General features: G+C 47.5%; 46 protein-coding genes (2 of these 46 only partly in view). 9 read left to right on the plus strand and 37 right to left on the minus strand.

Annotation, left to right across the window (positions count from 1 at the left end; genetic code table 11):
* The 4 genes from KVT36_RS02385 to KVT36_RS02400 form a co-directional block, all read right to left on the minus strand.
* Nucleotides 1-1,275 carry the start of a T9SS type A sorting domain-containing protein gene (locus tag KVT36_RS02385; protein WP_217601886.1) on the minus strand. Its footprint begins 1,542 nt before the window's first position, so the window shows 1,275 of its 2,817 coding nt (coding positions 1-1,275); the start codon lies at nt 1,273-1,275; the stop codon falls past the left edge of the window.
* A 115-nt stretch (nt 1,276-1,390) separates the two neighbouring features.
* The gene (locus KVT36_RS02390; protein ID WP_217601887.1) at nt 1,391-3,913 is read right to left on the minus strand and encodes a T9SS type A sorting domain-containing protein; all 2,523 of its coding nucleotides are present in this window, start codon (nt 3,911-3,913) and stop codon (nt 1,391-1,393) included.
* Nucleotides 3,914-4,118: 205 nt separating this feature from the next.
* Nucleotides 4,119-6,074 carry a KUP/HAK/KT family potassium transporter gene (locus tag KVT36_RS02395; protein ID WP_217601888.1) on the minus strand — a complete coding sequence of 652 codons (1,956 nt, stop codon included), beginning with the start codon at nt 6,072-6,074 and terminating at the stop codon, nt 4,119-4,121.
* A gap of 149 nt (nt 6,075-6,223) precedes the next feature.
* Complete coding sequence (locus tag KVT36_RS02400; protein ID WP_217601889.1) at nt 6,224-7,777, minus strand: OmpA family protein; 1,554 nt, start codon at nt 7,775-7,777, stop codon at nt 6,224-6,226.
* Nucleotides 7,778-8,069: 292 nt separating this feature from the next.
* On the opposite strand from KVT36_RS02400, the gene KVT36_RS02405 reads away from it, so the two are divergent.
* Complete coding sequence (locus KVT36_RS02405) at nt 8,070-9,035, plus strand: polyprenyl synthetase family protein (RefSeq protein WP_217601890.1); 966 nt, start codon at nt 8,070-8,072, stop codon at nt 9,033-9,035.
* A 109-nt stretch (nt 9,036-9,144) separates the two neighbouring features.
* Entirely contained in the window at nt 9,145-10,857 is a 1,713-nt protein-coding gene (recJ, locus tag KVT36_RS02410) for a single-stranded-DNA-specific exonuclease RecJ (protein ID WP_217601891.1), read from the plus strand.
* Between the two features lie 80 nt (nt 10,858-10,937).
* On the opposite strand, the gene KVT36_RS02415 is transcribed toward recJ, so the two are convergent.
* Both KVT36_RS02415 and htpG read right to left on the minus strand, forming a co-directional pair.
* Entirely contained in the window at nt 10,938-11,738 is an 801-nt protein-coding gene (locus KVT36_RS02415) for a PHB depolymerase family esterase (protein WP_217601892.1), read from the minus strand.
* 136 nt (nt 11,739-11,874) lie between these two features.
* Nucleotides 11,875-13,725 (minus strand): molecular chaperone HtpG, encoded by a 1,851-nt coding sequence (htpG, locus tag KVT36_RS02420; RefSeq protein ID WP_217601893.1) that lies wholly within the window; start codon nt 13,723-13,725, stop codon nt 11,875-11,877.
* 236 nt (nt 13,726-13,961) lie between these two features.
* On the opposite strand from htpG, the gene KVT36_RS02425 reads away from it, so the two are divergent.
* Nucleotides 13,962-17,255, plus strand: coding sequence for an Ig-like domain-containing protein (locus tag KVT36_RS02425; protein ID WP_217601894.1), 3,294 nt, complete (start codon nt 13,962-13,964; stop codon nt 17,253-17,255).
* Nucleotides 17,256-17,393: 138 nt separating this feature from the next.
* Here KVT36_RS02425 and KVT36_RS02430 read toward each other — a convergent pair whose 3' ends face one another.
* Nucleotides 17,394-19,487 carry a glycoside hydrolase family 76 protein gene (locus tag KVT36_RS02430; protein ID WP_217601895.1) on the minus strand — a complete coding sequence of 698 codons (2,094 nt, stop codon included), beginning with the start codon at nt 19,485-19,487 and terminating at the stop codon, nt 17,394-17,396.
* 367 nt (nt 19,488-19,854) lie between these two features.
* On the opposite strand from KVT36_RS02430, the gene rpsF reads away from it, so the two are divergent.
* The 3 genes from rpsF to rplI are packed head-to-tail and all read left to right on the plus strand — an operon-like array spanning nt 19,855 to nt 20,935.
* On the plus strand, nt 19,855-20,208 hold the full coding sequence (rpsF, locus tag KVT36_RS02435; RefSeq protein ID WP_089906127.1) for a 30S ribosomal protein S6: 354 nt from the start codon (nt 19,855-19,857) through the stop codon (nt 20,206-20,208).
* A gap of 4 nt (nt 20,209-20,212) precedes the next feature.
* Nucleotides 20,213-20,479, plus strand: coding sequence for a 30S ribosomal protein S18 (gene rpsR, locus KVT36_RS02440; protein ID WP_089906128.1), 267 nt, complete (start codon nt 20,213-20,215; stop codon nt 20,477-20,479).
* Nucleotides 20,480-20,488: 9 nt separating this feature from the next.
* Nucleotides 20,489-20,935, plus strand: coding sequence for a 50S ribosomal protein L9 (gene rplI, locus KVT36_RS02445; protein ID WP_089906129.1), 447 nt, complete (start codon nt 20,489-20,491; stop codon nt 20,933-20,935).
* Nucleotides 20,936-21,102: 167 nt separating this feature from the next.
* On the opposite strand, the gene KVT36_RS02450 is transcribed toward rplI, so the two are convergent.
* The 22 genes from KVT36_RS02450 to KVT36_RS02550 all read right to left on the minus strand — a co-directional run bounded on the left by KVT36_RS02450 (nt 21,103) and on the right by KVT36_RS02550 (nt 43,844).
* Complete coding sequence (locus tag KVT36_RS02450; RefSeq protein WP_217601896.1) at nt 21,103-22,176, minus strand: membrane dipeptidase; 1,074 nt, start codon at nt 22,174-22,176, stop codon at nt 21,103-21,105.
* A 71-nt stretch (nt 22,177-22,247) separates the two neighbouring features.
* A complete protein-coding gene (locus KVT36_RS02455; protein WP_217601897.1) occupies nt 22,248-23,351 on the minus strand; it encodes a D-TA family PLP-dependent enzyme in 1,104 nt (367 codons plus the stop codon).
* Nucleotides 23,352-23,581: 230 nt separating this feature from the next.
* The gene (locus tag KVT36_RS02460; RefSeq protein ID WP_217601898.1) at nt 23,582-24,049 is read right to left on the minus strand and encodes a RidA family protein; all 468 of its coding nucleotides are present in this window, start codon (nt 24,047-24,049) and stop codon (nt 23,582-23,584) included.
* Nucleotides 24,050-24,159: 110 nt separating this feature from the next.
* Nucleotides 24,160-25,437: an ABC transporter permease gene (locus tag KVT36_RS02465; RefSeq protein ID WP_217601899.1), complete on the minus strand. Its 1,278-nt coding sequence runs from the start codon at nt 25,435-25,437 to the stop codon at nt 24,160-24,162.
* Nucleotides 25,438-25,627: 190 nt separating this feature from the next.
* Nucleotides 25,628-27,001: an NADH-quinone oxidoreductase subunit N gene (locus KVT36_RS02470; protein WP_217601900.1), complete on the minus strand. Its 1,374-nt coding sequence runs from the start codon at nt 26,999-27,001 to the stop codon at nt 25,628-25,630.
* A 110-nt stretch (nt 27,002-27,111) separates the two neighbouring features.
* Nucleotides 27,112-28,548, minus strand: coding sequence for a NuoM family protein (locus KVT36_RS02475; protein WP_217601901.1), 1,437 nt, complete (start codon nt 28,546-28,548; stop codon nt 27,112-27,114).
* 21 nt (nt 28,549-28,569) lie between these two features.
* Nucleotides 28,570-30,477 carry an NADH-quinone oxidoreductase subunit L gene (gene nuoL, locus KVT36_RS02480; RefSeq protein WP_217601902.1) on the minus strand — a complete coding sequence of 636 codons (1,908 nt, stop codon included), beginning with the start codon at nt 30,475-30,477 and terminating at the stop codon, nt 28,570-28,572.
* 101 nt (nt 30,478-30,578) lie between these two features.
* Nucleotides 30,579-30,896 carry an NADH-quinone oxidoreductase subunit NuoK gene (gene nuoK / locus KVT36_RS02485; RefSeq protein ID WP_217601903.1) on the minus strand — a complete coding sequence of 106 codons (318 nt, stop codon included), beginning with the start codon at nt 30,894-30,896 and terminating at the stop codon, nt 30,579-30,581.
* 55 nt (nt 30,897-30,951) lie between these two features.
* Nucleotides 30,952-31,446: an NADH-quinone oxidoreductase subunit J gene (locus KVT36_RS02490; protein ID WP_217601904.1), complete on the minus strand. Its 495-nt coding sequence runs from the start codon at nt 31,444-31,446 to the stop codon at nt 30,952-30,954.
* Nucleotides 31,447-31,477: 31 nt separating this feature from the next.
* On the minus strand, nt 31,478-31,978 hold the full coding sequence (nuoI, locus tag KVT36_RS02495) for an NADH-quinone oxidoreductase subunit NuoI (RefSeq protein ID WP_217601905.1): 501 nt from the start codon (nt 31,976-31,978) through the stop codon (nt 31,478-31,480).
* A gap of 17 nt (nt 31,979-31,995) precedes the next feature.
* Nucleotides 31,996-33,030, minus strand: coding sequence for an NADH-quinone oxidoreductase subunit NuoH (gene nuoH, locus KVT36_RS02500; protein WP_202909099.1), 1,035 nt, complete (start codon nt 33,028-33,030; stop codon nt 31,996-31,998).
* 86 nt (nt 33,031-33,116) lie between these two features.
* Entirely contained in the window at nt 33,117-34,208 is a 1,092-nt protein-coding gene (locus KVT36_RS02505) for a 2Fe-2S iron-sulfur cluster-binding protein (RefSeq protein ID WP_217601906.1), read from the minus strand.
* Between the two features lie 24 nt (nt 34,209-34,232).
* Nucleotides 34,233-35,393 carry an NADH-quinone oxidoreductase subunit NuoF gene (gene nuoF, locus KVT36_RS02510; protein WP_256449936.1) on the minus strand — a complete coding sequence of 387 codons (1,161 nt, stop codon included), beginning with the start codon at nt 35,391-35,393 and terminating at the stop codon, nt 34,233-34,235.
* Nucleotides 35,394-35,402: 9 nt separating this feature from the next.
* Complete coding sequence (locus KVT36_RS32615; RefSeq protein ID WP_254639800.1) at nt 35,403-35,594, minus strand: hypothetical protein; 192 nt, start codon at nt 35,592-35,594, stop codon at nt 35,403-35,405.
* 31 nt (nt 35,595-35,625) lie between these two features.
* Nucleotides 35,626-36,117 (minus strand): NAD(P)H-dependent oxidoreductase subunit E, encoded by a 492-nt coding sequence (gene nuoE, locus KVT36_RS02515; RefSeq protein WP_089906144.1) that lies wholly within the window; start codon nt 36,115-36,117, stop codon nt 35,626-35,628.
* Between the two features lie 27 nt (nt 36,118-36,144).
* The gene (locus tag KVT36_RS02520; protein ID WP_217601907.1) at nt 36,145-37,362 is read right to left on the minus strand and encodes an NADH-quinone oxidoreductase subunit D; all 1,218 of its coding nucleotides are present in this window, start codon (nt 37,360-37,362) and stop codon (nt 36,145-36,147) included.
* 108 nt (nt 37,363-37,470) lie between these two features.
* Nucleotides 37,471-37,974: an NADH-quinone oxidoreductase subunit C gene (locus tag KVT36_RS02525; RefSeq protein WP_217601908.1), complete on the minus strand. Its 504-nt coding sequence runs from the start codon at nt 37,972-37,974 to the stop codon at nt 37,471-37,473.
* A gap of 33 nt (nt 37,975-38,007) precedes the next feature.
* Complete coding sequence (locus tag KVT36_RS02530) at nt 38,008-38,535, minus strand: NADH-quinone oxidoreductase subunit B (RefSeq protein ID WP_254639822.1); 528 nt, start codon at nt 38,533-38,535, stop codon at nt 38,008-38,010.
* Between the two features lie 93 nt (nt 38,536-38,628).
* Nucleotides 38,629-39,021 (minus strand): NADH-quinone oxidoreductase subunit A, encoded by a 393-nt coding sequence (locus KVT36_RS02535; protein ID WP_089906148.1) that lies wholly within the window; start codon nt 39,019-39,021, stop codon nt 38,629-38,631.
* A 244-nt stretch (nt 39,022-39,265) separates the two neighbouring features.
* A complete protein-coding gene (locus KVT36_RS02540) occupies nt 39,266-41,011 on the minus strand; it encodes a tetratricopeptide repeat protein (protein WP_217601910.1) in 1,746 nt (581 codons plus the stop codon).
* 156 nt (nt 41,012-41,167) lie between these two features.
* Nucleotides 41,168-42,895: a lipopolysaccharide assembly protein LapB gene (locus KVT36_RS02545; RefSeq protein WP_217601911.1), complete on the minus strand. Its 1,728-nt coding sequence runs from the start codon at nt 42,893-42,895 to the stop codon at nt 41,168-41,170.
* A 37-nt stretch (nt 42,896-42,932) separates the two neighbouring features.
* Nucleotides 42,933-43,844 carry a substrate-binding domain-containing protein gene (locus tag KVT36_RS02550; RefSeq protein ID WP_217601912.1) on the minus strand — a complete coding sequence of 304 codons (912 nt, stop codon included), beginning with the start codon at nt 43,842-43,844 and terminating at the stop codon, nt 42,933-42,935.
* 586 nt (nt 43,845-44,430) lie between these two features.
* Here KVT36_RS02550 and KVT36_RS02555 point away from each other — a divergent pair.
* Nucleotides 44,431-44,868 carry a low molecular weight protein-tyrosine-phosphatase gene (locus KVT36_RS02555; RefSeq protein ID WP_254639801.1) on the plus strand — a complete coding sequence of 146 codons (438 nt, stop codon included), beginning with the start codon at nt 44,431-44,433 and terminating at the stop codon, nt 44,866-44,868.
* A gap of 173 nt (nt 44,869-45,041) precedes the next feature.
* The gene (hisS, locus tag KVT36_RS02560) at nt 45,042-46,391 is read left to right on the plus strand and encodes a histidine--tRNA ligase (RefSeq protein WP_217601913.1); all 1,350 of its coding nucleotides are present in this window, start codon (nt 45,042-45,044) and stop codon (nt 46,389-46,391) included.
* A 127-nt stretch (nt 46,392-46,518) separates the two neighbouring features.
* Here the strand turns inward: hisS and KVT36_RS02565 are convergent, their stop codons facing one another.
* The 5 genes from KVT36_RS02565 to KVT36_RS02585 all read right to left on the minus strand — a co-directional run bounded on the left by KVT36_RS02565 (nt 46,519) and on the right by KVT36_RS02585 (nt 52,560).
* Nucleotides 46,519-48,531: a protein-disulfide reductase DsbD gene (locus KVT36_RS02565; protein ID WP_217601914.1), complete on the minus strand. Its 2,013-nt coding sequence runs from the start codon at nt 48,529-48,531 to the stop codon at nt 46,519-46,521.
* 147 nt (nt 48,532-48,678) lie between these two features.
* Nucleotides 48,679-49,134 carry a protein-disulfide reductase DsbD domain-containing protein gene (locus KVT36_RS02570; RefSeq protein ID WP_089906156.1) on the minus strand — a complete coding sequence of 152 codons (456 nt, stop codon included), beginning with the start codon at nt 49,132-49,134 and terminating at the stop codon, nt 48,679-48,681.
* A 46-nt stretch (nt 49,135-49,180) separates the two neighbouring features.
* Nucleotides 49,181-49,873, minus strand: coding sequence for a phosphoribosylformylglycinamidine synthase subunit PurQ (gene purQ / locus KVT36_RS02575; protein WP_217601915.1), 693 nt, complete (start codon nt 49,871-49,873; stop codon nt 49,181-49,183).
* A gap of 176 nt (nt 49,874-50,049) precedes the next feature.
* Nucleotides 50,050-51,027, minus strand: coding sequence for a hypothetical protein (locus tag KVT36_RS02580; RefSeq protein WP_217601916.1), 978 nt, complete (start codon nt 51,025-51,027; stop codon nt 50,050-50,052).
* Nucleotides 51,028-51,042: 15 nt separating this feature from the next.
* Entirely contained in the window at nt 51,043-52,560 is a 1,518-nt protein-coding gene (locus KVT36_RS02585; RefSeq protein WP_217601917.1) for a hypothetical protein, read from the minus strand.
* A 323-nt stretch (nt 52,561-52,883) separates the two neighbouring features.
* Here KVT36_RS02585 and KVT36_RS02590 point away from each other — a divergent pair, with 323 nt between their 5' ends.
* Complete coding sequence (locus KVT36_RS02590) at nt 52,884-53,810, plus strand: TIGR01777 family oxidoreductase (RefSeq protein ID WP_217601918.1); 927 nt, start codon at nt 52,884-52,886, stop codon at nt 53,808-53,810.
* 87 nt (nt 53,811-53,897) lie between these two features.
* Here the strand turns inward: KVT36_RS02590 and KVT36_RS02595 are convergent, their stop codons facing one another.
* From KVT36_RS02595 to KVT36_RS02605, 3 genes are all read right to left on the minus strand, one after another.
* Nucleotides 53,898-55,130, minus strand: coding sequence for an alkaline phosphatase family protein (locus tag KVT36_RS02595; RefSeq protein WP_217601919.1), 1,233 nt, complete (start codon nt 55,128-55,130; stop codon nt 53,898-53,900).
* 210 nt (nt 55,131-55,340) lie between these two features.
* Nucleotides 55,341-56,801, minus strand: a complete 1,461-nt coding sequence (locus KVT36_RS02600; RefSeq protein WP_217601920.1) for a SusD/RagB family nutrient-binding outer membrane lipoprotein — start codon at nt 56,799-56,801, stop codon at nt 55,341-55,343.
* 19 nt (nt 56,802-56,820) lie between these two features.
* Nucleotides 56,821-57,671: the final stretch of a SusC/RagA family TonB-linked outer membrane protein gene (locus KVT36_RS02605; protein ID WP_254639802.1), read on the minus strand. It continues 2,572 nt past the right edge of the window; only the last 851 of its 3,423 coding nucleotides appear in the window; its start codon lies off the right edge, out of view; the stop codon is at nt 56,821-56,823.

Raw genomic sequence — 57,671 nt, forward strand, 5'->3', positions numbered from 1 at the left:
ACCGATACCTCCTTCGTCAGTGCCTGGATTTCCCAGGAGTATATTATTTTGCCCGTTGTACAGGTACAGGCCATCTCCCTGATAGATCACATTCTTTCCATCCGTTATCGGATTATAATTTATAGATCCGGTGCTTAACCGGGAAAACTGGCCATTCTCTAATTTAAATACATCATACAGGGTGCGGAAGGTTTCTATATCCAGCGCCACCACACCATTATCTCCTACACTTATGTTACCGAAAAAATAACCCAGCGTGTCGGGAGATATATCCCTGTAAGTAGTGTCACCTGTAGCCAGGTTTTTCAATCCTACCTGGTTGTTACCAGACCAGGCTATGTAATTATTGGATACGTCAAAAGAAGTACTGTAACCTATGCCTGTTGTAAAAACAATCTGCCCGTTCTTCCATTCATATATGCTTCCACCTCCGCCCTGCATCCATACTGCACCCTGGGCGGTTACAAAGCCCTTTTGTATGAGGGTAGTGTTTAACACCATGGTAGATAAAGTAGTACGCTGCCCCGTAACGGCATCTGCCAGCATGGGATGCCCGGTTGCTTTATCAATGTACAATGCTTTATTATATCTGAAATCCAGTATCTGCCCGTTCACCTGCAGGTGAGGCGTTATGTAAGGACTGCCTTCAACAAACACCGTAACGGTTCGCTGGGCGGTTCTGCCCAGGCTATCTGTAGCTACCAGCTTTACGCCCATCTTTCTGCCATTAAAATAGGTAAGGTCCAGCCAGGGCAGGCTATCCTTTCCTGTGCCCAGCACCTGGTTACTGCTGGTATTGGCATCATAGGCCGTAATGGTGCAGCTGCCACCCGCTGCAGTACAGCGTGCATGCAACCGGTATATAGGCCGCGCTACCGAAGAATCGGCCAGGCTATCTATTGTTAAAGTTATACTGGGATCGTTCAGTGGGCGGTAAATAAATTTAATAGTGGTATCGGCCATATTGTTATTGGCATCTTTTGCGGCAATCACTAAACGAAGCGTGTCGCCCGGTAAACCTGCTAAAGACAATCGCCCGCGGTATACACTGGAGCTATTACCAGTAAGATTGATCTGCCGGCCGCCGGCAGCTGCGGTTGCGGAGGTAACTGCCGCAGGGGCATTTATCACTACGCTTACGTTAATACCTGTATCCTGCCACACACTATTATTCCGTGGCATGCTGTTGGGATCAGGTAAATACAGGCTAAGAGATTGAGCATGCGCAAAAAAATGGCAGCTCAAAAAGGCAAACAACAGTAGAATTTTGTTCATGGGAAAAGAGGTTTTGCAATATGAGGTTGTTTCCAATGATACTCATTCTAAAAGAAATAAGGTATACTTGAACAAGTATACCTTATCACATAATTTATCTAGTATTACTATGTAATTAGTAACCTACCAGTTTTTCTGTTCCCAATACTTTTTTCTTCTTCTCGTCATATACATTTAACAGGTAAATAGCACCGCTGGCAGACTGCACCTGCAGCTGTGCTTTTGTATTATTCACTACTTTTTGCCGCAATATCAGCTTACCCTGTATGTTGTACAATGAAATAATGTAAGACCGGGTTAGCTGTAAACCGTATACATTGATCTGCTCCCGGAAAGGATTGGGATAAATGCGGATAGATTGCCCCGGCGCATCTACATCTACAATAGCCGTAATGCTGCTCCTGTTTATTTTAATGCTGTCTATAGCAGTAGCCGCGGTGTAGCAGCTTTCACTGGTACGCAGACGTACATATACCCAGTTATCACCCAGCTTAAAGGCTGCCGGTGATACAGTTACATGATCGCTGCTGCTTTCTATCTGCAGCTGGTCCGTGAAGTTACGGTCCCATGCAAAGGTGTATAGCGGCAGCTTACCACCTCCGGATACATTGGTGGCTGTAATTACAACAGGCGTATCGCTTACAATAGGATTGATGTTGCTGATTACAGCTACTTCAGGTGTTACCGCAGCAGTAACCGTAAAGGTTTTAGATATTTCTTTATGCAAGGTATCCTTGCTAAACGTTACCGTTACGGTATGGGTACCGGTACTGAGCGTAGCAGGCGTAAAGGAGAATGTACTATCTGCAGCAACCGGCAGGTTGGTAGTATCATCCAGTGATGCAGTTACCGTAATACCGGATGCAGGCGCAGGCGGGTTGCCGATCTTACCCTGCTGTGCGTCACCGGCACCGCAATAGGTGGCCAGTAACCCGCTGATAACCGGCTGCGGTATGTTGGTGGTGGTATCTGTTACAACAGTAGTATCTGTGTTCACAGTGAATAAAGTATTCCCGATCAATAAATACCATTTACCATTATCGTAAAAGGAGCGGCTCAGGATACCTTCTGATTCAGTATACCTTTCCGGCATAGTAGTGATACGTTTGCGCACGCCTGCTGCGTTTACAAAAAAGCGCCCGCTATCCCTGGTAGACATCATCAGCTCTTTTTTGTCATTTAACAGGTCTATCCTCACGCGGTTATCGCAAGAGGGACAATAATTAAATGCGCTTACCTCATGCACCACACCGGATGTATCCCGCACTACCACCTGGCCATTCCGTACAAAGGCAACAATTTTGTTGTTCACCTGGTAATCTGCATTTTTTGCCAGTACCGAAGGATCCGGTGCACCGGATCCAAAGGCACCTGGTAGCTTAACATCACCCGGTGAGCCTAATAATAGATCGCTCTGCCCATTATTTAAATATATGTTAGGGCCCCCGCTGAAGTACACTACATTAGTACCATCTGTAAGCGGCGCTCCTTGTATATTGTCTGGTGAACTCAAAGGAGTTACCTGCCCGTTTTGATACTTATAAGATAGCCAACCCGGGCCTATGCCGGTTTGTGCGTCAAACACTACTAGGCCGTTATCTGCCACATCTACATTCCCGTCAAAGAACTGGCGTGGACAAGGCGCCATGGTCGTATCGCCGGTGGCCAGGTTCCGGAATACGATCTTAGCATCAGACGTTACATAGGTAGCATAATTACCATTAGGGGAAACAGCCGTGTACAATGCCTTGGTATGTAGATCCACCTGTCCGTTCTTCCATATATACAGGGAATCCAGCCGGTATTTGAACATAGCGCCTCCCGGAATTACAAAAGCATTTCCATTAGCACTAGACAGAGCCAGTGTTTGGTTCACCAATGGCGCGCTGCGCTGTCCTGTAACGCCATTTACCAGCAGCGGATAGCCGGTACCGCTATCTGCCACCAGTGCTTTGTTATCCTTGAAATCCAGTATGGTTCCCCGTGTGGTCAGGTAAGGCGTTAAATAAGGGCTGCTTTCCACAAATACAGTCAGCAACTTTTCTGCAGTACGCCCTACAGTATCTGTAGCCACCAGCTTTAATTTCAGACGGGTGCCGTTGTAAACAGAAAGGTCCATTACAGGAATGCTATCATTTGCGCTGGCTATTGGCTGGTTATTATCACTCAGATTATATACATTAATAGTGCCGCTGCCCGCTGCGGTAGTACACTTTGCATGTAACGGGAACAAAGGCCGGGCCACTGAAGAATCAGCCAGTTCTGCTACCGTTAGCGAAATACTGGGATCATTTAGCGGTCTGAAAATAAACGTAACACTGGTATCACCGGTATTACTGGCAGCATCAGTAGCAGCAATGACCAGTGTAAGCGTATCGCCCGGTACGCCCTGCAGGGAAAGATGCCCGCGAAAGGCGCCTGCTAAGTTCTGCAAATTGATCTGTCGGCCGGCAACAGCTGCAGTGGCAGTAGTTACCTGGGCAGTTGCATACACGACCACATTCAGGTCAATGGCCGTGTCCTTCCAGACACTGTTAGGTGCAGGCACGTTAGGGCTGGAAAAAGAAAAGGAAATATTCTGGGCTGATAAAACAAATGGACTGATCAGAAAAGTTAACAACAGTAAAAATCTATTCATGGGTACACGGTTTACGCAGGTTTACATATAATATAAATATACTAATTTAAATCGGAATTCATCTCATACCAGGGCTGAAACAGCTGACTATCAAACGTTATTATTTCACCACTCTTTACTCCATAATAATATACCCTACAACGAAATAGTATAAGCCAGGGTTACCTGTAAGCCATAAATATTAACAGTAATTAACACAGTATTTCTAAGAAGGTATAATACGTTTTAACTGCAGGTTCGTAATAGGCGCTACCACCAGTGGATACTTCTCAATGGTTACATAGCTTGAATCCAGGCCAAAACCACGTTCCTCTGAAAGGCTGATCTTTTTCAGGAAAAAGTACATCCGCATCACCATTCTTTCATACAGCGGCAGGTCATTATCATGGGAAAGGAATTTTTCCATTACTATAAACTGGAAGTCCCCTACCACGTTGTTCTTGCTTAAAGATTCGTAACGGCTGGTAATATTCACTTCCTTGTTACGCACCATATCTTCCACCACCATACGGAACATAAGGTTAATGCGTTGTTCCACTTTAAAGCCCAGGCGGAACTCTACCCGTATCACTTCATTAGGAATAATCGTTTGTACGGAATACTCGCTCAGGTAAGGTTCATCCACCACATCCACGTGCACAAACCAGTAAATATCCGCCCGTTTGGGCTTTTTATTGAGGATGGAGTAAATAACCTTGTGCTCAATTTCCTTTGGGTTATCGGCACTGCTCATGTACACCAGGTGGGTAGCATATTTAGGGATGGAAGTATCATTACTCAGCTCCTGCAAAATAGGCAGGTAATCTTCCAGCCTTACAAACTCCACATAACGGTTCTTGATCTTCCTCGATTTAAACCATACGATCATTACCACAAACAAGCCGCCGGCTACCACCACGGTTACATAACCGCCGTGCATAAATTTCACCAGGTTGGCAAACAGGAAAGAGAATTCAATGGTGAGGTAGATGATCAGGTATATTAATACCCAGGCCACCCGTACCCGTCGCGTGTATAGGTAAAAGGCAAACAGGCAAGAGGTCATGAGCATACAAATGGTTATGGATAAACCATATGCCGCCTCCATGGCGCTGGATTCCCGGAAGATCAATACAATGGCGGTACAGCCCACAAACAGCATTACGTTAATGCCGGGTATAAACAGCTGTCCACGCATTTCTGTAGGGTAGTTCACCTTCAGCTTGGGCCACAGGTTCAGGCGCATAGCTTCAGAGATCAGGGTAAATGAGCCTGTGATCAATGCCTGGCTGGCAATAATGGAGGCCATGGTGGCTATTAATACGCCAAAGATCACAAACCACTCCGGCATAATAGTAAAGAACGGGTTCTGATCTTTTGGCAGTATCTGACCGCGCTGTGTAAGCAGCCAGGCGCCCTGCCCCAGGTAGTTCAGGATCAAACAAAGCTTTACAAAAACCCAGGATACACGGATGTTACCGCGGCCGCAGTGGCCAAGGTCAGAGTACAGGGCTTCCGCTCCTGTGGTACACAGGAACACCGCCCCCAGTATTAAAAATCCTTTAGGGTAAGTTGTTAACAGCTCAATGGCATAGTGCGGGCTGAATGCTTTTAATACTGACAGGTCATCTGCCACATGTACAGAACCTAATATGCCCAGCATGGCAAACCATACCATCATAATAGGCCCAAACATTTTACCAATAGTTATGGTGCCAAATTGCTGCATGAAAAACATTCCGGCAATAATAGCCAGTACGATCTTTACAATGGTGAACTCACTAAGGTCTTTAAACACTTCCAGGGTTCGCAAACCTTCAATAGCAGAGGTAACGGTGATGGGGGGAGTAATAATACCGTCGGCCAGCAGGGCAGCGCCGCCTATCATCCCGAAAATAACCGCCCATTTGGCGTGCCGCCGTACCAGGGCATAGAGCGAGAAGATACCGCCTTCCCCCTTGTTATCGGCCTGCAGGGTTAATATTACATATTTAATGGTGGTTTGTAATGTCAGGGTCCATATGATACAGGAAATACCACCAATTACCAGTAGATCGCTGATAGGGTTAGTTCCCATAATAGCCTTGAACACATATAGCGGAGAAGTCCCAATGTCGCCGTATATAATCCCTAATGCAACTACAAAACCGGCAAGGCTAATCTTATTTATGTCAACTTTCACGAGTGAAATAATTAATTAAAAAAGCCAACAAAATTACAGCAATATATTGACAATAGTGATTATTCCCCTAAATAAGAAAGTCCCCCGTTACAGCATTACACCGTAACGGGGGACTCTTTTAATATCTCTACGTGTGATACACCACCGTATTAGTTAGCAGGAGCTAAATCTACAGTGCTGGACTCACCAGGAGTGTTTTGTTTGATGAAACGACCGCGGTCAATACCTTGCTTGTCAGCCAGGTAGTCGATCACAGCGTCAACACGGCGGCTGCTCAGGTCAACACCACCTTTTTTGCCTTTGGCACCAGCGTGGCCGGTAACCAGTACATTACACTCAGGGCTGGTTCTCAGCGTATTAGCTACGCTAGACAGGATAGCTTCGTTGTCAGAAGATATCTTAGTAGAGCTACCTTTGAATGCAACGCTAGGCAGAACGATGCTAGCACAAGCAGGTTTCTGAGTCATGTTTTTGCAGCACTCAGGATCCGGGCACTTACCAACACCATCAGCGTCAACCGGCTGGCAGTAAGTCGGAGTGATCAGTTGTTTATCCTTGAAGTCAGGTACACCGTCACCATCAGTATCTTTAGCTACACCATGAACATCTACAGGAGCACCTGCAGGTGTGTTAGGCTCGCGGTCGAACTGGTCGGTTACACCATCACCATCAGCATCAGGTAGTACCGGAGTAGGCAGCTTCATGTGACGGGGAGAGCTCAGCTCATTGTAGGCATAATCCAGCGGGTTGATCCACCACAGCGGCTCAACACGTTTGTTGGGGTTACCCAGGTTAAAGTTCAGACGAACGCTGGTGTAGGAGAAGAAATCCTTGCTAGCGTCATAAGGACCTGAATTGTAACCGTCTAAGTAATCATCAAACGGCATAGTCAGTTTTTCTTCTATACCGATGTTGAAACGCTTAGATACTTTGAACGCAACACCAGTACCGAAGTCAACAGCATGACGCCACAGTTGGTTGTCGCTTTTACGGCCAATCTGAGCTCTGTTACCCTGAGAAGGTGCATTATTCTCATAATCACCATCCAAGATATTTTTGATCTGATCTTTAATGTCTTTGCGTTTGCCAGAGAAATTTACGCCGCTAAAATCATAACCTGCGCCGTTAGCATCACGTGCATCTACGTCAACATCAACCAGCATTAAGCTATAACCAGCAAATACGTACCAGTTAGTTTTAGGCTGAGATTTGTAGAACAGGATGTTGCTCAGGGAGGCAATCATGTCCAGAGACAGCTGATGCGTCTGAGTTTTGTAGTTGGGAACGATCATGCCGCCGTTAAGCGCAGCAGTAGGACCCCAGGCGGTGTTACCACCAGCAAAGTTAGCCGGACGTAATTGGTAATCCAGGCCTTTATCGATAGAACCGGTATACTCAGCTCTTACAGAGAAAGTATGACCTAATGCTTTTCTCAAAGAGAGACCGCCACCGAAGCCCGGTTTAGCGTCCATGTCACCTCTAATGAAATGGTAACCACCATGAAAACCTAATTCCCACATGCTACGGGGTTTAGCAGGGTAATCATACTGATGGTTAACGAAGTTGTTTTGCTGTGCAGCTCTGGATGCAGGAACCTTGGAGGAGTCAAGTGCATCGTAGTTAGGCTGAACTTGTGCAAAACCAGTAGACGCCGCTAGTAAACTCATAGCGCCTGCTAGTAATAAGTACTTTTTGCTTGCCATAATTGTTTTCTATTTAAAAACTGTTAAAGATTTACTAATAACCCGTTTTTTACCAGGCAAAGGTAAAAATCAAAAATGAATATACAAATTTTTCTTACAATATTATTTTCATTGATAACTCGCTCAATATTAGAGCTTAGGTAAAACAATTGTTATACCTTAATTTGCCTATTTGTTATCGTAATATTAATGCGATGTTAAAGCAATGTTATTCCGATATCTACAAATTAGGGGCCAAATTGTTAAAACTTTGATATTTTAGGCATAGCTTAGCAATCTTTTTTATTGATACATGGACGATATTAAACACCTGATCGGCAAGGAATTACAGGATTTTGAGAGTAAATTTTCAGACGCGGTAAAAAGTCATGTGCCGCTGCTGGACAGGATCATGCACTATATAGTAAAGCGGAAAGGGAAACAGATCAGGCCCATGTTCGTACTCCTTTCTGCCCGGCTTTTCAGCACGGATATACAGGAAAGTACCTACCGCGCCGCGGCCCTGGTAGAGCTGCTGCATACCGCCACCCTGGTGCATGACGATGTAGTGGACGACTCCAATGAACGCCGGGGCTTTTTTTCCATTAATGCCCTGTGGAAGAATAAGATAGCCGTACTGGTAGGAGATTACTTATTATCCAAGGGATTACTGCTGTCGCTTGACAACCACGATTTCAGAACTTTACAGATATTAACTACTGCCGTAAAGGAAATGAGCGAAGGGGAGCTGCTCCAGATGGAGAAAACCCGCAAGCTGAATATAAAGGAAGATATCTACTTTGAAATTATACGCCGCAAAACAGCCTCCCTGTTAGGCGCTGCCTGTGCAGCCGGCGCCTGGAGCACCAGCGGCCACGATGAAACCACTGCTCAAATGCGGCTTTTCGGGGAAAAAGTAGGGGTGGCCTTCCAGATCAAGGACGACCTGTTCGACTACGGCGCCGATAAAATAGGCAAACCTACCGGCATAGATATCAGGGAAAAAAAATTAACCCTGCCACTGATCTATACTTTAGAACATGCCACACCCGACGTCCGCCGCCGTATTATTAATATAGTAAAAAATAATAATACAGATAAAGAGAAAGTAGCCACCGTAATAGAAATGGTAAAAGCTTCCGGTGGTATTACCTATGCGCAGGAAAAAATGTTCCAGTACCGGGATGAGGCCATGGCCATCTTGCATGGCTTCCCGGAAAATGATATCCGGAATGGGCTGGAACAATTAGTACGTTTTACTACAGACAGAACATTTTAACTATTTACGATCTTAGATTTTAAGTTTTGGATTGAAGCCAACCCACTCCGATCCGGATCGTAAATCGTAAATCTAAGATCTAATATCGTAAATACACCTAAATTAACGCATGCAAAAACGCTGGACCGTTCGATCATATCAACCAAAAGAGGAAGGGTTACTGCAACAGGTTTTGCGTATACATCCCCTGTTATGCAGGCTGCTGGCACAACGCGGTATTCATACCTATGAAGCTGCACGCCAGTTCTTTCGCCCTACCATGGATGATCTGCATGATCCGTGGAGCATGAAGGATATGGACAAAGCCGTTACCCGTATTGAACAGGCTTTTTATAGCAAGGAAAAAATACTGGTGTATGGCGATTATGATGTAGATGGCACCACAGCTGTTGCCACCGTGTATGATTTTCTGCAACGCATCTATCCCAATATTGAGTTCTATATTCCCCACCGCTACCGGGAAGGATACGGCATATCCACCGCCGGTATCACCTATGCCATAGAAAACGATTTTACCCTTATTATAGCGCTGGACTGTGGTATAAAATCAGTGGCGCACATTACAGAGGCCAAGACGCACGGTATTGATTTTATTATCTGCGACCACCACCTGCCGGATGCCATATTACCGCCCGCAGTAGCCATCCTGAATCCAAAACAATACGACTGCCCCTACCCTTACAAAGAGCTAAGCGGCTGTGGTATTGGCTTTAAGCTCATTACCGCCCTGGCGCAAAAGCTGGGCGAACCGGAACAAAAAGTATGGCGCTACCTGGACCTGGTAGCCACCAGCATAGCGGCGGATATTGTGCCCATGACCGGCGAGAACCGGATCCTGGCCTTTCATGGCCTGCTGAAAGTGAATGATGATCCGCTGCCGGGTATTAAAGCACTCATCACGCTCAGCGAGCTGAAAGAACAGCTCACCATTTCCAACCTGGTTTTTGTAATAGCGCCCCGCGTAAATGCGGCCGGCAGAATGGATGATGCCCGCAAAGCCGTGAACCTGTTTGTGGAGAATGATTTTGAGAAGGCCATGGAAATTGCCTCTATCCTGCATTCCGATAATTCAGACCGTAAAGAGGTAGATAATAACATTACCAAAGAGGCCGTAGCCCTCATTCAGAATGATGCTTCGCTGGCTTCCCGCAAAAGCACCGTGCTGTTTAAGGCCGACTGGCATAAAGGGGTGGTGGGCATTGTAGCCTCCCGCCTGATCGATAAATATTTTTACCGCCCTACCATCATCCTTACCCAGAGTAACGACCAGGTGGCCGGCTCCGCCCGTTCTGTAATGGGTTTTAATGTGTATGAAGCTATTCACCAGTGTAAAGACCTGCTGGAAAATTATGGCGGTCACTTTTATGCCGCAGGCCTCACGCTGAAACCGGAAAATGTAGAAGCCTTCCGGAAAAAGTTTGAGGAAGTGGTAGCCACCACTATTGACCCGGAGCTGCTGATCCCGGAAATTGTAGTGGATTCAGAGATCAACTTTCACCATATTGATAATAAATTCTATAAGATCCTTCACCAGTTCGAACCCCTGGGCCCCGATAACCTGCGCCCTATATTCCTGGCCCGGAATGTAGTAGACACGGGCTTTTCCAGGATCGTTAAAGACGAGCATATCAAGTTTTCCATTAAACAAGGGAATTATGGCAGCTCTTTTTCCGGCATTGGTTTTTTTATGGCGGAGAAATTTGAGGTGCTTAGTAACCGCCAGCCTTTTGATATGGTATTTACTATTGATGAAAATGAGTGGAACGGGAAAACAATGCTGCAGCTGAAAGTAATTGATATAAGAAAAGCGGCAGGCTACTAACTACAGGAAGCTTAAAGGTTTAAATGCAGATAACGTGTTGTGGTATTGCGCGCTGTAGCCGGCTGCCTGCCGCTGTTTAATTATTTATGCTTGGCCAGCATCCATGTATACAGGTTAGGATCTGCATAGGCCTTGGTCCAGGCATCGTGCCCGCCCGTAGCATTTTCTGTGTACTTAATAACGGTGCTGCCGCAGGCTTTCACCGCCTTTACCATATCACGGGAGTTGTTTACACTCACGGTAGGGTCATTGGCATTGTGAAAAGCCCATACAGGCATGGTTTTCAGGTTGCAGGCCTTACTCAGGTTACCGCCGCCGCTAATAGGAACAACCGCTGCAAACCGTGCAGGAAAGGTTTCAGACCAATCCCAGGCTGCAAATCCACCCATGCTCAAACCGGTCAGATAGATCCTTTTAGGGTCTATATGATATTTCGGGATGATCTGGGCAAGGAACTGATCCAGCGCTGCAGTGTTCCACCAGCCGCTCAGGCACTGAGGTGCAACCATCACAAACTGTTTACCTTTTACCACTTTACATAATCCTACACCTCTTACTTTGTTGATATCGGTTCCCATTTCACCAATACCGTGCAGGAAAATTACCAGCGGCCATTTGTTGTAGTTGGCATTGTACGTTTCCGGTACATACAAAACGTAATTTTTAGATACACTGCCAATGTTAGCGGTCAGTGTTTTGTTAATCAGGCTGTTTACGGGCGTTTGTGCCCAGAAGAATTCCGCTGTTGATGCGGTTACGGATGATTCTGATCCCGTTTTTACGGGATCGATGCTCTGGTCCTCTTGTTTAGAGCAGGATGTTACTGCGAATAGGGCAGCAATAGTTAAGACATGGTGCAGGTTTTTCAATAAAGCTCTCATAAAAATCCCCCATTTTTAATGGTAACAAGAAACCAGACAATTCAGGGCCTTTTGCCTTGCTGTGTCTGGTTTCTTCGATGATAAAATATGTTATCTGCGTTTTAAACCTACCCCTCAAAACGACAGACGGGGGGATTTATTGTAAAATGATCTTACTCTTTTTTTCGCCGCCCAGCAGCTCCACACTGCGGTTCACAAAAGCGGTAAGATCAGCGCCTGTCAACAGGTTCTGGGAAAGCAGGGCAAGATCTGCCAGGTTGCGTACCAGTTTCTGCTGCTTGTCGCCGTCGTTCTCCTCCAGTATTTGCTGATAAATGGGGTGGTTGGCATTCACCGTCATGCTGATCTCGTCGGGCATGTTGGCATACCAGTTCATACCGCCGCCACCTACTGCGGCCATATCTTTCATACGGCGCATAAATTCAGAACGGGTTACGATCACCGGCTGCGCCTCTGCGCTCAGGCCTTTCAGCTCCACTTTAATATTGGGCTGCGGCACCTGCTGTGTAAATATTTCCTTCAGCTTGCTTTCCTGGTCCTGGGTAAGTACATGTTCCGTTTTTTCGTCCTTGTCTATCAGGCTATCGGCAATATCAGCATCTACGCGGGTGAACTGTACGTTCTCCCACTTCATTTCCATATTGTTAATAAAAGCCGCATCCACAATGGTTTCCAGCTTCACTACCTTATAACCCTTTGCCTGGGCAGCCTGTATGTAGCTATCCTGCTGTACAGGATTGGTGGCATACAGGATCACCAGCTTATTTTCCTTATTGTTCTGCAGGGCCTGCGCTTCCTGGCGGTATTCTTCCAGTGTGTAGAATTTACCTCCCTCCACATCTTCCATTACATGGAATTTGTTGGCTTTTTCCAGGAACTTATCGTCCGTCATCATGCCGTATTTCACAAACAGGCCAATGGATTCCCATTTCTCTTCAAAGCTCTTCCGGTCTGTACGGAACATTTCGTCCAGCTTATCGGCCACTTTTTTAGTGATGTGGGCATTGATCTTTTTCACATTCGGATCGCCCTGCAGGTAACTGCGGCTCACATTCAGCGGAATGTCCGGGCTGTCTATTACGCCGTGCAGCAGCATCAGGAACTCCGGTACAATATCCTTCACTTCATCTGTTACATATACCTGGTTGGAGTACAGGTTGATCTTGTCTTTCTGGATCTCGTAGCTCTTGGATATTTTCGGGAAGTACAGGATACCGGTCAGGTTGAACGGGTAGTCCACATTCAGGTGTATCCAGAAAAGCGGCGCTTCTGCAAAAGGATACAGCTCTTTATAAAAATCCTGGTAGTCCTGGGGCGTTAGCTCAGAAGGCTTGCGCGTCCAGGCAGGAGCTGGATTGTTGATCTGCTTATCTTCAAACTTAATGGGTACAGGCAGGAACTTACAGAATTTTTCCAGGATGCTGCGAATGCGGTTCTCATCCAGGAATTCTTCGCTTTCCTCGTTAATGTGCATCACGATATCCGTACCCCGGTCTTCTTTGGTAGTAGTATCCAGCTGGTATTCCGGGCTGCCATCGCATTCCCAGCGCACTGCTTCGGCATCGGGCCTCCAGGAGCGGGTGATAATCTCCACCTGGTTACTTACCATAAAGGAAGAATAAAAGCCCAGGCCAAAATGACCGATAATGTTGGTACCCTCATTCTGCCCCTTGTATTTTTTCAGGAACTCTTCCGCACCGGAAAAAGCCACCTGGTTAATGTATTTGTCCACTTCCTCCGCAGTCATGCCAATACCGCGGTCGGAAATGGTAAGGGTTTTGTTCTCTTTGTCCAGCTTAACTGTTATTTCAAGGGCTCCCAGCTCTCCTTTAAACTCGCCTACACTGGCCAGGGTTTTGAGCTTTTGCGTGGCATCCACGGCATTGCTCACCAGTTCGCGGATAAAGATCTCGTGATCAGAATAGAGGAATTTTTTGATAATGGGGAAAATGTTTTCTGTTTGTACGCGTATGGCACCTTTCTGCATGGGAATTCAGATTTTTACATGATTTTTTCAAAGGCCGTGCCAGCGGTTTCCGGCTGACAAGTTGACGTAATGTAGCGGTTTTGCTTATAAAATTCATAACTTAACAAATAGATCATGCACCGGCCCTGTGAAGCCACCCAAAGAATTGTATTTTGCATGTACCTGTTTAATCCCTTACAGATCTGCTTTCAATAATCATTCTAAACATCTCTTAACTCAGAAAACCTGGATTGCGTATGCATAAACCGTTACCCGCATTCTTATTTATTGCCCTTTTTGTAAACGCCGCGGCCTGGGCACAAACCCAACCCGCCCCGCAGGCGCTGCCTTATCAGCAGAACTTTGATGCCCTGGCGCCCGCCGCCACCACATATCCCGCAGGCTGGCAGGGCTGGGCTTTAAGCGGCTCTCCTTCCGGCAGCTTTAATACTGCTGCACCGGCCAGTGATAAAGCGCTGCTAACCGGTACCGCCTCATCCACCACCAACGGCGCCTATAACTACAATGGCAAGCTGGGGTTCCTGAACAGCGGATCAGCAGATAACAGCCTGGCGCTGGGCCTTAACACCAGCGGACAGCTAAACATTGCTTTCCGGTACGATGTAATGACGCTGCGCAACCCTTACGATGGCAGCAGCAATACCCGCATTAACGAGGTTACGCTGCAGTACCGTGTGGGCAGCACCGGCGCCTTTACCAATGTACCGGGCACCCTGTACCAGAACGATACTATCACCCAAACCACTTCTGGCGTTACCACCCCGCAAAACCCGGCCACTGTGTCGGTAGTGTTACCTCCGGACTGTAACAACCAGCCGCTGGTGCAGCTGCGCTGGGTAAACCGGCAGATCAACGGGGCAGGCTCCCGCCCCAGCTTTGCGGTAGATAATATAGTAGCTGGCGGCAGCGGCGGCGATACTACCGCACCAGCCATCAGCGCACTGCTACCGGTAAAAGGCGATACTGCTGCCGCACCCAATGTGCGCCCGCAGATCACCTTTACAGAAAACATAAAACCGGCTACCGGCTACCTGGTGTTGCACAACACAAGCACCGGCACCCAGCAGATGCTGGATGTTAACAGCTCACTGGTGCTTATTTCCAATACCACCCTTACGGTGAACCTTATACTCCTGCAACCCCTCAGCTCCTATTACATTACCCTGGATAGCGGTGCTGTAACAGATCTTTCCGGTAATGCTTTTGCCGGTATTACCGACAGCAGCAGCTGGCATTTTACCACTGGCCAGCAGGTACTGAGCTTTAACTTTAACGATTGTACGCCCAGCGGCAGTCCCCTGCTTTCCGGCGGTTTTATGCAATACAGTGCAAGCGGCGCGCAGCTGTGGGGCTGTACTACATTTGGACAGAACAGCAGCAACGGTGTACAGATCAACGGTTTTAGCGGCGGTGCAGTTGAAAATGAGGATTGGCTGATCTCTCCTTCTTTTGATCTTAGCAGCTTCACCTATCCCCTGCTGCGTTTTGCCAGCCGTACCGCGTTTACCGGACCGGCTTTACAGCTAATGGTAAGCACTGATTACGATGGGCACAGCAACCCGCATACCGCCACCTGGACCCTGCTGAACGGGCAGTTCCCCGCACAGGGCTCTGATGCCTGGCAGCTGTCTGACAGCATTAACCTGGCCGGCTTTAAGCAGGATAGCGTGTACATTGCATTTGTGTACACCTCCTCTCCCAGCCTGAATGCTGCCCGCTGGACACTGGACGATATTAACTTGTATAACAGTGTAGTAGCGCCCTCGCCCAGCATCACCAGCAGCCCGGCTGCGCTGGACTTTGATTATGTGCAGGCAGGCCAAACGGCGGCCCCGCAAAAGATCACTTTCTGGGGTAATAATATTACAGACACTTTACTGATTACTGCACCTGCGGCCTTCAGCCTTTCCAGAGATAGCGCGGGTAGCTACGGCCCGGTACTTACCTATGATGCTGCTACGGTTGGCGCAGGCCCGCAAACAGCCTGGGTAAAATTCAGCCCTACCACGGCAGATCAGAACTACAGCGGTACCCTTACTTTTAGCACAGCTGGTTTCAGTACCAGCCGCATACAGCTCACCGGTACTTCCTTACGTTCCCTGAAAGTGGTGAACTGGAATATAGAATGGTTTGGCAGCCCGGCGCAAGCCCCTACCAACGACAGCCTGCAGCAGGCCAACGTAACTGCCATTCTCCAAAAACTAAATGCGGATGTTTTTGCCCTGGCAGAAGTAGTGGATACTGCCCGCTTTAAACAGGTGGTAAGCCAGCTGCCGGGTTACAGCTATATGCTTTCCGACTTTGGTTCCTATGCAGATAATGTGAACGACCCGGATTATGTAAGCGCACAAAAACTGGCCTTTGTATATAAAACATCTGTTGTAAGAAGCCTGCGCACTTACGGCGTATTACGCCAGGGTGGCAGCGATAGCGCTTATTACAACTGGTCATCCGGCCGCTTCCCTTATTTCATGGAAGCCGTAGCCAACCTGAATGGCGATAGCGCCCGCATAAATTTTGTACTGCTGCATGCCAAGGCTAATACGGGCAGCGCATCAGAAAAAATTGAAGCGTACTACCGCCGCAAAGGTGGCAACATTGAGCTGAAAGATTCGCTGGATACGCAATACCCATACAGCAACATCCTGATGCTGGGCGACTTTAACGACGCGCTGGATAAAACCATTACCACAGAGCTGGCGCCGGATACCACCACTTCTTACATCAACTTTGTAACTGATACTGCGGATTACGATCCGCTTACATTGCCGCTAAGCCTGGCAGGGCAGCAATCTACCGTATCGTTCCCCACTGTGATCGATAATGTGATCGCCTCCAATGAAATGGGACAGGCCTACCTGCCCGGATCCGCCATGGTGTTTACGCAAGCTGCGCAGCTTGTGAGCAGCTATAGCAGCACTACTACAGACCACTACCCGGTTATAACCCGCTATAACCTGCATACCCTGGCACACCAGAACAGCATACCGGCCTTTACTGCAACGGTGGATACCGGCCGCGTAAGGCTGAACTGGCGTACAAATACAGAAACCAATTTAGCCCGCTTTGTGGTAGAACGCTCTAAAGACCAGCGTGGCTGGAATGCCATTGATACGGTAGCTGCACACGGCACTACTACCTTCCCGAACAATTACCAGGCTTATGATAACAGCCCCTGGTTAGGCCGGAACTACTACCGCTTAAGATTGGAAAACCTGGCTGGCAACATCCAGTACAGCGCAGTACAATCTGTGAACATAGAGCTCAGAGACATCATCTGGCGCTTTATCTGGTGTTTACTGGGCCACAAGCTGCAGGTATGGCTGGACATTGACAAAAATTCCAGCGGCCCTGCACAATTACAGCTCATAGACCTGTTTGGACGCATCCGCTACCAGGGTCCTGTAACACTGGTACCTGGCCGTAACTACAAAGAGCTGGATGTAAGCAAGCTGCCTAACGGCATTTACTTCCTGCGGGTACAAACACGTAATAAATCACAGGTAAGCCAAATATTCATTGCCCAATAATCTTTTGTTGAGAAACCATGCTAAAAAGGCTGTCCCTTACCGGGGCAGCCTTTTTTACTTGAGGCTAAGCTTATAATTTAAGGCAGGCATACCTTCAATAGTATGCCTGTTTTATGAAAGCCCGGAAAGCCCGTTACATCAATGCTTCAGCACTTTTTTGGTAAATATTTTATTGCCGGTTCTTACCTGCAAAATGTACATACCGGCTGGCAAGCCCGCCAGGTCGGCCTGCTGGCCATTCTCTATAAACTGCAAAGGTTTCACCATTGCGCCGCTCAGGTTATATACCTGCACCTGCAGGCGGGCAGCTGTGCCGGCATTGGCTACCTGGATGCGTACCCGGTCGCTCAGCGGGTTTGGACTGGCGGTAAGCAGCATATTGGCATCCTTATCATTTGCCGTAATAATAGCTGGTGCAGCTTTGCGGGCAGCTGCGGGCGGCGTGTAAAAACGGCTGGCCGGTATTACCTCCCTTGCTTGTGAAGGGCTGGACCATTCCAGCTTACAGGCGGCTCCGCCGTTATGCTCAAAGTATTCCAGGCGTATATCATATAACTGGTCTGCCGTCAAAGTAATAGTGGCAGTGTATTCCACATTCCAGTTATCTATCCATTGATCAATGAGCAGCTGGTTATTGATCCATAGGTGGCGGCCATTGTCGCTGTTCAGGTAAAATGTATAGGTTTCCGTATAACGGGGTTTAATGCGCCCGGTCCAGCGGGCAGAGAAGCTATCCGGGCGGATGGTGTAATCCGGGGAACCATTGGCCCAGTTAAAATTAATATTCTCATCATTGCGGCTGAGCTTAAAGGTGTTGAAGTTCATGCCCTGGTAATACTCACCCTTTAAGCCGTCGCCACCGGTGCGGTTCACACGCAGGGAAGAGGCAAGATCATTCCAGCTAGCGCCCACCCAGGGCGTGTTAGCGGTAAAAGTGGCATTAGCCCCGGCATAGTTATCATCCTGGTATAGGGTAATGGAATAACCTTCCGGCAGGGTAAAGGAGGTAATGTCGTCATTCAGCGCACCCCTGGCAATAATATCATTATACGTATAACTGCCGGGCGCAAAACCGGCGGAGTAACCACCGTAGTTCAGGTCTTTGTAAACGAAAGCCTGGTCCAGCGTGGCAGCGGCTTCCAGCATCATTACCCCGCTTAGCTGGGTGGAGTAATCTGTAGAAGCACCGGGTTGGGTGGTCCACACAGGATTTACCAGGCCATTGGATGGGTTAATACCCTGGCCGTTAAGCGCCTGGGCGCTGGTTTTGAGCGCATTGGTATAACGCTGCCGGGTGGCTGCCGGTAAATTGCCTTCCCTGGCCAGCAGGGTAAAGTAGCGGATAAAAATGCCTTTGAACAGGCCACCGTCGCCACCACCGGTTTCATTGGTAAAAAAAACGCCATTGTACAAACGGGTGTTCATGGCGTATTCCGCGGTTCTTACTGCATCATCCATATAGGTACTGTTGCCCGTAACCTGGTACAGCTCCAGCGCAGCGCCTATCCAGGTGCCTACGTTGTAGGAAAATACCCAATCCGGATTGGTATTCACCGTATTGGAGCCTGCATCATAACTATCGTACACTGCGCCGGTGCTTGGGTTTACGAGCACACTTTTCGTCCAGTTATAAATATTCTGGGCAGCGGTGAGCGTGGCGGCATTGCCATTTTGCTGGTACAGGCGGGCGGCAAAGATCACGGCAGGTGCATTGGCGCAGGCGTTAAAGGAGTTGGGCGTACCCTTGTTCCATTGAATGGCGCCGCCCCTTTCGGGATGAATGCCGGTTTGAATGTCCGTCCACAGGATGTTGGCGGCGTTCATATAGGCGGTGTCACCGGTATGCTGGTAGGCCCGCAGGGTGGAAATAGCCATCCACTCCATATCATCATAAAAATAATTGATGTAGGTATTGCCATTGGTGGCCTTAATACCATACAGCAGGTTTTTCATGCGGGTGGTATAGGTGCTGCTGCGGTTGCGCAGGTAACCATCCACCAGCGCATCTAAACCATTGGCATTCCACCAGTAGTTAAAACCGGTGTTGCCGCCATTGGTCTGAATGTAATACCGGCCGTTGGACGAAATAAACAGGTTGTGCATACTGCTTTGCAGCATTTCTGCCGGGCCATTAAACACGGACGACTGAGAGCGGGCGGGCAGGGCATAGCCGCACAGGACCAGCAGCAGGGCACACAGGGCCTTGCAAGAGTTGGGTAAAGGCTTTTTCATGCTTCAGTGGAATTTTAAGGTGATTGATATGGGAGGCCATAGGTTAAAAAGAGGGTCTTAGGATAAATTGTAAGGGTTTTCCGGGCTTTCCTTATAAAGATAATCAACCCGAAAGATAATTTATAATACCGGCAGGGGGTCAGGCAAACATAATTAACCAGCTAATTATCATATTTTTACATTCTCTTTTAAAACTCCATCCTTTCCCTGGCCGCCTGGAAAAAGGCTTTCCGGCCGCGGGCACCTCAAAAACCCCGGAAAGTGCGGCTATTTAAGCTTGGGAATTGAAAATAGTATTGTATCTTTGCCGTCCCAATTTTATTGGGTATTTGAAGTAAATTTTTAAACAACATTTAAAAACAGGGAAATGAACAATTACGAATTGATGGTGATCTTTACCCCTGTGCTTTCTGAGGAAGACTACAAAGTCGCCCAAAAGAAGTTCGCTGATCTTATAAAAGAGACCGGTGGAACTGTAACGCACGAAAATCCCTGGGGATTAAGATCACTGGCGTACCCTATCCAGAAGAAAACCACGGGCATGTACCTGGTTCTGGAGTACAGTGCGCCATCCGACCTCAATGAGAAGCTGAAGATTCAGCTGAACCGCGATGAAAATGTATTACGCCACATGATCACAGCGCTGGACAAGTATGCCGTTGAATATAATGGCAGAAAGAGACATGGCGTGAGTGCTGATTCTAAAACCGTAGAAGCTTAAAGTTATGGCAGTAAAACAAGAAATTAAGTACTTAACCGCCGTTAAAACCGAGAAGCGTCAGAAGAAATACTGCCGCTTCAAGAAAATGGGCATCAAGTATGTGGATTACAAAGACGCGGAATTCCTGAAAAAGTTCCTCAATGATCAGGGTAAAATGCTACCCCGCCGTATTACGGGTAACTCTCTGAAATTTCAGCGTAAAGTAGCCCAGGCTATTAAGAAAGCTCGTCAAATGGCTTTATTGCCTTATGTTACTGACCTTTTAAAGTAAGAAAAAGTTATGCAAATCATCTTAATACAAGACGTTGATAATCTGGGCCAGAAAAATGAGCTGGTAAACGTGAGAAACGGTTATGCCAGGAACTTCCTGATCCCCCAGAAAGTTGCAGTAGAGGCCAGCCCTTCTAACATGAAGCAATTACAGGAACGCCTGAAAGTGCAGAAAGTGAAAGAAGAAAAGCTGCTGTCTGAAATTGCCAAGGTGGTAGAAGTGCTGAAAGCAGGCCCGGTTAAGATCGGCGCTAAAACAGGCACTTCCGGTAAAATATTCGGTAGCGTAACCGGTGTGCAGATTGCACGTGCTATTAAAGAGCAGAAAGGTTACGAAATTGACCGCCGCCGCATCCACATCCTGGACGACGTGAAAGAACTGGGCACTTACAAAGCAAAGATCGATTTCGGTAAAGGCAATGAAGCTGAGCTGGAATTTGAAGTAGTAGCTGAGTAATCCTACTGTTTAATATTTTTACAGATCCCGTTCACTGTGAGTGAACGGGATCTTTTTTTTATATCCGTCATTGCGAGGCGCAGTGTAAAGCTATTGCGCAAGGGGCGACGAAGTAATCCCGCGAACGGCAGGAGATTGCTTCGTTCCTCGCAATGACGGGGATATGTTTACTTCCAGGCATTGCGTAAAAAGCGCAGCCAGTTCCCGTGCATTACATTTTCAATATCCGCTGCGGAGTAACCGCGTTTTTCCAGCAGCGCCGGTACGGTTTGCAGGTCGGCAATGGTTTCCAGGTCATACGGGCATTGCGCTTTACCAAAAGCGCCACCCAGGTCAGAACCAATGCCAATGTGCAGCGCATTACCCGCTATCTGGCAAATATGATCCAGGTGATCTACCATTACTTCCAGCGAGCAGTTCATAGCTTTGGGATCTGATACGCCTCTTTGCCAGCCCGGCACCATCATCCATGCATCCAGCGCACCGCCTATTACGGCATTACGTGCCACCAGCTCTTTGATCTGCTCATCACTGAACTGGCGGTTATGATCCACCAATGCGCGGCAGTTGTTATGGCTGGCCCATACATGCCCGTTAAAGTGATCCATGGCATCCCAGAAACTATCATCACATAAATGCGTGGCACCTAAAATAATATTCAGGCGCTCCATTTCTTTCAGCAGCTCATGCCCCCGGGGCGTCATTTTACCAGTGGCATCCGTGCCCTGTGCATAACGTCCGGGGCCATAGTGGGCGGGGCCTACAGCGCGTAAGCCATATTCGTATGCCCATTGCAGGTAGTAAGTATCTACAATAGAATCCGCACCTTCCAGGCTCAGGATGTAACCTACCGGCTTTTGCTCATTGGACTTTTTGCTGTTATTCCACAGCGCTAAATGTCTTTCCAGCGATGCCAGGTCTGTAATAGCCACCATCTCCCCTGCTTCTTCCATGGCCTGGTACCAGGCCAGCTGGCCCTGGGTTTGCGCCCAGGCCTGCTCCGGCGAAAACCAGCCGGGCAGCGGGTTATCCGGCGCTACAAAACGGGCTATCTGCGTAGCTACCACCAGGCCTATATTGCCTTTACGCAGCTCCGGCAGGGCTACTACGCCTTTGGCGCGGTCCGGCTTATCCGTTAAGCCCTGCTCTCTTGCTCTGATCTCGTTTACAGGTAACCGCAGGTTACGGTTCCATTCCATGGCATTCATGCTCAGGTCCAGGTGTGCATCTATTACAAACACGGTCAAATGTTTTTATGTGCAGATATGCAGATGTGCAGATCCAATTTGCACATTTGCATATCTGCACATTATTAAATTAATATAGTTCTATTCCTTGCTATTACCTGCCACTGGCTTTCACCGCTGTGATGGGCAATGATGTATGCTTTATCATAAAGGGCTACGGTAGGGCATATATGATAGGGTACGCCATACAATACCGTGCCTACCGGGTAAGCAGCCGTATCAGCTACTTTGATCACCAGGTGCTCCTCGCTTTGTGATACCGGGCTTGCTTCCGGTGCATTCAGGAAGTGTACGCGGTTAGGCAGCGGGTTTTCTGCAGCTACAGATTTATGTCCCAGATCCAGGCAAAGCAACCCTTCTGCCGGGTGCGATACCACTCTTGTCATAACCAATGCAGCATAATTGTACGTTTGATCCGGCAAATGTTGCTGGTATCCCCAGTCCCAGAAAGCAAAGGTGCCGGGGCTGCATTCTACACCGTTGCGCTGTGCATGAATGGGAAAGGTGGGCGTACCGCCTGCTACAATTTTGGGAGCGGGCAACCCTTTATCTGTAATGGCCTGCGCCAGCGCAGCTACCGGCTCATATGCCGCATTACAGCGCTGGGTACGGATCTCAATTGCTTCATCGTGCAGGTGGCCGTCGTATGCATGCAGCCCTGCTGGTGTAACACCTTTTAATGAAAACAGCTGTGCATACAGCTCCAGTGCTGCTGTACCTGGTATAACACCCGTTCTTTGCATGCCTACGTTCAGGTCCAGGTACACCGGCAGATTTAACTTTTGCGCATCAAAATACTCAGCAATGGCTGTTGCAGCCATCACATTATCTACCAGGCAGGAGAAACTGGTTTGCGGATACTTTTGCACCAATGCAGCCAGCCTTGCTACTTTAGGGCCTACCGGCTGATAAGCCAGCAGCACATCAGCCGCATTTACCAGGCCTAACATTTCTGCTTCAGCAATGGTGGAGCATTTAAATTTCTGTATGCCGGCTGCCTGCATCAGCTGCACTACCTCTGCTATCTTAACGGTTTTTACGTGTGGGCGTAACCGTTGTACATCGTCTATCCTGCTTTTCACCAGCTCAATATTCTCCTTTACTCTGCCGGTATATACCAGCAGGGCCGGGGAGTCTATCTGGGCTTCATTTTCAAGAGAATACCACATTATAATTAAGAATGAATAATTAAAATGAATAATTGTTGTGCCAGTACTGTTGCTGAAGGTTGATACTGCGTATAATTTGTGAATGAATAATAGTTATGAGAATTTTGTTTGCTCACCGTTCACTAAACTATTCATTGTTCTATACGGAATATTGAATGAACAACTGTTGTGCAGGTACACCACAAAGAGCTTGCCTACTTTATTATTAATTATTCATTCTTAATTATTAATTAGTCGTGCAGCTCAAAGAGCGCTTCTATTTCCACGGGAATATTATCCGGCAGGGAACCCATGCCCACGGCGCTTCGTACCCCAATCCCATTATCCTCTCCCCATATTTTGGCAAACAGCTCGCTGCAGCCATTGATCACATAAGGGTGTCGTGCAAAATCCGGGGTACCGTTCACCATCCCTAATACTTTGATCACTCTTTTAATTTTATCCAGGCTGCCCAGGTTAGCCACCAGTGTAGCCAGGATGGTAAGGCCCACCTGCCTTGCAGCCAGCTTGCCCTGCTCAATATCCAGGTCCGCGCCAATGCGGCCAATGATCAGGCTTTTATCGTCCTGCACGGGGCCATGGCCGGATACATATACGTGCTTACCATCTATTAAAAAAGGCTTGTACACGCCTAATGGAGTTGGCGCCGGCGGCAGGCTTAAACCTAATGCCTTGAAATTTTCTGTTGGAGATCCCACGGTTAGATGATTTTAATGGTTTACCGATGCGATAAAGCTATGAATAAAAAAAATTTCCTGCCCGGTTAATTTTGTATCACCCGGGCAGCTATTAATAAGGTCGTAAACGGTTATTCGTAGCGCAACGCTACTATAGGATCCAGGCGGGAAGCCTTGATGGCAGGGTAAATGCCAGATATGAGCCCTACGGTGGCACACAATGCTATGCCCAATGTGATCCACAACCAGGGCACTACAAAACTGGTCTTTAACAGCAGCGAAGTTATATTACCTACGATCATGCCCAGGAACACGCCCAGCAAACCGCCGGCCACGCTAATAATGATGGCTTCGTAAATAAACTGTTTGCGGATGGTAGGCGCGGTAGCCCCCAGGGCTTTGTTCACCCCGATCTCACGGGTACGCTCTGCCACAGATACCAGCATGATATTCATGAGCCCAATAGCAGAACCAAACAATGTAATAAAACCTATAACTGCTGCAGCAATGGTTACCTTGCTTAAACTGCTGAACAGCATTTCTGCCAGGCTATCACTTTTGCTGATGTAAAAATTATCGCTTTCATTAAGGTCCAGGTGGCGTATGATCCGGAAAAGGCCGGTAGCCTCCCCCACGGCTGCATCCATTTGCTGCACGGCATTTACCGCCACCCCGATCTGGTAAGAAGCCGTTGGCCGGTTAAATACACGGCGTGTATTGTTAACCGTAGTAAGCACAATATTATCTGCGCTCATAATGTTACTGCTGCCTTTGGAGCCCAGCAATCCAATGATGCGGTAACGCACATCACCCACACGCACGGTATTATTCACTACATTTTTCAGGTTACGGCCAAACAGCTTTACGGCCACATCATGTCCCAGCAGCGCCACATTCTGGCCGGAGGTTACGTCCTGGTCGTTAAAATTACGGCCCTGTTCCAGTATGTAGTTGGAGAACTGTATGTAATTTTCATCCCCGCCAATTACCTGCACATTGGGGTTGGTTTTCTTATCATCTTTATACACCGTAGCAATGCCGGTGGCATTAAAAGAAATACTTACCATGGAAGGGAAGGAAAACCGCTGTTTGAAATCCATGGCTTCCTCGTAAGAGATACGTTTATTGCGGTTGGAGGTCCTTACTTTTTTCTTTTGCTTATTACTGCCTTTGGTGGCATTATCGCCACCACCCATGCGGATCATCATTTCCCGGTTACGGATAGAAAAACTGTTGGCGCCCATGCTGGCAAAACTGCTGTACAAGCTGCCCTTAATGCTGTCAATTGCAGTCAGGATGCCCACCAGGGCCATGATACCAAAAGCAATGATGGCTACTGTAAGACCGGTTCGCAAACGATTGGCGCTAACTGAGCGGTACGCCAGGGAAAAAATGTCACGGAATTGCATAGTAAAGGGTTCCAGCTAAAGTTAATGTAAAAAGGTGAAAGCTGAAAGCCGAAAGGTGAAGGGTGCGCCGGATAGGCGATGAACGGCGACGGGAGCGCGTGGAAAACAAGCGGTTATGCAAAAAGAAAGGTGAAAAGCGGCAGGCATTTATTGCAGCCTTTCACTTTTCACCCTTTTATTGAATGATCTATTATGCCCACTGTAACAGTACGCCGGGATAAACACCCAGTACAATTACAATGATGATAGCAATGATCAGGACGGTTTTAAAAGCAGGGCTAAATGGCGCTACTTCCGGTTCACCGGCCTTGAAGTACATGGCCATAATAACGCGGAAATAATAGTACACGCTGATGGCAGCGCAGATCACAGCCAGTATTACCAGCCAAAGCAGGTTACCCTGCTGCACTACGGCAGACAGCACAAAATATTTAGCAAAGAACCCGGCTGTTAAAGGAATACCTGCCAGTGAAAACAGGAAGATAGTGGCTGCCAGTGCCAGCAAGGGCTGTTTGCGGGCCAGGCCGTTAAATCCTTCAAAAGTGTAGTCCTTTACTTTCATTAACACGCCAAACATACCAATAGTAGCCACGCTGTAGGCAGCGGCATATAAAATAATACCCTGGGTAGCAGTTTCATTGAGCGCAATTACGGCCAGCAGCATAAAGCCTGCCTGCGCAATACTGGAATATGCCAGCATACGCTTTACACTTTGCTGGAACACAGCCGTAAGGTTACCCATTACCAGCGTAGCTGCGGCAATAATGGCCAGTACCAGCAGCCAGTGCTGGCTAATGGCGCCACCGGTAAAACTTACATGGAACAGGCGCAGGAAAGCAATAAAACCACCCGCCTTTACCACGGTAGCCATAAAGGCCGTAAATACGGTGGGTGAGCCATCATATACATCCGGTGTCCAGAAGTGGAAGGGTACGGCAGATACCTTAAAGGCCAGCGCAAAGATCAGCAGCATTATACCGCCAATGGTTAAGGGATGCAGCTCGCCAGTGCCCAGCGCCAGCTCATTAATATTAAAAGTACCGGAAGCGCCGTAAATGAGCGCTATACCCATTAACAGGATACCGGTAGAAAAGGAGCCCATTAAAAAGTATTTCAGGGAAGCCTCATTACTTTTCAGGTTCTTTTTATCAGCGCCGGCCAGTATATATTGCGGAATAGAAATGATCTCAATGGCCAGGAACAGCATCAGCAGGCTGCTAAAGCCGGATGCCAGCATAATCCCGGAGAGGATAAAGAATATCAACGCAAAATAATCCGCTACATGCTCTCCTACTTTTTCAAACTCACTGCCGCACAGCATAAAATATAATAAGGTAGCACCCAGCATCACTGCATTGAACAGGAGGCCAAATTTGCTTATCTCCAGCATACCAAACAAGGTTTGGCTGCCGCCCTGCAGGGTGGAGAGCTCCAGCAGGTTAGCCACAAAGGCCACCAGCACCAGTGCGATAGCAAAATATTTAATGCGCTGCCTATTGCTGACAAATAAACCAACAAACATCAGCACAACACCCGATAAAGCAGTAGAAATTAATGCGTTCATATTTTTGAAAGTCCACGGTCCGTAGTCCATAGTCCACTGCATACCCCGCTCTGAAAGTGTAACAAGATCAGGCGGTCGTCTGTGGACGCTGGTCTGAGGACCTTATGTTGTTAAAATACTTTATTTACCAGTTCTGTAGTGCTGCTTACCAGGTCCAGCATGGGTTTGGGATACACGCCCAATACCAGTATCACACCCACAATAAGGCTTAGCGCCAGCAGCTCTGAATTTTGCAGGTCGGTAGTAGTAGCGGTTAAAGCATTGCTTTCCCCGAAAATTACTTTCTGCAGCATATTCAGCGTGTACACAGCCGCCAGTATGATGCCCAAACCGGCAACACCCATTAACCACATGTTATACTGGAACAAGCCGCTGAACATCAGGAATTCACCTACAAAACCATTGGTAAGCGGTAATGCAATATTAGCCAGTGAAATAATTACCAGGAAAATAGACAGGCGCGGCGCTACCTGTGCAATGCCACCCAGCTCGTCCAGATTTTTTACATTCAGCCTTGACTGGATGATCTCTACCACTATCCACAACCCGATGATGTTAATACCGTGGTTGAACATCTGCACCTGTATGCCCTGCAGGCTTTGCTCATTATTAGCAAAGATGGCAGCACACATTAACCCGATGTGCGCAATGGAAGAATAAGCGATCAGGCGTTTGAAATCCGTTTGCACAATAGCTATACAGGAAGCGTAAATAATACCGATCACAGACAGCACCATTACCACATCCGCCCACATGAAAGCGCCCTGGGGCAATACCGGCAACAGCCAGCGGATAACGCCAAACAAACCCATTTTAACCATTACACCGGAAAGGATCATGGTTACCGGCGTAGGCGACTGCTCATACGTATCCGGCTGCCAGGTATGGAAAGGGAAGATGGGCATTTTAATAGCAAAGGCTACAAACAGCAGCCAGAATAACCAGGACTGCTCCTTCACCGGCAGGTTAAGGCTGGTGAAAGTAGCATAGCTGAAAGACTTATCAGGTGATTGCAGGTACAGGTAAATGATGCCTACCAGCATCAGTAAAGACCCTGCAAAGGTGTAAACAAAGAATTTAAACGTAACGGGCACACGTTTTTCCCCGCCCCACATAGAGCACAGGAAGTATACCGGTATTAAGGCCAGCTCCCAGAAAACGTAGAACAGCAATGCATCGTAAGCGGTAAATACGCCTACCAGCCCGGCCTGCGACAGCAGCATTAAACCGTAAAAGCTGCTCTGGTTCTCATACGTACGGTTAAAGATGGTTATAAAAACCAGCAGGAACGCAATAGCGGTAAGCAGGCAAAGCATTACCCCCATACCATCCAGGCCCACATTGAACTGGCTGCCCAGCTGGGGGATCCAGTTAACGGCAAAATGCAGGGTATCCGGGGCTGCCCGGAACTGGAACAAAGCGCCTAACACTACGGCTAAAGAAGCCAGGGATGATATCAGGCCCAGCACTTTAGGTCCTGACCCCTTCAGGCCAAACGTTAGCAGGCCTGTTACCAAAGGGATCAATATCAGTAAAACTGTTAACATAATTTTTCGTTCGCTTGTCTATTATAACAACAATCCTATCACAAATAATACGATAATTCCTATTACCATGGCAAATACGTAGAAACCTACCTGCCCGTTCTGCAGGCGGCGTGCCTGCTGGCTGCCCCAGGTAATGCTGCGGCCAACACCATTCACCAGGCGGTCTATACCGGCTTTTTCCAGCGCATCCTGGAAGAAGCGGGACAGCATGCCCAATGGCTTTACGATCACAGCATCATACAGCTCATCTACATACCACTTGTTTTCCAGCACTTTGGCCAGGCCGGTATTTTCACGGCCGGTATCCGCATACTTCACATATTTGCTGCGGGCAATGAAAATAAAGATGATCACCAGCACAGAGCTCAGGCCCATTAACAGCCATTCCATACTATGCTCCAGGTGATGTGCTTCTATGAACGGAGCAGAAGGCGCAAAAATGGGCGACAGGTATTCTGCCAGCCAGTGTTTTACGCCAAATACTTCCGGCAGGCCAATATAACCGCCTACTATGGATAGTATGGCTAGTATTACCAGCGGAAGGGTAATAGCTACCGGGCTTTCATGCAGGTGATGTTCCTGCTCATGTGTGCCGCGGAAACTACCGGTAAAAGTAATGTAGTATAAGCGGAACATGTAAAATGCTGTCATCAGCGCACCGGCTAAGGCCAACACATACATGATCTTGTTATGTTCAAAGGTATGAGCCAGTATCTCATCTTTAGAAAAGAAGCCGGAAAGGCCCGGTATACCGGCTATTGCCAGACAGCCTACCAGGAAGGTCCAGTTGGTGGTGGGCATAAATTTCTTAAGGCCGCCCATTTTGCGGATATCCTGCTCACCGCCCATAGCATGTATCACGGAGCCGGAGCCCAGGAACAGCAGGGCTTTAAAGAACGCGTGCGTCATTACGTGGAATACCGCAGCGGTATAAGCGCCCACGCCCAGGGCCAGGAACATATAACCCAGCTGGCTTACAGTGGAGTAGGCCAGCACTTTCTTAATGTCATTCTGTACCAGTGCAATGGAGGCTGCCAGCAGCGCAGTAGCCAAACCGATTACCGCTACAACGGTTTGTATCTGCGGCGCCAGCGTGTATAACACGTTGCTGCGGGCTACCATATAAATACCGGCGGTTACCATGGTAGCAGCATGGATGAGGGCAGATACCGGTGTAGGACCGGCCATGGCATCCGGCAGCCAGGTGTATAAAGGGATCTGGGCCGATTTACCCATAGCGCCTATAAACAGCAGCATAGCAATAATTGCGATCTGGCTGCTGTAATTACTATGTGCACCTAAAGCTGCTGTTTTGGAAAACACTTCTGAGAAGGTAACGCTGCTGAACATGGCTATCATACCAAAAATGCCCAGCAGAAAGCCCAGGTCGCCAATGCGGTTCATTACAAAAGCCTTTTTAGCGGCCTTGTTATAGCTTGCATTCTTAAACCAGAAACCGATCAGCAGGTAAGAACATAAACCCACACCTTCCCAGCCAATGAACATCAGCACATAGTTAGCGCCCAGCACCAGCAGCAGCATGGAGAATACGAACAGGTTCAGGTAAGCAAAGTAACGGGCAAAACCTTCGTTACTTTCATCATGCATATAAGAGGTGGAGTAAATATGAATGAGGGAGCCTACACCGGTAATGATCAACAGGAATAAGGCGCTCAGCTGGTCTACCTGGAAAGCAAAAGGTATCTGCAGGCGGCCCACATTAATGAAGTCAAACAAAGTAACTACCTGCCCGCTGAAACCCGGCTGCCTTACCTCCAGGAATATCATTACACTAATTACAAATGCAGCCAGTATAACACCGCTGCCCACAACGCCTACCTGGGATTTGGATAAGTATCGCCTTCCTAATCCATTAATCAGGAAACCCAATAATGGTAAAACTGGTACCAGCCAAACGAGATTGATCATTTATCAATTACGATTTATGCTAAACGCTGAATGCGGAACGCTGAACGCTGATTATGTTTTGTCTTTTGCGTTAAGTGTTAAACATTAAGCATTAAGCGTTTTTAGTTTTTAAGTCTGTTCAGAATGTTAATATCCACGGAGTGGGTATTCCTGTATACCATGACAATAATAGCCAGGCCCACCGCCACTTCTGCTGCTGCTACCACCATAATGAAGAACACAAAGATCTGCGCTGCTGCTGCATCTATACGGCCCGCATCGGCCCACATTTTAGAAAAGGCCACCAGCAGCAGGTTCACGGCATTCAACAACAGCTCTATGCACATGAAAATAATAATGGCGTTCCTGCGCATCAGCACGCCCATTATTCCTATACAGAACAAGGCTATGCTGAGAAATATGTAGTATTGAACAGGCATATTTTTGAATTACGAATTATCAATTGCGAATTACGAATGTGATTACGGTGTGCTGCTATTCTTTTTTACCGATCACCACGGCGCCTACCATGGCGCTCAGGAACAGCACACTGCTTATTTCAAACGGTACCACATATTGGTGGAATAAGGTTTTACCCAGGTTTGCGATCAGCCCGATATCTGTGGAGCCGCTTTGCAGGGAAGGCATGCTGGCATCGCGCAGGGCAGCCACCAGTATTACCAGCAGTGTACCGCCGCTGATAGCACCCGCATATTTTAACCAGTTACGTTTTTGCGGCTCTACATCTGCATTCAGGTTCATTAACATGATCACGAACAGGAACAGAACCATAATGGCGCCTGCATATACGATGATATGCACCACTGCCAGGAACTGTGCGTTCAGCATTACATAATGACCGGCTATAGTAAAGAAGGTAAGGATCAGGCATAATACGCTGGTGACAGGATTCTTGCTCAGTATCACCCCCATGGCAGATGCCAGGGATATTGCGGAAAGTACCAGGAAAATGACTTGTTGCGTATTCATTTATATGGTGAATTGTTGGAGGTGGTGCAATTTATTTTTTCTTCGGATCAGGGATCAGCAGATCGTCTTTTCCGTATATAAAACCTTTACGATCGTAGTTAGACGGCGCAAATGTTTCTGTTAAATAAATCGCATCCTTTGGGCAGGCTTCCCCACAGAAACCGCAGAAAATGCAGCGCAGCATGTTAATCTCATAGCTGGCAGCATATTTTTCTTCACGATACAGCTTTTCTTCGCCAGGTTTTCTTTCTGCAGCTTCCATGGTGATGGCTTCTGCGGGGCAGGCTACTGCGCACAAGCCGCAGGCAGTACATCTTTCACGGCCTTCCTCGTCCCGGTTCAGGATATGCAAACCACGGAACACCGGGCTAAAGGGGCGTGTTTCTTCCGGGTAGTTTACCGTAGCTTTCTTCTGGAAGATGTGCTTAAAGGTAATACCCATGCCTTTTAAAATAGCCGGTATATATAACTTCTCCACAAAATTCAGCGGTCTGCGGTCTACCGGTTTTACTCTATCTGTTAGTGCTTGCATAATTCAATTAGTTTTTCTTATCCCTGTTTATATAATATCCACGCGCCGGTGAGCAGCATATTTACAATAGCGATCGGGATCATAATATTCCATCCCAGGCGCATCAGCTGATCATAACGGAACCGCGGAATGGTCCACCGTACCCACATAAAGAGAAACAGGAAGCATATTATCTTAATAAATAAAGCTACAAATCCAAGAATGGTGATCAGGTTAGCATCCAGGCCCAGGCTATCCATAAAAGGAAAGCTGTAACCGCCAAAATACATACTGGCCATGAGCGCAGAGCTGATGAACATGTTGATATATTCTGCAAACAGGTAAAAGCCCAGCTTCATAGAGGAGTATTCCAGGTGGTAACCGCCATTCAGCTCATTCTCCGCTTCCGGCAGGTCAAACGGGGTACGGTTACACTCTGCAAAAGCGCAGATCAGGAAAATGATAAAACCTAATGGCTGGTATACTACATTCCAGTAACTATGGCGTTGCTGCTCTACAATATCCTTCAGGCTCAGGGAACCGGTGAGCATCAGCAGGGCTATTAAGGAAAGGCCCATGGCCAGCTCGTAGGAAATGATCTGCGAAGCGGCACGTATAGAAGCCAGCAGCGAATATTTATTGTTGGAAGCCCAACCGCCTAACATAATGCCATACACGCCCAGGCTCACTACTCCAAAAATGTATAAGATACCAATGTTAATGTCTGCTACCTGCAGGGATACCTGCCTGCCTCCAATGGTAAGCGTATCGCCCCAGGGTATTACAGCACTGGTCATACAGGCTACCAGCATGGCCAGGGAAGGCCCCAGGATGAACAGGAAACGGTGAGAGAGGGTGGGAATGATCTCTTCCTTGAAAAAGAGCTTACCCCCATCTGCCAAAGGCTGCAGCAGCCCCATAAAACCGGCCCGGTTAGGACCGCGCCTGTCCTGTATAATAGCAGCAACCTTTCTTTCCCCCCAGGTTGAATACATGGCTACTCCCAATGACAGTGCCAGCACTCCTGAGATGAGCGCTATCTTTTCAATTATAAAGAACCAGTCTATGTTCATCAATTACGAATTTTATGCTGAATGCTGAACGCTTAATGCTGATCGTGTTTTGCTTTAAGCATTCTGCTGCTTTGTGCTTTCTGCTTTTAGCTTTTAGCGTTATTAAAGTCATCCGAATGCGCAGGCCCGTCTATCTTAGACAGGTCTATCTCCGGCCGGTTCACCTGGCTTATGCTATGGATATCCATGAGCAGGCGTGGCTGGCGGCCATCCATTACTTCAACAATAGTATCTTTCGGTTTAACCGTACCCACATAATGGCCTTGTGAGATTACGCTGTGACGGTCAATTTTGCGCGGGCCTTCAATGGTCCAGGCGCTGGTTTCTTTGGTATCAAAGCGGCAGGTATCACAAATAAAATCTTCTACCTCGCCGTATTTATCCTTGCGGGCCGTTACACGGAATATTTCATCACCGCGCATCCACAGTACAGTTTTACCGCAGCACTTATCGCAGTTACGGTGCGCATCTACCGGTTTCAGGAACCATACGCGGTTCTTGAAGCGGAAAGTCCTGTCTGTTAAGGCGCCTACAGGACATACATCGATCACGTTGCCAATGAATTCATTGTCCAGTGCTTTATGTATATAGGTGCTTATTTCTGAATGCTCACCACGGCCCAGGATACCGTGCTCGCGGCGGTTGGTAAGCTGGTCGGCGGTGTATACACAACGGTAGCAAAGAATGCAGCGCGTCATGTGCAGCTTAATGTTATCGCCAATATCTATCTGGTCAAATGTTCTGCGTTTAAACTCATAGCGGGTACCATCTGCACCATGCTCATAACCCAGGTCCTGCAAATGACATTCGCCCGCCTGGTCGCAGATAGGACAATCCAGCGGGTGGTTCAGCAGCAGGAACTCTACTACGCCTTTGCGGGCGTCCTGTACTTCGGGAGAGGTGATGTTTGCTACTTCCATACCATCCATTACAGTGGTACGGCAGCTGGCTACCAGCTTGGGCATAGGGCGGGGATCGGCCTCAGAACCTTTGGTTACTTTTACCAGGCAGGTACGGCATTTACCACCACTGCCTTCTAACTTGGAATAATAACACATTGCCGGCGGCACTATATCTCCTCCTATCTGCCGGGCTGCATTCAGGATGGTTGTTCCCGGCTCCACTTCCACGGAGATATTATCAATCTTAACCTTGAATAGTTTCTTTTCTTCAGCCATGTTTATATGTTTAAAGCTGTGGCATTACACTGCTGCTGCTGCAACAGGTAAAGGATCGGCGTAATGTGCAATACCAAAATTGCGCTGCTGCGCGGCATTCGGATTTTTCACGTGCCATTCAAATTCATCACGGAAGTGACGGATGGCAGCCGCTACCGGCCATGCAGCCGCATCGCCCAGCGGGCAAATGGTATTACCTTCTATTTTACGTTGTATATCCCACAGCAGGTCTATATCACTCATCTTACCTTTACCATACTCAATGTTATGAAGCACGCGTTTCATCCAGCCGGTACCTTCACGGCAGGGGCTGCACTGTCCGCAGCTTTCATGATGGTAAAAGCGGGCCAGCGTATAGGTATTGCGTACCACACACTGGTCCTCATCAAGCACCACAAAACCACCGGAACCCATCATAGAGCCAGTGGCAAAACCACCGTCGTTCAGGCTTTCGTAGGTCATCATGCGGGCTTCGCCTTTGGCTGTTTTCAGCAGCAGGTTAGCCGGCAAAATGGGTACGGAAGAACCGCCCGGGATGCAGGCCTTCAGGCGCCTGCCTTTGGGAATGCCTCCGCAGTATTCATCTGAATAAATGAACTCTTCAACGGAGATGGTCATATCAATTTCGTACACCCCCGGCTTTTTAATATTGCCGCAGGCAGAAATCAGCTTGGTACCGGTTGATTTACCAATGCCTATTTTAGCATATTCTTCTCCGCCTATATTAATGATAGGCACAACTGCCGCTAAAGTTTCTACGTTATTTACCACGGTAGGGCACTGCCACAAACCCTTTACAGCCGGGAATGGCGGCTTAATACGGGGATTACCGCGTTTGCCTTCCAGTGATTCTATCAAAGCAGTTTCCTCACCGCAGATGTAAGCGCCCCCGCCGCGCTGCACATATATTTCCAGGTCAAAACCGGTACCCTGTATGTTCTTACCTAACCAACCGTTTTGTTTAGCTTCTGCAATGGCCTCTTCCAGTATGTCCGGGATCCAGGCATACTCCCCACGGATATAGATATACGTGCTGTGAGAGCCCAGTGCGTAGCTGGCTATCAATAAGCCCTCTATTAACAGGTGGGGCAAAAATTCCATCAGGTAACGGTCTTTGAAAGTACCGGGTTCAGTCTCATCTGCATTACATACCAGGTAACGGGGCACGCCTTCCGGTTTGGCCAGGAAGCTCCACTACAAACCGGTAGGGAAACCTGCACCACCACGGCCACGCAGGCCACTCTTCTTCACCTCTTCCACCACCAGGTCGGGGCTCATGGTCTTAAACACTTTGCCAGCAGCCTCATACCCTCCATTTTTCCGGTAGGTATCGTAATACCGGATGCCCTCTATATGTGCTTTATCTAAAAGTAATTTGCGTCCCATATACTCGTTTATTATCCGCCTTACTTGTTCTTTAGTTTGCGTTTGCTTTTGACCTGCATTCTGCAATAATTGCATCTACCTTTTCGGGGGTCAGGTGCTCCCGGAAGTGTTTGCCCAGCTGCATCATGGGTGCGTAACCACAGGCGCCCAGGCACTCTACCGTTTTAAGGGTAAAAAGGCCGTCCGGAGTGGTTTCGCCAACGCCAATCTTCAGCTTTTGCTTTATGTAGTCAATGATCTGGTCAGAGCCATTGAGCATGCAGGGACCTGTCTGGCATACTTCAAAAAGGTATTTGCCTACCGGTTTCAGGTTAAACATGCTGTAAAAGGTAGCTACCTCATACACTTCAATAGGCGTGATCTGCAGCAGGGAGCCAACGTAATCCATTGTCTCCGGGCTTAACCAGCCGCCAAACTCTTCCTGCGCCAGGTGCAGCAGCGGTATCAGCGCGCTTTTCTGTTTCCCTTCCGGGTAGCGTGCAATGATCTCTTTTACTTTATTTAGTTTCTCTTCTGAAAACATATTCTAAAAATGTAAAATTCTTTTCTCCTAAGCATCCAGCTCCCCTGCTATCAGGTTCAGGCTGCTCAGGCAAATAATGGCATCACTCAGCATAGCGCCTTTTACCAACTCCGGATAGGCCTGGTAATAAATAAAGCACGGACGCCGGAAATGCAAACGGTACGGACTACGGCCGCCATCACTGATCAGATAGAAACCCAGCTCCCCGTTACCACCTTCAACGGCGTTATACAGCTCGCCCGGTAAAATATCCGATTCACCCATAATGATCTTAAAGTGATAGATCAGGGCTTCCATTTTATTATATACATCCTGTTTTTCCGGCAGGTAATAGGCCGGTACATCAGCATGGTATACATCTTCCGGCAGGCCTTTCAGCTTATCCATTGCCTGGCGTATAATGCTGAGGCTTTGCCACATTTCGGCATTGCGTACCAGGTAACGATCGTAACAGTCGCCGGTGCTGCCTACCGGTATGGTAAAATCAAAATCTTCGTAGGAGCTGTAGGGGTGTGCTACCCTTACATCATAGTCTACACCGGCGGCCCTTAAGTTAGGCCCGGTAAAACCATAGTTCATAGCCCTTTCTGCGCTGATAGCCCCTACCCCGGAAGTTCTTTCCACAAAAATGCGGTTACGGGTCATCAGGGTTTCAAACTCAGTGAGCGCTTTAGGATATTCTGCCAGGAATTTTTCTATTTTCTGGAAAGCAACCGGTGTAAAGTTCCTTTCGAAACCGCCTATACGGCCTATGTTAGTGGTAAGGCGGGAGCCGCACACCTCTTCATAGATCTCATAGGCCAGCTCACGGAACTGCATCAGGTACAGGAAACCGGTAAAAGCGCCGGAATCCACCCCTACTACTCCGTTACAGATCAGGTGATCGGTAATACGGGCCAGCTCCATAATGATCACACGCAGGTAATCCACCCGTTTAGGTGTTTGAATACCTAACAGCTTTTCTACGGTCAGGTGCCAGCCCATGTTGTTGATAGGGGACGAACAGTAGTTCAGGCGGTCTGTTAACGGCGTGATCTGGTAATAGGGACGGCGTTCTGCGATCTTTTCAAATGCGCGGTGAATATACCCTACGGTAGATTCTGCGCTCATTACCCGCTCACCATCTATTTCCAGAATATTCTGAAACACGCCATGCGTGGCCGGGTGCGTAGGACCCAGGTTCAGCGTGGTGGTTTGCTTTTCCACGGAGCCTTGCGGCAAATGTATATGTTGCTGCTCTGACATAAATCAAAATGAATAATGAATAATTAGTAATGAACAATTAAGCAGTTCGTTAGGACATCGGTACGCTGCATGCTGATTATTCATTCTTAATTATTAACTGTTAATTATTTAGCGTCCAAACATATCGTCATCCTTATCTATACGGCTCTGGTCTTCCAGCGGGAATTCCTTGCGCATAGGGAAATATGTCATTTCATCCACATTCAGGATACGTTTCAGGTTCGGATGACCTACAAAGTCAACACCGAAGAAATCATAAGATTCCCGTTCCATCCAGTTAGCGGATTCAAATAGTTTGGTAGCTGTAAATACCTGAGGTGCTGCAACAGGGACAAATACCTTAAAACGCAGCCGTACTTTTTCGCGGAAGTTATAAAGGTGGTATACTACGGCCAGTTCTGCATCTACCTGGTGGGGATAGTGCACCGCAGTAAGGTCTGTTAAAAAACGGAATTGCAGCTCCTCATCATCGTACAGGAACTGCATTACTTTCAGGTTGAGGGCGGCAGGTGCTGCAAAGGACAGTACGCCAAAAGATTCTTCTAAATTGGTTAAGGCCTCTCCAAACTTTTCAACCAATCTTTGTTTTATATAGTCGTTTGTCAAAGACATCCGATTTCAGATTTACGATTTACGATTCTTGATTTACTGGATGCCATATTCATTCATCAGGTCCTGGTAACGTTGTGAGTGACGGCGGCGCATGCTTTCCTGGCCTACCAGGTCCTGGATGCGCATAAAACCGTCCAGGATAGCCTCCGGCCGGGGCGGGCAACCCGGTACATATACATCCACCGGTATTATCTGGTCTATACCCTGCAGTACAGAATAAGTATCAAACACACCACCGCTGCATGCGCAGGCACCTACGGCTATTACCCAACGGGGCTCTGCCATCTGCAAATATACCTGGCGCAACACCGGCCCCATTTTTTTAGCAATGGTACCCATTACCATCAGCAGATCACACTGCCGGGGTGTAAAAGCCATACGCTCAGAGCCAAACCGGGCCAGGTCATAATGCGAGGCGGCCGTGGCCATAAACTCAATACCACAACAGGATGTGGCAAAAGGTAAGGGCCAGATGGAGTTTTTACGCGCCAAACCAATCACCTTATCAAAAGAGGTAGCAAAAAACCCCTCACTGGAATACCCTTCGGGTATTTCCACCATCTTCACTTTTGTATTATGCGAAACCGGACGTGCCATAGACAATCCCTCCTATAAAATTTAAATACGGTTTATAATTGTATTGCTACTTTTCTCTTAATCCTCCCACTTCAGGGCGCCCTTCTTAATAATGTAAAAAAAGCCGCCCATAAAGAATGCTACAAACATCAGCATAGCAAAAAATCCGTCCCAGCCCAGCTCCTTAAAATTTACTGCATAGGGGTAGAAGAAGATCACCTCTACGTCAAACAGTACAAACAGGATGGCTGTCAGGAAATATTTAATAGCCACAGGTTGCCGGGCATTCCCGATCTGTTCTATTCCACTTTCAAAGTTAATCAGTTTGTCTTTGGTTTTCCTTTTAGGTCCCAGGAAATGCGTTGCCAGCATGGTAATACCTACGAAGCCTACGGCAGCCAAAAGCTGCAAAACAATAGGAAAATAGCTGAAAGGAGTAGTTGCTGACAATAGTTCAATGTCTAAAAACATAAGCTTCCCAATAAAACGTTCACGCGAATGTGCAAAAGTACTGCAACAAACGGCAAAATACAAATCTGTGAACGTCTAAAATATTATCTTTTTTTACCAAACGGAAACTAAAAAACCCCGGCGGTACGCTGTGATGCCCCGTATACAATGATTTTTAATGCGTGTTAACCGCGTTTTAATAAGTATGCCACACCGCTTGGGTGTGGCACACATCGTTAACCATTCATTACGAATGAATTATCTTTTATCTATGCCCGGATCTGTTGCCGGACTGCCCCCTGGGGGCCGTTTTATTAGTATTGGAAATGTTTTCCTTGATCTGCTTGGCGGCCTCGCTGGTGGGATCCAGCGCCAGCAGCTTATTCATGTATTTTTCAAGGTTGGGCTTGTCTTCTTTATTATAATAGTACACCATAATGTAGGTATAGGCTTTTACCAGCCCTACCTTGTTCTTGGCAGGATCTGATTCGGCCATGCTAATATACTTGTCATAATAGGGCACTGCCAGCCCCTTCTTTGCTTCCGGGTCCTTTACCGCATTTACGGATCCCCGCCAGTAAACACCGGTGGTAATGTCGGGGAACTTATCAGCCAGTATGCCAAAAGCGCTGTCTGCACGGTTCAGCATCAGGGTATCCGGCGGAGTGGTGTTACCCGCTGCCCGGAAGTAGTTTTGCCCTACATTATAATAGTCCAGCGCACCCAGCGTTTCCTTTTGCTGTGTTTTCAGGTCTATTATTTTCTTATACCAGTCTGCGGCCTTATCAAAGGCTTCTGCGTTAATGTAGGCCTTGGCTACATCTTCATAGCGGGCCACATCCTTAGTGGTATCCAGGGTCGCGTATTTTTCCAGGTATTCCAGCGACTGTTTATTCAGAGCCGCCTGCTGTGTGGAGTCCGGGGCTTTTATACGGCTGTAGATAGCGCTCAGCAGCTTATAGTCCAGCACTTCCAGCTTTTCCGGTGGAGTAGCCTTGGTGTAGTCATCCATCGTTTTCTTTGCATTTACAGAATCGCCTTTTTGCAGATAGGCATCGGCCATCAGGCGGGTAAACTTGCCTTTATAGGCATCCGTTGCCTGTGGCAACATGCTTTTTGCTTTAGCAATGGCGGCGTCGTAATCCTTTTTATAAAAGGAGATGGCGGCCAGGTTATACTCGTTTTCCAGCTTACCGGCTCCGGCGCCTACCACGTCAATGTATTTCTGCAGGTATTTGGCGGCGTTCTCCAGGGAAAGCTGGTTTTTAGTGGGTGTAATGTAAAACTGGTATAATTCATAATACGCCGGGCCATAATTAGGGTCTATGGTGGTAGCCTTGGTCCAGTCGTTCACCGCTTCCTGCAACAGCTTGGCATTGTAATTTACCAGGCCCTGTTTGGTTACGGCCTCTGCCCTTTTAGGTTCCAGCTCCAGGGCCTTTTCGTAAGTGGTAATGGCTTTACCACCATTTTCCCCACCCAGGGCACGGTAAGCATCCCCCAGCTCAATATAATCCGATGCGGTAGCAGTATACTGCTCCTTCTTTTTACGCCCGGTATTGTTCAGGAGCTTTTCCATAATAGTCATGGCATACCCGCGGTCGCCCCCTTTAACTTCCGTATTAGCATCTGCAATGGCCCGCGCTACATCGCCATTAGCTCCCTGTGTGGCTGTACTGGCTGCTTCAAATTTTTGTTTGGCTGCAGCGGCATTTCCATTCAGCAGATCAATGCGGCCCATGCCCGCCTGTAACAGGGGGGAATTAGGTACTGCCTGTAATCCCTTCTGAAAGGCCGCAGCGGCAGCATCCTTGTTTTCCAACCCCAGCTCCGCCATACCTAAATAATAATAGGCGCGGTCGTCAGGTTTGGCGGCACTCAGCTTAGTGAATGTTTGTTTGGCAGATTCGTATTTATCGTAATACAGATCCTTCAGCCCATCTTCTATGGATTGAGCCATTATGTTGTTAGTAATGCAAAGTAATGCTGCAATAAAAAGTTGCTGTCTCATGCGGTCTGATTTTGTGATATAAACCAGTTGTCTCCTTATCCTTTACTCTTACTGTAATATAACAAAAATCGGGCGGAACCGGAACTATTAAAAAGTTAAAAAGGGGAGCGCTTTGGCAGCACTCCCCTTTTCAGGAAAATATTCTAACGGGAAAAATTATTTCTTGTTCTGACCTTCTTTAGCAGGTTTGGGACCGGGTTTAGCATTGCTTTTTGCAGTGCTGGCCAGGTTCTCCTGGATCTGCTTGGCAGCAGGATCGTTCGGGTTCAGGGATAAAACCTTATCCATCCAGGTTTTCAGGTTGGCTTTATCTTCTTTATTATAATAATAGATCATCATGTATTGGTAAGGATACATCAGCAGGTTAGGCTTTACTTTGCTTTCGCCGCCTACTTCAAAGAATTTAGTGAAGTAAGGTACTGCAGCGCCTTCTTTTGCTTCCTTATCGTTCAGCATGTTGGCACGGCCTCTCCAGTATAAGCCAAGTGATTCCTGGGCTGGATATTTGCTTACGAAAGTACCAAAGGTAGAATCCGCATCTTTAGGTTTGTTAGCGTAGATCTCCATGGTGCCTTTCCAGAAATAATCCTGGATCTTACCGGAGTTCTGCTCGTCAGTAAAGTCTGTGGTAAGCTTACCATACCATTCAGCAGAACGGCTATAATCGCGCAGGCTCTTAAATTTCTCTGCTACTTCGCGGTAGTGGTCTACGTCCTTAGTGGTATCCAGGGTAGCGTATTTTTCCAGGTATATGGAAGCCATTGAATCAACCACTGCAGCCTGCAAGCTGTCCTTAATTTTTACGCGGCCGTAAATTTCGCTCAGCAGCTTGTAGTCGTTAGGTTCCAGCTTGCTTTCGCCAGCGGTTTTTACGTATTCGTCAATGGTTTGTTTTGCTGTCATGGAATCACCTTTCTGCAGGTAAGCATCTGCCAGCAGGCGGGTGAATTTACCTTTTTCTTCAGCAGGTACCTGTGGTAATACAGTTTTTGCTTTATTGATAGCGGCATCATAATCTTTCTTATAGAAAGAGATAGCTGCCAGGTAATATTCATTTTTCAGCTTATCAGCAGGGTCGCCTACTTCCATATATTTCTGCAGGTATTCTGCTGCTTTATCCCAGGAGAGCTGATTCTTTTTAGGTGTGATGTAGAACTCAAACAGCTCAAAGAATGCAGGTGCATATTTGGGATCGGTATTGGTAGCCTTGGTCCAGTCGTTCACTGCTTCCTGTAACAGTTTGGCATTGTAGTTCACCAAACCTTGTTTCATGATGGCTTCTGCATTGTTAGGTTCCAGCTCCAGCGCTTTCTCGTAAGTGGTAATGGCTTTACCACCATTTTCACCACCCAGCACGCGGTAAGCATCGCCCAGCTCAATATAATCAGCTGCAGTAGCAGTATATTGTTCTTTCCTTTTACGGCCTTCGTTATTCAGCAGTTTTTCCATGGTGCTTAATGCGTAACCACGGTCGCCGCCTTTTACGGAGGAGTTAGCGTCTGCAATAGCGCGGGCTACATCGCCATTACGGCCTTGAGTAGCAGTAGCAGCGGCTTCAAACTTTTGTTTGGCTGCAGCTGCGTTATTGTTGATCAGGTCTATACGGCCCATACCTACCTGTAATAAAGGTGAGTTGGGTACAGCCTGTAAGCCTTTCTGGAAGGCCGCAGCGGCAGCATCTTTATTTTCCAGGCTCAGTTCTGCAATACCCATGTAGTAGTATGCTCTTTCGTCTGGTTTAGCGGCGGCTACTTTTTCAAATGTTTCTTTGGCAGATTTGTATTTACCGTAGTACATGTCCTTTAAGCCATCTTCTACAGATTGAGCCATTACGCCATTCGCGACGCACAGCAATGCTACAATTAAGCTTTTCCGTCTGTTCATGAGCAATCTGGTTTTAGTTGTGTTGTGTTTTTTTGCTTTATTGAATATTGGCTTCCCTGAACACCGCATTAATCTTAGCAGGGAATAACCTGAATTTCTTAATTATCAGCTGGCCTTCATAACTGCCGAGGAAGGTTGCAAATCCCGTGCCTAAGCCCCTGTAGGGCTCTCTGAGCACAAAGAAGCAACCACGTTTCAGCGGGTAAGAGCCGGTAGCAATGTATGCCTGATAAGGCTTTACAAATTCGGAGCCATAGTCGGCCCGCACCTTTACTACCGTGGCCTTGCTGGTAAACTCGATCGAAGTGGAATCATTCGGATCAGAGATCCAGTTCACACCGATCACGCCGATGGCGGCTTTGTTCTTCGTAACGTAGTCCACTACTTCCGGATTGGTTTTAGCTGCCATGGTATTAGGCGGCAGCGCTTTTCCTTTATTCAGGGAATCGCGTATATACCTTACGGTGCTGGAATTTTCGTTATCAAAAACAATTTGCCATTTGCGTTCTGTGTCGGTACCATCCATAATGTGGCGTACCTGGTCCATAGTTAGAATGGAGTCAGGATTCTCATGGTTAGTAACCAGCGCCAGCGCGTCCCAGGCCAGCAGCATGCTTTGCGGAGTAATCTTTAACTCTTTAAAGTAGGCTTTTTCTTGATCCGTTAATTCGCGCGTGACAATGACCATGCGCGCACTATCATTTAAAAGATCTTTAAAACATTCCGCTTCCGGTTTGTATTCCGCCACAATCTTTGTTTTGGGATACAGGGAGTGAAATACTTTCAGCTCTGCTTCTATCAGCGGTTCATACGTTTCATCTACACTAATATGGATACTGCCTGTTGTGGGCGTATCCAAAGGTTGTTTTCCATTACCGCCATTGTTGCATGCAAACAGGCCACCAGCCAACAACGCCAGCCAGGCCGCCTTATGCTTTATTCCTTTCAAAAACATAATATAGCCGGTTAGTTTTCTTCTGTTCGTTTGTCAAAAAATAATTGTTTAATACCTCTGTACACACGAAATAATCCATACGCCACCAGTATTGCACCAAAAATATTCATCACCCATGGGTCCAATCTAAAGTTGCCTAAACCCAATTTTTCAGCAAAGAAGGCAAAGAGTCCAAAGAGCAGAAAAAATATACCTCTTAACAATTCCCCCAGTGGGCGGTACGCTATCTGTATCCGCCTGTTACTTGATCTTTCCTGTTGCATTAGCATGATAGTAAGTTACAATTATACAAAAATTATTTTTTTAATCTCACATATTCAAAGCCAGGAAAATGTTAAAACTACGGGCCAATATGTGTTCAAATGGCCGTTGCTGCTGACTTTGCGGGCATTAACTTTTTTTGTTCCTTATTTATTGTTAATATATTTAACAATTGGGTATGAAGGTGTTAAGCGACCGTTAATGCAGCGGCTGTAAACGCCGGCCTTTGATAAATAGATGCGGACCGCACCTATTTTCCATATAGGGACTTCCCGTAAAATCTTGTAGGTTTGCGGTCCCGGCCAAACCGGGCGCTCATATGAAAGTATTAATGGTATGCCTGGGCAATATTTGCCGCTCTCCGCTGGCAGAAGGCGTTTTACGGCACCTGGCGCAAAAAAAGGGACTTAACTGGGATATTGATTCAGCAGGCACGGGCAGCTGGCATATTGGCGACCCGCCGGATCACCGCTCTGTAAAAGTGGCCCGGCAGTACGGGGTGGATATTTCCGGGCTCCGGGGAAGACAGTTTGGTGTGGCAGACTTTCAGCAGTTTGACCGCATTTATGTAATGGACCTGGACAATTACCGCGATGTACTGCGGAAAGCCCGCAGTGAGGCCGACCGGGCAAAGGTGCAGCTGCTGCTGGCCAACCAGCAGGAAGTGCCTGATCCCTGGTATGACGATAAGCTTTTTGAGCCGGTATACCAGATGATCTATAAAGCATGTGAGCGGATAATTAATAATGAAAAATGAATAATTAATAATCGTGGAGGCTGATAGCTGAAATACTGGTAGAATTTCATATTAATTGTTCCTGGTTCTTTATTCCTTCGTTCTTATTGAAGTATTTGATTTTTCATTTGACATTATTTTTATCGATTATTAATTTTTAATTCTTAATTACTAATTACTCAATTATTCATTCAATGATAAAACCCAGCATCCCCAAGGGTACCCGTGATTTTGGGCCGGCAGTGGTGAAGAAGCGGCAATATATTTTTCAAACCATCCGCGAAACGTTTGAGCTGTTCGGCTTTCAGCCGCTGGAAACACCGGCGATGGAAAACCTGAGCACACTGACGGGTAAATACGGAGAAGAAGGTGATAAACTGATCTTTAAGATACTGGACAATGGCGAGATCTTAGGCCGTGCACAACAAGCCAAGGATAGCCGGGAACTGGCTACCCTGATCTGTGAAAAAGCGCTGCGTTATGATCTTACTATTCCCTTTGCACGATATGTAGTGATGAACCAGCATGAGCTGGCCCTGCCTTTTAAACGCTACCAGATGCAACCTGTGTGGCGGGCGGACAGGCCGCATAAAGGCCGCTACCGCGAGTTTTACCAGTGCGATGCCGATGTGGTGGGCAGTAACTCCCTGCTGAATGAAGTGGAATTACTGATGATCTACGACCGGGTATTTACTAAACTGGGGATGCAGGGCTACGAAGTGCGGGTAAATAACCGCAAGATCTTAAGCGGTCTGGCGGAAAAGATCGGGAAACCCGAACTGCTGATGGATATTACCATTGCCATTGATAAATTAGATAAGATCGGGGAGGCTGGTGTGAATGAGGAATTATTAAATCGCGGACTGAGCCAACAAGATGTGGACATAATCAACAACTTCCTGCGCATAGAAGGCAATAACACTGAAAAATTACAGCAATTGCAAACCTTGTTGCAGGGTTCAGCTATTGCGCAAAAAGGCATTGAAGAATTATCGTTTGTGCTGAACAGTGGCTTAGGGCGTTTTCAAGAGGCCCCGATCGTAGATGTAACGCTTGCGCGCGGTCTGAATTATTATACCGGCATGATCGTAGAAGCCAAAGCGCCGGCAGTGGTGAAAATGGGCAGCATTGGCGGCGGCGGCCGTTATGACGACCTTACAGGATTGTTTGGTCTGCCGGGTTTGTCGGGCGTAGGCATTTCCTTTGGGGTAGACCGTATTTACGATGTGCTGGAAGAGCTGCAGCTGTTCCCTTCCACCGCACAGCAAAGCACTAAAGTATTATTCCTGAATTTAGGAGAACAGGCTTTACCGGTGGCGTTTAACCATGTAATGCAGCTGCGCGATAAAGGTATTGCGGCAGAAGTATTTCATGAGCAGGCCAAGATGGATAAACAAATGAAGTATGCCGATAAACGCGGTATCCCTTATGTAGTGATCATTGGGGAAAGTGAGCTGCAGGAAAATATGCTGAGCATTAAAAACCTGCAAACCGGGGAGCAGCAGAAGATTGCAGCCGGTGAGCTGTTAGGGTTTGCGTTTTAATTAATAATAAGAATGAAATCATAGGCCGGGATGCCGGTGAAATACATTTCTGCAACCAGCATAAAAAGAGGGCGATATTTCAATTGAAGTATCGCCCTCTTTATTATTAATTATTCATTCTTAATTATTATTTATTCACCGCAACATTACTGCTCTTAAACGCCTCCAGCCCGCATTTCAGCCAGCTGGCATATGCTTTTACATCCGGCGTATAACCCACCGGGCGTGTAAGCAATTTTTCATCAGGGCTGATTAACACATAGAACGGTTGCGAGTTATTGCTGAAATTTTCTGTTTGCATAGTGGCAAACTTATCCCCTATTGTTTTTATTTCTTTCTTATGGCCTGTGCCGGTAGTGAACAGGAATTGCGCATCTTCCGGCAGCAGCTTACGGTCATCTACGTATAGGGATACCAGTATGTAATCGTCTTTGATAATTGTTTTTACTTCATCCTTCGGCCATACATTTTCTTCCATCTTACGGCAGTTCACACAAGCCCAGCCTGTGAAGTCAAGCAGTATGGGTTTGTGCTGCTCTTTGGCCAGCTGTAAGGCTTTCTCATAATCATTGACCACATTGGCTTCCACGCCTTTTCCTTTGGCAGCATCTTCTCCATATATACTGTATGTTAAGGGCGGCGGGAAACCGCTGATCAAAGCACGGTTTGCATAAGGGGTGTTGGTAACCCCCGGTAACAGGTACAGTGTAAATGCCGCGAAAATTAGCGTAAACACCAAACGGGTTGGGCTCAGTTTCTTCAGCGGCGCATCATGCGGAAAACGGATCTTACCCAGCAGGTATAAGACAATACAAACACCAATAATAATCCAGATGCCGAAGAACACTTCCCGCTTTAACAGGCCCCAGTGTTTTACCAGGTCTGCATTGGATAGGAACTTAATAGCCATGGCTACTTCCAGGAAGCCCAGCACCACTTTCACGGTTGTTAACCAGCCACCGGATTTGGGTATTGAATTTAACCAGCCGGGGAACATGGCAAAAACGGCAAAAGGTAATGCCAGCGCAAAACCAAAACCGGCCATACCCATAGTTAGCTGCATAGCGCCGCCATCTGTTGAAAGGGAGCCTGCCAGCAGGGAACCTAATATAGGACCGGTGCAGGAAAAAGATACCAGCGCCAGGGTAAGCGCCATAAAGAAAATACCAACAACCCCGCCTACGCTGGTCTTCGCATCCACTTTACTGGCTAAGCCACTGGGCAGCGTGATCTCAAAGTAGCCAAAGAATGAAATGGCAAATACAATAAAGATCACAAAGAAGGCCAGGTTTAGCCAGATGTTGGTAGAAATATTATTGAGTATTTCCGGGTTCAGGGAAGTTAAAAAGTGAAAGGGTAAGCTTAATAATACATAGATCAGGAAAATGAAAAAGCCGTATAAGGTGGCATTCATTACCCCTTTACTTTTTTCCTTTGTTTTTTTGGTGAAGAAAGAAACAGTGAGCGGGATCATGGGAAACACACAGGGTGTTAGCAAGGCAATGAAACCACCCAGCATACCGAGTATGAAAATACCCCACAGGCTTTTCTTTCCCTCATGCCCAATACCACCACAGGTATTGGCAGGGCTATCCAGTATAATGTTATTGCGTTTCAGTGTTTGTGCAGCATCGCTGGATTCCTGTAAGCCGGCTGCTACGCTGGTTAAGTTACCGGCTGCATCCAGGCTGAATTTAAAGGCTGTTTCTTCCGGGCCCACTACTTCTTCGCCCTTAATGGCCATGAAGTTCACGCTACCGGCTACTTTATTGGCGCCGGGTTTCAGCTTTACAGTGGCCAGCAGCTCTACTTCGTTCTCAAAAAATTTGATGTTGGCATTATCCAGCAGCGGCTCTTTACGGTTATTCAATTTGCCGGCTTCTGTTACATTTGTTAAGGTGGCGGTAGCTGCAGCGGTGGTATCCAGCACCACGCGGGTGTTGGGCTCATCATCGCTCATGGTGGTGGAAAACAGCTGCCAGCCTTTTTCAATAGTACCTTTCAGGTGCAGCACATATTCGCCGTCATTTTTTTTCTCAGCGGAATATTGCCATTTTACCACGGGAGCCGTGGAGTCCTGTGCATGGGCTACTGCAGTGGCGCCCAGCATGTATAGTAGAAATACGAACAAGTGCTTCATGGTGGTTTATCACGGAACTTTAAATAAAAAAATGGCAGTCCGCAGGGCTGCAATGGGCAGTGAATGGAAAAGTGTTGCATCTTATTTCATTCACGGCTGATTGCTGGCTGCAAACTGCCAGTTACAAATGATGGGTCAAATACTGCCTCACTTCCCTCCTACGCCTATTGCAAACTCAATCTCTTTGGGCGGCAGGCATTGGTGATCATCACATACCATGAACTCAACAGAGCCTTTTACTTTGGTAGCCGCTTTCCCTTTAATGGTAACGGTTTGTACAAAGTTTACCTGGTTCTCGTAATATTTTAATTCAGAATCAAAGTTCTTATCAAACGCTTTGTGCAGCTTACCATCTTCCTTTATGCGGCCGGTAGCAGCTACCAGCGGATTTTTGCTGAACTTAAAGGAGGTAGGCACCGGTCCTTCACCGGCTTCTTGTGCATACAGGTGCCATCCCGGATCTATGGTGGCTGTCATATGCAGCTCATAGGTCTTGTCATTGATCTTTTTAGATGCAAAGCTCCATTTTACCGGATTTTCGATCTGCGCACTTGCCAATACGGGCAAGGCAAACAAAAGCAGTGCAGTGAACAGTTTCTTCATAATCAATTTTCTTTTTAAATGGTTGGTTGGTTCTGGTTTTGGTGTCTTAATTATTTGCGATCAGGCTCTGGAATATCAGCTGACCGTCCCTATTATTCAAAGCGGCGCTGGTAGCGCGCTCCGGGTGTGGCATCATGCCAAAAACATTTCTTTCCTTATTACAGATACCGGCTATGTTGCGGATTGCGCCATTTGGGTTGGCAGTGTCCACAATATTGCCAAACTCATCGCAGTAGCGGAACAGCACCTGGTTGTGCTTGAACAGGCTGTCCAGTGTGGCATTATCTGCATAATAGCGGCCCTCGCCATGGGCCACCGGTATCATCAGCGGACGACCGGTTACATCTTTAGTAAGGGAAGTGGCGGTATTTTCGCTTTTCAGGAAGATATTCTTACATACGAACTGCTGGTTCTGGTTACGCAGCAGCACGCCCGGCAGCAAACCGGCTTCACACAGGATCTGGAAACCGTTACATACGCCTATTACACGGCCGCCTTTGCTGGCAAAGTCAATTACGCTCTGCATCATAGGGCTGAACCTGGCTATGGCCCCGCAACGCAGGTAATCGCCATAGGAAAAGCCGCCCGGCAGTATAATACAGTCCTGTGTGGTAAAAGTGCTAATGTCTTTATCCTTATGCCACAATTCTATAACTTCCTGCCCCAGGTCATAACGCAGGGCATCTATCATATCATGGTCACAATTAGAGCCAGGGAAGGTGACAACACCAAATTTCATGTGAAAATCTTTAATCAATAATACAGGTAAATTGCAAAATTAGGGAGCCGTCCGCATATTTCCATAGCCGTCTATACTAATCTAAGCAAGTGCTAACTGGTAGATATGCTAATGTACTGACAAATAGTCCTATATATATTATTCTTATACTCCGCCGGTAGGCCGGCATTCATTTTTTAACTAAAATACTGCATTACAACCACGTAACCCAGCGTAATAAAGTGGATGATATTGGCTACCGTTTCATTGGTAATGGTCCAGTATACATTGGCCACGAACATAGAAATAGGTAATATAGCCAGCACCCAATAGTCCGGTGAAAAATGCACATTAAACAAAGGCACCAGGATAGCCACCATCACAAAAACGATCTGCACCGCCCAGGTTTTACGTGTTTGGATCAGCATTTTCTTTAACGGGCGCTGTAACAGCATCCACCCCAGGATAAAGAAGAACAGGCTGGCTATTACAGCGCCCCATGCTTTATAATCACTGATAATTGGCAGGCTGAAACCTATATGGGGGATTCTTTTCAACAAAGCCCCCTGGTTGGTGATGAACAGGTAGGTGCCCAGCAGGTACAGCGGGCATATGAGCCCCAGCAGGGCAATGATCCACTCTGCCAGCCGGAAGGGCCGCATAATGAGCAGGCTGATAAGCAGCAGCACGCAAAATACAATGGCCGGGAAGTAGAATAACCCGGCAATACCCAGCGCAAAACCTATATTAAATACTATATCCCTTGCGGAAGTGCGTGTATACAGCTCCGTTGTACTGGAAAATACCCACAGCATAATACAGTTTATCAGCAAGGCCGGTGAAAATACATTCCAGCCCTGCCATAAAGAGGTAAAGAGCAGGTAGCTCATTGCCGGCAGATAGGTGGATTTGGGAAACAGGCGGTGGTGGTTAATGATCCTGGTGAGCAGCAGCGTTTGCAGGAACAGCAGCAGGATGGCTATGGAGGTAAAGAACAGCGGACTTTTGCCTACCAGCACCTGCAGCCATTTTACCAGCAGGTCGTACAAAAGCCCCTCTGATCCGTCTGCAATAAAGGTTGACGGATGTAACAGGTAGAAAAACTTAACCAGTAACGTATATATTAACAGCAGCAATACCGTTAGTGGATTGCCGGAGCGGAAAAATCTTACCACGGTGCAAAGGTGTGATTAAAAGTCAACTTTTGCAAAGCAAATATAATTCCTGTAAACACAGGGTATCAGTACGCTGCGGCTGCTGATCTGCTTCCCGTAACGGGGCATCCAGGTGAAACCTTTGTCCAGGTTGCGGAGGGTAGGCAGGCGGCTGATCTTACCATCCGGCTGTATGCTATTATCCGTTAAGATATAGTTACGGCGGTCCAGCTCATTATACAGGAAACGCAGCTCACTGCCAATGTTCACCATTATATAGGAAAGGTACAGGTCTGCCCCATCATCAAACTGGCTTTTGCGTACAAAGTTGCTCCATTGGGGGTTGCCTTCATTATCAAATGACAGGATAGCCACATTATCATAGTGGTAGCGGTTTCCCTGCGAGTTATTCCATCCCCAGGGGTTATAATACATGGGGGAATACGGGGAATAATAATAGGAGTACGGGTACGACATGCCGCCGTATGGGCCGTACATATAGTTCCAGCGGTTCCAGGGCTGGTAGCGGGAGGTGGTGTAGAACGATTCTGCCGTTAACAGGAAGCCCCCGTCTTTGGTATTGATGATCTTACGAATGAAATAATCGTTGAAAGCTGCATTGGTAGAGGATTCTCCACGAGCATTCATTTTCAGCTCATTGGAGAACTGGGCCAGCTTTTCAAATACCTGCTGTTTCTGCTCATAGTCGTATTTGCTGATGTACAGGCCTTCTACATTGCCCCGCTTCTGTTTGTAATAAAAGGCGGTGACCAGGGCCCGGTGCTGGTTGTTATCCAGCTTCATTTTTACCTCATCCAGCAGCTGGTTCTGCAGCTTCATGGGCGTGATCTCAAAGGAATCCACTGCGGATCTTTTGATCACCAGCTCCCCGTTCACGGTATAATCCCGGTTGCTGGTGCGTTCCAGCTTGGTAAATATCAGGTCGCCGTTATTGGAGAGGTTAAAATTGCTGAGGAAGCTCTTTTTTTCCATGGGCAATGAAAGCCGGCTGTTATTTACAAAGTTGAAAGAGCTGTCGTACTGGAAGGTGTAAAACACGTTGTTGTCTTCCTTGTCCTGGTTGATCTTGTAGATCAGGATGCGGGCCTTATCTTCCGAATACTCTACGGAATACACTTTGTTTTCCTTGGAATAAAAACCGATGCGGGTAGAGTCTATTACCACTGGAGATTGTTCAAACTTGGCTTCCGGGTTCATGGTGGCGCATACGCTGTACACGGCATCCTTACGCTGGAACTGGTAGATCATGAACACCTTGTTGGGGTAGGCCACAAAATCCATGCTGATGATCTTACGGGGTAAAAAGTCCAGCTTTACCCGCTGTTTCAGCTGCATGGCGTTATCATATACGGACACCGCGTTATCACCCCGGTCATTTTTATACACCATGATGTTACCGCCTACCCGGCCTATAATTTCAAATTCAGTGCTTTTATAATCATCCCGTTCCGGTTCTGAGTAGGCTATTTTTTGGGCCATGAGTGATCCGCCACACAAAAGCAGGCAAGCCAGGAGAGAAAATCGGTATAGCATCGGTATATGTTTTAAATAATGTGGTAACGTAAATTCATTCTATATTGTTGTAGGCGACGGGCCATACCCATAGGAAAAATTTTACAGTCAAACCTACACGAAAATTTGCTTTTCACAAAGAGTATGTGGTCCATGGTCAATGGTCCATAGTCCACAGCATGGTTCAGCGCTAATTGTATTGCGGATGAATGGCCGGTGGCAATGATACACGGCTGCTGCCTATACGCGTAAAACCTGCCATACGCTAAAGGCTGTGGACCATGGACTATTTACTTTTATTCTGTACATTTAGATAAATTTAATTCAGAACCGTTCTTTGCCTGATGGAAACAGTGTTAATTACCGGGGGTACGGGATTTGTTGGAGAAGCGCTTACTCAACTGCTTACTGAACATGGATATCATGTAATTGTCCTGAGCCGTCAACCACATGCGCACACAAATTCCGCTAACAACCTGCTCACCTATGCTCATTGGGATGTGCGCCAGCAGGCCATAGATCTGGCTGCCGTGCAGGCGGCTGATTTTATTGTGCACCTGGCCGGGGCCAATGTAGCCGGCCACCGCTGGACCAATGCCTATAAAAAAGAGATCGTAGACAGCCGCGTTCAAAGCAGCCAGCTGTTATTCAATACGTTACAGCAGCATCCTAATAAGGTGCGCAAATTCATCAGCGCTTCCGGCACCGGTTATTATGGTGAAAATCATAACGGCGTTGCTCCTTTTACAGAAATGGACCCACCTTCCACAGATTTCCTGGGCAATACCTGCCAGGCCTGGGAAGCGGGCGCCCTGCAAATGGAGCAGCTGGATAAAAAAGTAGTGATCTTCCGCACCGGTATAGCCTTAAACAAAAACGGCGGTGCGCTAAAGGAATTTTATAAACCCCTGCAGTTTGGTTTTGCCACTATCCTGGGCAGCGGGGAACAATGGGTAAGCTGGATACACCTGCACGACCTGGTACGCCTTTACTTTAATGCGATCGTAAACCCGGGCTTAACCGGCATTTTTAATGCCGTGGCCCCAAAGCCGGTACAGCACAAGGACCTGATCATGACCATGGCCAAGGTGGCGAAGGGCAAAAGTTTTATTTCTGTACATGTACCTGCCTTTGCTTTGAAGCTGGGCTTAGGTGAGATGAGCACGGAAGTATTAAAAAGTGTCAACGCATCCTGCCAAAAGATACAGGACACCGGGTTCCAGTTCTCCTACCCGGAGATTGGTGCGGCAATGGAACAACTCTTGCAATAATTGCTAAACGCTGAACGCTTAATGCCGAACGCTGATCGTATTTTGCTTTAGGCATTGAGCATTCAGCGTTAAGCGTTCAGCATTTTCTTACTTCACGATCCACCGGTTCACCATATTATCCGGACCTTCCAGCACTACTTTATAAAAGCCTTTGGGCAGTTGTTGTACGTCCACTACTGCTTTTTCCTGTTCCAGCGGCACCTGTGCCAGTAGCTGGTAATCATCCTGACCGCCTTCTTTGAACCGGTTGGTAGTGGCTACCCATATTTTCACCTTTCCTTTTTTAGCCATGGCCTTCCATTGCAGCTGCAGCTTGCCATTTGCATACGCGGCCTGCGGCTGTACCAGGGATACAGGGCCTATAAGCGGCACCCCATCTAGTTCCCGGGCATTTGCTTCAGGGATCTTAACTTTCATAAAGCGGGCAATGCTGGGCATAATATCTACTATACCCGGCTGGCCATGCTTAAAACAATCGTTCAGCTGCTGCGCATTGGTTACCATCCAGGTGGTACGTTCCCGGTCCGACTGGCGGCCATGCCCCCGGCCGGTTACACTATCGCGTCCATGATCCGTGGTAACGAAGATCAGCCAGTCTTCCCCGAACTGTTTGCGGCGGTACTGGATGGCGCTCCAGATGCGGCCTACCTGGTCATCTACCATCTTCACGGCATCGTACATTTTTTCACTGTCGCCAAAGCGGTGGCCCATATCATCACTGTATTCCAGGTATACCCAGGAAAGGTCCGGTGCATTGGTGCGGAGATAGGCTGCGGCCTGGTTGGTCACGGTTTCATCTATCAGGTGAATGTACCGGCTGCTTTTATCATGCGGGTACTGTACCGTATCCAGCTCCAGCCCATCCACATGATGATCTATATGCAGGTACCCGGTTTGCTGCAGGCTGTCACCTACCAGCTTGGTACGGTTATCCAGCCAGGTGGAGAAAATAGCGGTTTGCTTTTGCGGGTAAGCCGCTTTAAAATAGCGGAACAGGCTCCAGTAATGATAGTTCTGTGCGGCAATATCGTTATCCCATACATTGTGCTTATTCACCCAAACGCCTGTGAGCAGGCTGTTGTAGCCTACTGCGGAAATAGTGGGTGTTTGAGAATAACCGCCCTTTTCCCCTCCTACGTAAGCGCGGGTATAACCGCCTGCCGCTGCAATGCTGTCCATGTGCGGGGTGGGAATTTTTTCTTTCACATCTGCCGGAATACCATCTACTATAATAAATACCGCCTTACGGGCGCCTTGCTGGGCGTGAAGGGTAAGGCCGGAGGCGAGGACTAACAGGAAAGTATATATGCTCTTTTTCATACTTGCATAGTTTTGAAATCCTAAAGAATGTAAAATGTAAAATTTTAAATCATAAATGTAAAAGTAAAATGCCGCAACACCGGGTGCACACTCATGCCCGGGGCATTTTACTTTTACATTTATCTCGTTCATAAAGTCATTTTAAAGGTCTCTATGAACCTCCTTCGTCGGTTGTTCATTTTTCATTTATGATTTTACATTCCCTTTAAGCTATTCTTTGATCAGTAACCACATTTGTCCGTTAATATTATCTCCTGCGGAGTATTGGCGGCTAATTGCGGCAGTTACATTCTCACGGTTCAGGTCAAACTCATTTTCAGGATACATCCAGCGTTTGGGTACCTGGTGATTGTTAAGCACACCGGCGCCGGATACATCAAATACGGGGAAGCCTGTACGCCGTTGCTCATAAAAAGGCAGCCAACCTGTGTTCACAAAACAGGCAATATATTTTTGTGTAATAATGGCTTTCAGCTCCTGCCCTGCCTGCAGCTGCACAGCCGGTTGGGCCAGGTAGGCGGTAATGGCGTCCGGCGCTGTTTTATAGAACTCCTGGGAGGCCTGTATGCCTTTTTTATAATAATCGCTGGCGCTGCCACTGATCCAGCCGCGTACTACCGCTTCTGCCAGTATGAACTGCAGCTCTGCATATCCCATAGCAGTGCTGGCCTCATTCACGGGGTCATGGTAATAACGCTCATCTATTTTAGATGCCTGCCCGGCTGCTACCCGGGTAGAGTTCTCGTCAATAGTGGCGCTGCCCATAACACCGCCGTAGGCATTAAAATCATCATCTGCCAGCCCGGAATGGATGGGCGCTTTAGCTGCCATACGGAACAAACGCGGATCTTTCAGGCCTTTCAGCATGTTCACAAAAGTTTCCTCCATGTAATAAGCGGTTTGCAGATCGTTGTTGTTAAAGAAGGGATAACGGTCGTCCTGCAGGTCATAGAACACCAGCTGCGCATTGTCGGCATTACCGGTAAATAAAGGATACTGCGCGGGATTGTTCACTATTTCACTGAACCGTTGTTTGACATTCAGCTTTGTGTTGCCTTCTTTCTGGGAAAGCATGATGAGCACCCGCAGGCTGAAACTGTTGATCAGCTGTTTCCACTGTTTAATGGTGCCTTTGTACACTACATCGCCCTGTATGGTACCGGCATCGTCCGTCAGCGCAGTGTTGGCTTCTTTCAGCTGATCCAGCACTTTCAGGAAAATATCCTCCTGTTTATCATAGCCCGGTGTAAAATTTTTCTCGTTGCCCTGTAATGCTTCGCTGTAGGGCACATCGCCAAAGGTCAGGGTAAGTCGCATAATAAAATAGGCCCTGAAAAATTTGGCTAATGCCAGGTATACGGGTTTATTTACCCGCTGGGCTTCTGTTTCCATCTGCACTACCTGGCGCAGGTTATCATAGTCGCCATACCCGGAGCGTTGCCAGCCGTAATACTGGTTATTATTAACCCCGTCTGTATAGGCCATCTGGCGCGATGCCAGTGCAGCAGACAGGCTCACTTCATTAAAAGCATCGATCTCTATACCGGTAAGCAGCAGGTCCGGTGAGGCCTGCGTGGTTTTGTTGGGATCTGTCTGAAAAGCCTCAAACTTTTTACAGCCCGCCAAACCGGTTATAAGCAGCAGGTTAATGGCAATAAATATCTTTCGCATACTTTACTTGCTTTGATGATCAGAATTTAAAATTCACGTTAAAACCCATGCTGCGCATAGAGGGTGTTTGCAGGTTATCTTCGCCGGTATCCGGGTCCACATTAGGCAGCTTTGCAAACAGCAGCAGGTTACGGCCTATCAGGGCTACAGAGGCGGAACGGAAGAAAGTGCCTTTCACCCATTTTTCCGGTACCTGCCAGGTCAGGTTTACCTCCCGCAGCTTTAAAAAGGTTTCTGAATAATAATTGTAACGGGTGTTGGCGGCATTGCTGGTGTTCACCATATAATCAATATAGTTCACGGCTTTGGTGTTGGGTGCAAACTTGCGGCTGTCGCCAACAATATTGCCTGCACCATCATACTGGATATCACCGCCGGTTACTACTACGCCCTGGCCTACATAGGTGGCCTGTCCGGCATTGGCATCATCGCGGAACTGGTTTACAGTGCCAGGGTGCGTACCGCCCCACCACATTTTCTGGTTGGTGGTGGAGTAGATCAATCCGCCAATACGCCCATCTACCAGAAAACGCAGCGAAAAATTCTTATAACGGAATGTATTTTCCACGCCATATACCCAATCCGGATCATCGTTACCTACATACCGCGTAAAGGGATCATCTTTTGGAAAACCATTGCTCTGGTATACAATATTACCCTGCGGGTCTTTTTCATATACGGATGCAAAAATGCGGTCCACCCTGTCTCCTACCTTCAGCTTACCCAGCACGGCTTCATTATTGAAAATGGCCTGCAGGTAGCGGTGGTAGCTGCTGAAATTCACCAGCACATCCCAGCTGAGATTCTTATTACGTACAGGGGTGCCCGTTAACACAAACTCTATACCCTTGCGTAAATACTTATTACCAT

It is taken from the genome of Chitinophaga sp. GbtcB8, assembly GCF_019091455.1.
Lineage (GTDB): Bacteria > Bacteroidota > Bacteroidia > Chitinophagales > Chitinophagaceae > Chitinophaga.

Excerpts from the sequence above, each read along its gene's own strand:
- htpG (WP_217601893.1), bottom strand. The coding sequence starts at position 13,725 with ATGCAGAAAGGTGCCATACGCGTACAAACAGAAAACATTTTCCCCATT.
- recJ (WP_217601891.1), top strand. The coding sequence starts at position 9,145 with ATGCAAAAACGCTGGACCGTTCGATCATATCAACCAAAAGAGGAAGGG.
- KVT36_RS02405 (WP_217601890.1), top strand. The coding sequence starts at position 8,070 with ATGGACGATATTAAACACCTGATCGGCAAGGAATTACAGGATTTTGAG.
- nuoL (WP_217601902.1), bottom strand. The coding sequence starts at position 30,477 with ATGATCAATCTCGTTTGGCTGGTACCAGTTTTACCATTATTGGGTTTC.
- KVT36_RS02470 (WP_217601900.1), bottom strand. The coding sequence starts at position 27,001 with ATGAACGCATTAATTTCTACTGCTTTATCGGGTGTTGTGCTGATGTTT.
- KVT36_RS02475 (WP_217601901.1), bottom strand. The coding sequence starts at position 28,548 with ATGTTAACAGTTTTACTGATATTGATCCCTTTGGTAACAGGCCTGCTA.
- KVT36_RS02425 (WP_217601894.1), top strand. The coding sequence starts at position 13,962 with ATGCATAAACCGTTACCCGCATTCTTATTTATTGCCCTTTTTGTAAAC.
- nuoK (WP_217601903.1), bottom strand. The coding sequence starts at position 30,896 with ATGCCTGTTCAATACTACATATTTCTCAGCATAGCCTTGTTCTGTATA.
- KVT36_RS02525 (WP_217601908.1), bottom strand. The coding sequence starts at position 37,974 with ATGTCTTTGACAAACGACTATATAAAACAAAGATTGGTTGAAAAGTTT.
- rplI (WP_089906129.1), top strand. The coding sequence starts at position 20,489 with ATGCAAATCATCTTAATACAAGACGTTGATAATCTGGGCCAGAAAAAT.
- nuoI (WP_217601905.1), bottom strand. The coding sequence starts at position 31,978 with ATGCAAGCACTAACAGATAGAGTAAAACCGGTAGACCGCAGACCGCTG.
- KVT36_RS02530 (WP_254639822.1), bottom strand. The coding sequence starts at position 38,535 with ATGGTGGAAATACCCGAAGGGTATTCCAGTGAGGGGTTTTTTGCTACC.
- KVT36_RS02505 (WP_217601906.1), bottom strand. The coding sequence starts at position 34,208 with ATGGCTGAAGAAAAGAAACTATTCAAGGTTAAGATTGATAATATCTCC.
- KVT36_RS02595 (WP_217601919.1), bottom strand. The coding sequence starts at position 55,130 with ATGAAAAAGAGCATATATACTTTCCTGTTAGTCCTCGCCTCCGGCCTT.
- KVT36_RS02455 (WP_217601897.1), bottom strand. The coding sequence starts at position 23,351 with ATGTGGTATTCTCTTGAAAATGAAGCCCAGATAGACTCCCCGGCCCTG.
- nuoE (WP_089906144.1), bottom strand. The coding sequence starts at position 36,117 with ATGTTTTCAGAAGAGAAACTAAATAAAGTAAAAGAGATCATTGCACGC.
- KVT36_RS02585 (WP_217601917.1), bottom strand. The coding sequence starts at position 52,560 with ATGCTATACCGATTTTCTCTCCTGGCTTGCCTGCTTTTGTGTGGCGGA.
- nuoH (WP_202909099.1), bottom strand. The coding sequence starts at position 33,030 with ATGAACATAGACTGGTTCTTTATAATTGAAAAGATAGCGCTCATCTCA.
- KVT36_RS02555 (WP_254639801.1), top strand. The coding sequence starts at position 44,431 with ATGAAAGTATTAATGGTATGCCTGGGCAATATTTGCCGCTCTCCGCTG.
- KVT36_RS02600 (WP_217601920.1), bottom strand. The coding sequence starts at position 56,801 with ATGCGAAAGATATTTATTGCCATTAACCTGCTGCTTATAACCGGTTTG.
- KVT36_RS02520 (WP_217601907.1), bottom strand. The coding sequence starts at position 37,362 with ATGTCAGAGCAGCAACATATACATTTGCCGCAAGGCTCCGTGGAAAAG.
- KVT36_RS02545 (WP_217601911.1), bottom strand. The coding sequence starts at position 42,895 with ATGAACAGACGGAAAAGCTTAATTGTAGCATTGCTGTGCGTCGCGAAT.
- KVT36_RS02465 (WP_217601899.1), bottom strand. The coding sequence starts at position 25,437 with ATGCAATTCCGTGACATTTTTTCCCTGGCGTACCGCTCAGTTAGCGCC.
- hisS (WP_217601913.1), top strand. The coding sequence starts at position 45,042 with ATGATAAAACCCAGCATCCCCAAGGGTACCCGTGATTTTGGGCCGGCA.
- KVT36_RS02565 (WP_217601914.1), bottom strand. The coding sequence starts at position 48,531 with ATGAAGCACTTGTTCGTATTTCTACTATACATGCTGGGCGCCACTGCA.
- KVT36_RS02390 (WP_217601887.1), bottom strand. The coding sequence starts at position 3,913 with ATGAATAGATTTTTACTGTTGTTAACTTTTCTGATCAGTCCATTTGTT.
- rpsF (WP_089906127.1), top strand. The coding sequence starts at position 19,855 with ATGAACAATTACGAATTGATGGTGATCTTTACCCCTGTGCTTTCTGAG.
- rpsR (WP_089906128.1), top strand. The coding sequence starts at position 20,213 with ATGGCAGTAAAACAAGAAATTAAGTACTTAACCGCCGTTAAAACCGAG.
- KVT36_RS02540 (WP_217601910.1), bottom strand. The coding sequence starts at position 41,011 with ATGAGACAGCAACTTTTTATTGCAGCATTACTTTGCATTACTAACAAC.
- KVT36_RS02415 (WP_217601892.1), bottom strand. The coding sequence starts at position 11,738 with ATGAGAGCTTTATTGAAAAACCTGCACCATGTCTTAACTATTGCTGCC.
- KVT36_RS02590 (WP_217601918.1), top strand. The coding sequence starts at position 52,884 with ATGGAAACAGTGTTAATTACCGGGGGTACGGGATTTGTTGGAGAAGCG.
- purQ (WP_217601915.1), bottom strand. The coding sequence starts at position 49,873 with ATGAAATTTGGTGTTGTCACCTTCCCTGGCTCTAATTGTGACCATGAT.
- KVT36_RS02400 (WP_217601889.1), bottom strand. The coding sequence starts at position 7,777 with ATGGCAAGCAAAAAGTACTTATTACTAGCAGGCGCTATGAGTTTACTA.
- KVT36_RS02535 (WP_089906148.1), bottom strand. The coding sequence starts at position 39,021 with ATGTTTTTAGACATTGAACTATTGTCAGCAACTACTCCTTTCAGCTAT.
- KVT36_RS02430 (WP_217601895.1), bottom strand. The coding sequence starts at position 19,487 with ATGAAAAAGCCTTTACCCAACTCTTGCAAGGCCCTGTGTGCCCTGCTG.
- KVT36_RS02570 (WP_089906156.1), bottom strand. The coding sequence starts at position 49,134 with ATGAAGAAACTGTTCACTGCACTGCTTTTGTTTGCCTTGCCCGTATTG.
- KVT36_RS02490 (WP_217601904.1), bottom strand. The coding sequence starts at position 31,446 with ATGAATACGCAACAAGTCATTTTCCTGGTACTTTCCGCAATATCCCTG.
- KVT36_RS32615 (WP_254639800.1), bottom strand. The coding sequence starts at position 35,594 with ATGGGACGCAAATTACTTTTAGATAAAGCACATATAGAGGGCATCCGG.